This is a genomic window from Caproicibacterium amylolyticum (assembly GCF_014467055.1).
Taxonomy (GTDB): Bacteria; Bacillota; Clostridia; order Oscillospirales; family Acutalibacteraceae; genus Caproicibacterium; species Caproicibacterium amylolyticum.
Map to the genome: position 1 here is coordinate 862181 of NZ_CP060696.1, position 56827 is coordinate 919007.

Below are 56827 nucleotides of genomic sequence, written 5' to 3' on the forward strand. Positions count from 1 at the left end.
ATACGGTTTGTCAAATTCAGCTGGTGCTGGGTGGGCAGGCGTGTTCTTTGCAGGCGCGGGTAGATACGGGAAGCTCGCTCAAAGAACCGTTTTCCGGCCTGCCGGTCATTGTTGCCGAGAAGAAAGCGCTGCCCCCGCCGCCCAAAACACCGGCACGGGTCATTCCTTTCACTTCGGTGGGCGGAGAGGGATTGCTGCAGGCGTGGCGGGCGGATTCCTGTACGCTGCATTTTCCCGGGGGCGGCATGTGTCGTGCGGAGTGTTACATAGCCGGCACGGAGCAAAAGCTTTCCGGCGGAGAGTATCAGGCTTTGGTTCCGCCGTCATTACTGGAGGGCGAAACCGAAAAATACAAGAAACTGTGAAACAATGAAGAAAGGGAAATGGGCATGCTGGAGAAACTGAAAAGATGGCTCCGCCGTTTGTTTGCCGCACCGGTCCATTACATCAACGGCCCCGAAACTCTGCCGCCGCCGCTGTCAAAGGAGGAGGAGGCCAAAATCTATGCAGACATAGAAGCAGATGTGCCAAATGCCAGGGAACCATTGATTACACACAATCTGCGGCTGGTGGTATACATAGCGAAAAAGTTTGAGTCACCGGGCGCCGGTGCGGAGGATCTCATTTCTATCGGTACCATTGGTCTTATTAAGGCCGTCAATACGTTTCGGCCGGAAAAAAAGATCAAGCTTGCGACTTACGCCTCCCGCTGTATCGAAAATGAGATTCTAATGTATCTGCGCAAATCGAGTCAGCTGAAGAACGAGATTTCCATCGACGATCCCTTGAATGTGGACTGGGACGGCAACGAATTGCTACTCGCGGATGTGCTGGGCAGTGACAATGACACAGTCAGTATTGGCATAGAGGAGGAAAGTGAGCGACGCGTTTTGCTTTCGGCTGTGTACGCGCTGCCGCCGCGGGAACGTCAAATTATGGAGATGCGATTTGGGCTGAACTGCCAAAAAGAGCATACGCAGAAGCAGGTAGCAGACGCACTTGGAATATCCCAATCCTATATTTCAAGGTTGGAAAAAAGAATTATTGCCCGGCTGAAGCGCGATTTGGAGAAAGCTGGCTGAAGTGAGCAACTGTTAAGATTACGAGTTATTTTGTTGGACTGATATAAACAACAGACCGGCTGCAATGTGTTTTTACACTGCAGCCGGTCTGTTGTTGTTAGCCCCTGTATACTTTAAAACTTGTAAGCAAAATTATTTAGAAAACAGATACAGTGTCCCTTCGGAATGGCCGCTGGTGGAACTGCTGCTGTATTCGCTGGAGTCAATTTTGGCTGCGTTCTGTTCTACATAGGCAGTAAGGTCGCTGCTGGAATTGGCGCCGCCCTGTTCGGAAAGCAGGAAGTAGGTGACTTTTCCTTCCGCAACCAGTTCCTTGAGTTTGTCAACCGTCAGGGAATTGTCGCTGCCAAGGAAACCGCCATAGGCGTAGCACGGCAAGCCAGTGTCGATAATCATCTGTGCAACGCTGCTGGCGCGGCAGGAGGTCAGCAGAAAACTGCCCTCGGTATAGTGCTTTTTCAGATAGGTTTCCAGACCGCTGTCCGCGGAACCGCCCTGGCCGCCACCGCTGGGAGCAGTACTACTGTCAAAGCCGCCCTGTTGCCTATTGGTGCTGCCGGAAGCGGTGCTGCCGTTGGGCGCTTGCCCATTGTCGGGTGCCTGCCCATTGGTGCTACCATTCGTGCTGCCGGAAGCGGTGCTGCCGTTGGGCGCTTGCCCATTGTCGGGTGCTTGCCCATTGGTGCTACCATTCGTGCTGCCGGAAGCAGTGTTGGCGTTAGGCACCTGCCCATTCATGCCGTTGCCGGAACCGCCCTGCATGTTTCCGGGCATTTGACCGCCCATGCCACCTTTTTCAGAGGAGTTTGGTCCTGCGGTTGGAATTGTTGCATTCGGCGGGGTTTGCACCGGTGTCCATGCCCAGTAGGCGGAGCCTGCCAGCAGGGAAACTGCCAGCAGTACAGCTGCAATGCGAAACATGACCTGCTTGGAAGAGCGCAGATAAACTGCCAGAAGCGCGATGCCTGCCGCACAGGGGACCAGAATCAGCGGCGCAAGCCAGCCGGAAACGGTGGGGTAGTTCAAAACATAGACAAAAGAAATGGCAATGTTTGCGAAGAATGCTGCAAGAAGCAGCCACGGACGGACGTTTTTAAATTTGATTTTCGCTTTTTTAACTTCTGCCGGTGTGTCTGCCTGTGCGGAAGAAGTCTGCAGAGTTTCAGAATTTGTTGTTTCCGGCAGCGGAATTGCCGTGTTTTCCGGAAGTGTTTTTACCGTTTGGCGGTGCTTTGCAAAGAAGCGGAAAAGCTCTACCAATCCAACGCCGGCAAGAACGGCAATCGGCGGTGCAAGCATGCACAGGTAGTAAGCGTGGAAGAAACCTGCAAAGCTGAAGAATCCGCCGGCAACCAGAAGCCACATTCCCCAGAATACCAGGCTGCGCTGACCGGGATTTTTTTCTTTCAGTGCTTTTTTGCGAAGGCAGAGAACACAGGAAGCAATCGCGAACAGCAGCAGCCAGCACGCCTGACCGTACAGCGAGTCATTCCACAGACGGAATGGGGAAGCAGTGCCAATGCCATTCATACCGCCACCGCCGCCCTGCTTGCCGTCAGAGCCATTTTGCTGCATGCTGCCGAAGTTTCCGTCTTTACCCCGACGGATATCATTGGAAGTACTTGCGGAGGAAGTTCCGGCGGTGGAAGCAGTGTTTTTGGAAGAAGTAATATTAGAAGATGAAGAAACAGAAACGGTATTGCCAGCCGCAGAAGTAGTGCTTTCAGAAGATTTATCAGTCGCTTTTGTAGTGGCGTCACTGCCGGAAGTGGTTTGTCCGTTCATCTGCGGCGGGGTGCCGGTTGGTGCTTCGCCGGAGAGCATTTCCGTGTTTCCTTTGCCGCCAAAGTTGCCGCCCATGCTGCCGCCCTGACCAACCAGACGTTCAACGCCATTGTGTCCAAATACCAGTTCCATTGCGGAGTTTCCATTTGTGCTGTCAACGTAAGGCCGCTTGGAGGCGGGGGTCAGGTCCACTGCGGCAATCCACGCAAAGGAAACGCCAATCATGACCACCGCGGCAAGCAAACCCGCCGCAAAACGCTTCCAAACCTTTCCTTTTGCAAAAATCAGGTAAGTAGCGACAACTGCGGGAACAATGAGATAAGCCTGCAGCATCTTTACATTGAAGCCAACGCCAATCAGTACGCCGCACACAATGAGCCAGCGCCACTTATCGGTGTCAATCGACTTCATCAGGAACCAAACGGCGAGCAGCAGCCAGAAAATCAACTGCATATCCATGGTACTGTTGCGGGAAACCAGCACCACAGCCGGAGTTACGGCAAAAACCAGTGCTGCGGCAAGCCCGGCGGGTTTACTGAAATATTTTGCTGTCAGCAGGTAGATCAGCAGGCAGGAAAGCGTGCCGGAGAGTGCTTGCGGCAGCAGCATTGCCCAACCGGAGTAGCCAAAGATTTTACAGGAGAGCGCCTGCATCCACAGACCGACCGGTGGTTTGTCCACGCTGACCATGCCTGCCGGGTCGAAACTGACAAAGAAAAAGTTGTGCCAGCTCTGCGTCATGCTTTTCACACAGGCGGCGTAGTACTCGTTGCAGGTTCCGTTCTGGCTGATGTTCCAGAAATTCAGGAAAAACGAGAAGGCAAGGATGCCCAGCAGAATCCAGAAGGATGGTTCCGGCTTTTGCAGCGGCCTTCCTTTCTGCAGCAGTTGTTTCCGCATAATGATTCCTCCATATATATTCATTTTAAATGATTGAAATACAGAGGCCGGCGGCTCATTTCCCTGTATTTCTGCTTTTTATGGTAGTGGCAGGAAGTGACCGTTAGCTGAACATCAGCCGAAAATTGTGCTAAATTTGTACGGAAAATAGGGCAGAAAAAACCGCAGGGGATTCCCTGCGGTAAAGTGCAAGCTTATAATTGTTTTGGAAGATTTCAGGAAATCTTTAAGGCCCTGGCTTGCAGCCCAGACCTCTTGTCATGCTGCTAAAGTCAAGAGTAGGTCGCGGCGGGCGTTGCCCCCGCACCTCCAGTCGCTTTCTCAGAAAGCGACTGAAAGTAATGCTTACAGGTCTTTTTTGATTTTTTGCAGGGCGGCTTTCTCCAGCCGCGAAACCTGCGCCTGACTAATGCCGATTTCCCCTGCAACCTCCATCTGCGTCTTTCCCTGAAAGAAACGCATGGAAAGGATGTTCTTTTCCCGGTCAGAAAGGTCGTGGATTGCCTGTTTGAGCACGATTTCATCCAGCCAGTTGTTGTCATCGTTGTTGTCGCCGACCTGGTCCATTACATAAATCGTATCGCCGCCGTCTGAAAACACCGGTTCATAAAGCGAAACCGGGTCCACAATGGACTCCAGCGCCATCACTACGTCGCCGCGGTCAATGTCCAAAATTTTTGCCAATTCATCCATACTTGGCTCACGGTCATGTTCGTTGGTAAAGGCCTCTTTCGCTTTCATTGCTTTATAAGCAGTATCACGCAGGGAACGTGAAACACGAATGGAGTTGTTGTCACGCAGATAGCGCCGAATTTCGCCGATAATCATCGGTACCCCGTAGGTGGAAAATTTTACACCCTGCTCCACGTCGAAGTGGTCAATCGCTTTCATCAGGCCAATGCAGCCGACCTGAAACAAATCATCCAGATTTTCGCCGCGGTTTGTAAAGCGCTGTATCACGCTGAGTACCAGCCGCAGGTTGCCGCTGATGAGTTCATCGCGCGCGTTTTTGTCGCCGTCTTTCATTTTGCGGAGCAGTTCCATTTTTTCTTTTTCGGTCAGCACTTTCAATTTGGAGGTGTTGACCCCGCAGATTTCCACTTTGTTGTTTTGCATTGTACCGCTCCCTTCCAGTTCCAGTATTGCCGTCAGGGCGCAGTGGTATACAGTGCAGATTGGTTGCTTCCAGAAAGTGGATGTGTTATACTAATTAACAATGTAAAAATCTGAAGTATATAAAGGAGATACCGGTATGCTCCAGCAAAAAAAGAAATATCTTTTTTATTTGCCGTTTCTTGCCGCACTGCTTTTGTTTTTGTTTCTTTATTCTTTATTCTTTTTCATTTCCGCAGGGAGATGACTTCACGTTTGTTTCCCGGGGCCATACACTCCCGAACATTTGGAACTATTATTTATATTATTACAATGTAGCGGGTTCTCGCATGGCGAACCTGTTTGCACAGCTTTTACTGCTTGCGGATTTGTCAATCTGGAAGGTGCTCACTCCGTTTGTCATAACAGGAATTTCATTTTTGCTGTTTTACTGCGTGACCGGGCGGCTGACTCCGCAGGAGGGCAGACTGAAGCGGGACTGCGCACTGGCGTGTGTCTGTGCGTTCTTTCCGGGATTAATACCGCTGGGACAGCATTTGTTTGCGGACACATTCCTTTGGATGGACGGCTCCTGCAATTATTTGTACACGCTGCTGTTTTTTTTGATCGGTTTTCTGCCGTTTTGGAACGCCCTGCGCAATCGTCCGCCGATATATCGGCTGCGGTGGGCGTGCCCTGTATTTTTTACGCTGGCAGGGCTGATGCATGAGCAAACTGCGGTGGCGCTTTTTATTTTCAGCATTGCAGCGCTGCTTTTTCTGCACAAAGATGGCAAGCAGCCGCGTTACCTGTTGGTATTGACCGGAATCAGCACAGCGGTGATGATTTTTACTTTTACCTGCCCCGGTGCCTACCATCGGCTGACAGAGGTTGGGCAGGGACATACAGGCAGCATGGTGCGGCGGCTGTATGAAAATCTGGCACACTATTTTGTACCGTTCAGTGCGGATTACTGGCCACTCACTGCGGTGATTGGGCTGTGTGCGCTGTACTTACTGTACCGACATCCGCTGCGCTTTCAGCGTATTACAATGCTGTTTATCGGTTTCGGTACGGTGCTGGCGCCGCTTTCGCAGGTTTTATCTTTGCCAAGCTTGCAGCACAGCGGAGCATCGGCCGGAATGAAAGCGACACTTTTGCTGCTGTACTGGATACTGTTCTTTCTGGCAATCCTGTGTGTATTTCTGCAGGCGGCTCGTCAGGATAAAAACTACCGGTATCTGCCGGTTTTATACCTTACTATGTGGGTTTCACAGGCTATTCCGGCTTTGCTGGGCGGTGCAGGCAGACCGGTTCTTCCTTTGGTGGGAATGACGCTGCTGCTGGTGCTGTGTGTTTTAGAAGAAATTACATTAACAAAAGCTGTGCCGGTGCAGCTGTGCACCGCTGCGGTGGCACTCTGCGCGCTTCTAAATACTTTTGCACCGGTCATGAGCAACTATGCGTCCTATCAGGATATTTTGCAGCAGATTTCTGCGGCAAAAGCGAGGAAAACGGATGTGGTAACGTTTGATCAGCGTAAATTCAATATGCATTACTGCTATTTCCATTCTTTTATTGCGCCTTACAGCTATGACATTCGCAATTATTACTGCCTGCCGGAGCGCGTCCGCATTGAGTTTAAACCGTAAGGTCAGCGCCGCCGGGCTGCTTTTGTGCAGCAGCGGCGCTTTTTGATTTTGCACCTTGTACACCGGAAAATTACTGCCTATAATAGTTCTATCTGAAAAACAAGCGAGGGGGAAATGCATGAATTTCAAAGTACCGCAATATGTGCAGAATATACTGGAAAGCCTGCACCACGCGGGTTGGCAGGCATGCCTGGTGGGAGGCTGTGTGCGGGACGTACTGCTTGGCAGAACACCGAATGACTGGGATATTGCTGCCGCCAGTGAGCCGCGGCAGACTGAGCAGGCACTGAAACAGTTCACCTGTTTGGGAACCGGTATGCAGCATGGCACCGTAACTGTGCTTTCAGACGGTCATCCGGTGGAGGTAACAACCTTTCGTATTGACGGCAGTTACAGCGACAACCGCCGTCCGGACAGCGTATCTTTTACCCGCAGTCTGCCGGAAGACTTGCGCCGCCGGGATTTTACCATTAACGCGATGGCGTGGGAAAACGGTGCGCCGGTCGATTTGTTTGGCGGTGTGCAAGACCTTGCGGCAAAATTGATTCGCTGTGTGGGGGAACCTTCTGTGCGTTTTGCAGAAGATGGCCTGCGAATCCTGCGCGCGCTGCGCTTTGCCAGTGTGCTGGACTTTCAAATTGAGCCGGAAACGGCGGCAGCGGTCCACCGCCAGCGGAAACTGCTGAAAAACATTGCGGCGGAGCGAATCAGCACAGAGCTTTCCAAGCTGCTCTGCGGGCCAGGTGTGGGGCGGGTGCTTGCCGAATTTCGGGACGTCATTTTCACGATTATTCCAGAACTTGCGGGGCAGGACGGCTGCCCGCAGCACAGCCCCTATCACTGCTTCGATGTTTGGATGCACACCGTGAAAGCAGTGGAAGCTGCACCGCCGCAGCTGCTGCCGCGCCTGACTATGCTGCTGCATGACATCGGCAAGCCTTACTGCCGCACAACGGAAGCGGATGGTACAGACCATTTTTACCGCCACGCGGAGGTGGGAGCACCTCTCGCGGAAAAGGTTCTGCACCGCCTGCGCTTTTCTTCTGAAATTTGTCAGATGGTGACACAGGGTGTGAAGCGCCATATGCTGTTTTTGAAACCGGAAGAACGGCTCTTAGGCAGACGGTTGCGGCAGCTTGGTCCAGAATTTTGTTTTTTCCTGCTCGAATTACAGCGGGCAGATACCAAAGCGCAGTCACAGGCAGTGCGAGAGCGGCTTGCGGTGTTGGATGAGTCTGAAGCGATTCTGCGGCGCCTTTTGGAGAAGCAGACGTGCTTTTCCAGAAAGCAGCTTGCAGTTAAGGGCGGCGACTTGACTGCACTTGGTCTGCAGGGCTGTGCAGTAGGCAGTACACTGGAGCTGCTGCTGGATGTGGTTATGGACGGAAAGTGTGAAAACGAAAAAACCGCACTGCTTTCCTATCTGCAAAATAAAAATTAAAACCGGTTCGACACGGAATGAGGGGCTTTTCCCGCGCAAAACAGTAAAATAGCAGGCAGGAGTTGATGGACATGCTGGAAGCAAGTATCCTGCCCGCCGCAAAACCGATAAATCAGGGCAAACCGCGCCGCCGGGGCTGTAAATGCACCCCAAAGGAGCGTGCCGCGCATCTGCGAACAAAAATCATCAGTCTGCTGCTGGTTGGTGCTGTGGCGGCCGGCTCTTTAGGACTGGTTTCTGCCAGTGCATTGCCGCAAACAACTGCTGCAATGCAGAGTTCAGATAAAGTGCCGGTTTCCATGCAGCTGCGTCTGCCGTTCTGCAGTACAAAAGACCTGCTGCCCTGCGGAAGCGAGGCGGTCAGTACGCTGATGCTTCTGCACTACTGGGGTATCCCCGCAAGTTTAGATAATGTGGCTGCCTCCCTAAAAAAAGCACCGCTTGTAAAGCAGGGGACAAGCTGTACCGGCCCCGACCCGGAAAAAGTCTTTGTTGGTGACCCACACAAAAAAGGCAGTGCAGGTTGTTTTGCGCCGCCACTGGTGCAGTTGTTTTCGCAGTTTTTGCCGCCGCTGCTGCGTGCGCAGGATGCCACTGGAACGGAGTTGGAGCAGCTTGCCAAGGAGAGTCTTTCTGCCGGGGAACCTGTGCTGATTTGGGCTACCGCAGATATGGCAGAACCTTCCGCGTCCATTCATTGGAGCCTGCCGGACGGCAGTATCTGTGACTGGCCGCAGAATACGGTATGTATGGTGCTGGTGGGGTACGATGAAACTTCCTATTGGCTGGAGGACCCCAGCAGCGAAACTGGGCCGACCAGATGGAGTAAAGAGCTTGTAAAAAAGCGTTACGAAGCCATTGGCAGCCATTGCCTGACTGTACGAAAAGCAAAATAAGGGAACTGTGCTTTCGGTGTAAACTTTGCTGTAAATCGCATATTATCTGTTTCCCGCGCGTAACAATAAAGCAGGGGGTGGTCTGTGTGCGCAGCAGAGTTTATGACATGCACCGAAAGGAAGTAATTAATATTCGGGACGGCACACGGCTTGGCAATGTGGGTGATATTGAAATCGACACCGTCTCAGCGGCAGTTTTGTCGCTGATTATTTACGGTCGTTTGCGCTTTTTCGGTCTGCTTGGGCGGGAGGATGATCGGGTCATCCCATGGGCGGACATTCGGGTGATTGGGGAAGACATCATTCTGGTGGACACGCCGATTCCCCTGCAGGACAACCGCAAGTGGATTTCCCGCACAGATTCTCAGCCGCAGCAGACGGAGCGCACTGCAGAAGTCCGCCAGTCTGCCGGGCAAAAACAACCGTCACCGAAAGAATGAGCATACACAAGAAACGCACACCACTGTTTTAGACGGTGTGCGTTTTCATTTTGCAGCGCTTTAGTAACCAAAAGCATTGACATCTGTTTCTGCCTGCGGTAAACTTAAATGAAATTCATTTGATTTCTGCAGCCGGAGTACGCCGCTGCATGACTCAGACAGGACCGGAGGGAAAACATTCATGAGCAAATATGAGCTGATTGCCGGGTTGGAAACCCATGTGGAACTGGCAACCAAAACAAAAATTTTCTGCAGCTGCACAACAGAATTCGGCGGCGAACCTAATACGCACTGCTGCCCGGTGTGCATTGGTCTGCCCGGCAGCCTGCCGAAGCTGAATGAAAAGGTTGTGGAGTATGCAATTTTAGCCGGCCTTGCCACACACTGCGAAATTGCCAAAGTCAGCAAAATGGACCGCAAAAATTATGTGTATCCCGACCTGCCAAAGGCTTACCAGATTTCACAGTTTGATATGCCGCTGTGCAAAAATGGCTACATTGCGCTTTCCAACGGCCGCAAGATTCGTATTACGCGTATTCATATTGAGGAGGATGCAGGCAAACTGGTACATTCCCGAGGAAATACCTATGTGGATTACAACCGCGGCGGTGTACCGCTGATTGAAATTGTCAGCGAGCCGGATATTCGTTCTCCCGAAGAAGCAAAGGAATATGTGGAGAAGCTTCAGTTCCTCATGCGTTACATCGGCGTTTCCGACTGCAAAATGGAGGAAGGTTCCATGCGCTGCGATGTGAACGTTTCTGTTCGCCCGCAGGGCAGCGAGCAGCTCGGTACTCGTGCCGAAATCAAAAACATGAACAGCATCAGCTTTATTACCAAAGCCATGGCTTATGAATTTGACCGCCAGTGCGACCTGCTGGACTGTGGTGAAGAGGTTGTGCAGGAAACTCGCCGCTACAATGAAGCCGATGACTGCACGGAGAGTATGCGCGGCAAAGAGGATGCACAGGATTACCGCTATTTTCCGGAACCGGACCTGCCGACTATCCGCGTTCCCCGTGAGCGCGTGGAAGAACTGCGCGCCAAACTGCCGGAAGACCCGGACACCCGCACACAGCGTTGGATTGCCGAAGCGGGCATCAGCGAGGCAGATGCCCGCCAGCTGCTGCGCTACCGCCGTGTTGCGGATTATTTTGACAGCACCGTACAAGGATTGTCAAATGGAAAGTCTGCCGCCGCGTGTATTTTGGGCCAGATTTTCCGCCGCATGGAAACGGAAGCGGACAAAGAAACCTTTGCCGTCACAGTAACACCGGATAATCTGAATGCACTTTTAAAACTGTTGGATGCTGGCAAAATCCGCATGAATCTGGTCAAATCTACGTTGGAAAAAATGTTGGATACCGGAAAGCCTTACAATGAGTTTCTAAGTGAAAGTGACCTCGCTGGAATCGATGACAATCAGTTGGAGGTGCTGTGCAAAGAAGTGCTTGAAAAGAACCCGAAAGCGGTTGAAGATTACCGTGCGGGCAAGGAAAAAGCAGTAAAAGCGCTGGTTGGCGCGGTAATGAAAGCTACCCGTGGCCGTGCAGACGCACAGAAGGCGGAAGAACTGCTGATTGCTTTGATGAAGTAAAAGATGCTTTCATGCAGCAGACGTCCTGTTCAGACACGGTTTGGAAACTAATCGCCTGTGCTTGGGCTGACAAACGAAATTTCAAAGGATAGTTCCGAAAATTCTGTTAAGTAAAGATTCTCTAACTGCGCGTTTTTTGGCCGCAGTCAGGGAATTTTTTTGTGATGAGAAAACATGGATTAAATGATGTATATGTGTGGTATATAGTTAAATAGAAACAGTGCCTAGACAACAATGCAAAATATTCACCCCCAAAAATTTAAATAAACAGCAAAACTTTTTCTGGATACTTTCTTATAGAAAATATACATTTAAATGTTAATGAGGACTATAAATAAATTGCTGCTAAGTGTTCCTGAAAAAGAAAGACTTTAAGGCTTGTTTTAAATTTATATTGTAACAATGCGTCACATTTAATTGAATAATTTCTCAAATACGATAAAATAAATACCCGGTATTATTGATTATAAATTTTAAAAAAGGCAGGGACTTTTATGGCGAAAGTGTCATTCCGTGAAAAAAAGAAAAAGCTGGCGTTTCTAATACCCTTCAGAATCATCTGCACAGTGGTTGTCATTATTGCAATTATGTGTGTGATCATGGTGATTCGGCAGGCAGATTCAACCCAGAAGCTGGCAAATGATAAAGTACAGTATCTGGCACAGAACAATGCTTATCTTGTATCGTCTTATCTAAATAATATGCAGACTATGTCCAATAGCATGGCAGATGAACTTACCCGTGACAATGTACTGAAGCCTGAAACAAAAGATGAACTGATTCGCAAAAACCTGGCGACTATGCTGGACGACAAGCGCATTTTTTCAGCCTATGTGGCATTTGAGCCAAACCTCTACTTCAGCAAAACGCCCAATGGCCTGTCATACTATGAATACAATGACAGCGGCTCCAAAAAGCTGGATGTTAATAATGACTACAGTACCTACAGTACTGCCGACTACTATGCACAGACCAAAAGCACGATGAAACCGCACATTACTGACCCATATACCTATAAACTTTCCAACGGTCAAACGGTGTGGCTCATCACCATCAGTAACCCGATTTTGGACGACAGCGGCAAGTTCCTTGGCGTTGCCAATACAGATATTATGACTGATACACTGAACAGCCTTAGCTACAACAAAGGCGGTTATTCTACTTCCGATAACGTTATCCTGACTGAAAGTTCTGTTTATGTTTGTGATACTGGCGACAAAACCAAGTCCGGCACTAAATTTACCGGAAGTGCAGACGGTGGCCGGGTTCAGGTGGTACAGCCCGTACAGGTTAACAATGTCACCAGCAAGTGGACCAGTACCTTTAGCGTGGGAAAAAGTGAAGTGCTGCGGGATGTTGTAGAAACAGCCGCACTAATTGCAGGATTGAGCATTTTAGCGATTATTGCACTATCCCTGATTGTTGTACGTCTGCTCAAGCGTTCTTTAGCACCAATTCAGAATATTGTAGCGCTGACCAGTGACATGGGTGAAGGCAAGCTGGATACAGACATTCAGGTGAACACCAACGATGAGCTGGGTGAACTGGCTGCAATTTCTAAGAATACCTGTGGGCAGCTGCGCGGCTACATAGCCGAAATTTCCAATGTGCTTGGCAGCATTGCTGACGGTGACCTGCGTGTTGCAATAACACAAGATTATGTTGGCGACTTTGCGCCTATTAAAACAGCACTGCTCCAGATTTCTAATAAACTGAACTCTACGTTTACCGACATCTCCCATTCTGCGGATGAGGTGGCCAGCGGTTCCAGCCAGGTGGCCAGTGGTGCACAGGCATTGGCACAGGGTGCAACCGAACAGGCGAGTTCGCTGGAGGAACTGTCGGCGACCATTACTGAAATTTCCTCTCATGTTAAAACAAACGCTGTTGGTGCGGAAGAAGCCGACAACAGTATGAACGGCGTACGTGCAGAATTAGAGACCAGCAATTCCAATATGAGCGATATGGTCACCGCCATGAACCACATTAATGAATCCTCGCGTCAGATTGGCAATATTATAAAAACAATTGAAGACATCGCCTTCCAAACCAATATTCTTGCACTGAATGCTGCGGTCGAGGCTGCACGGGCGGGTGAAGCCGGCAAGGGCTTTTCTGTGGTTGCGGATGAGGTACGAAATTTGGCCAGTAAGAGTGCGGAGGCTGCCCAAAACACGACCGATTTGATTCAGAATACGGTGAATCAGGTGGAGAACGGCGCACAGATTGCAGACCGCACCGCACAGTCACTGTCTGCTGTAGACAGCAGCATTAAAGAAGTTTCTGCCAAAATTCAGGAAATTTCAGTTGCATCACAGCAGCAGGCAGAGGCTATCAGCCAGGTTACAACTGGTGTGGATCAGATTTCCAGTGTTGTGCAGACAAACTCCGCAACAGCGGAGGAAAGCTCTGCCGCAAGCGAAGAACTTTCCGGTCAGGCACAGATGATGAAATCAATGGTCAGCAACCTAAAATTGAACGATACCGGTTATGCAGAAGGTACGAACAAATAAGCTGCAAAAAATTTTGTAAGCAACAATAAATCCCTCTGTGCTGCAAACCTCAATGGGTGAGCAGCGCAGAGGGATTTTTGTACGCATACATTTTTATTTTGCAGCTTTTACAAACTGCATATCAACCAATGTATCGTAAGAATAGCTTCCATTATAAATACCGGTTTTGCTTAGTACATCCATATCATTATCGACTGCTTTCTTACTGATAAAACCGTCTATGCTCCACAGGTGGTCTTCATATGCGCGGTGGAGGGAGGCTTCGATTTGTGATTCTTTCAGAGTCGGAAATTCGGCCTGCAAGTCTTTTTTGGCAAGCGCTTTATCATTTTGCACGGCTTTCAGTGCTTTTAAAACAGCATTAACAAATTTCTGCACGGTCTGCGGGTCATTTTGTATGGTCGATTTTTTCACGCCGAAAACCGAATAGGAGTAGTCCCCAAGGTCAGTGAATTTGTAGAATGGTTCTTCCCAAACGTTTTTTTCAATGCCGTCACAAATCTGCGGTTCTGCGCCGTTGCCAATTTGGCCATTGCCGTTTTGCAGCATGGAAACAACGGTGGCTGCATCGCCCGGTTCCAACAGGCGGGCATCTTTTTCCGGGTCAAGGCCAAGTTTAATTAAAAGATAGCGAGTCAAAAGGTTTGGGGAACCGCCGTGCCGGCCTGCTACGATGGTTTTGCCGGTTAAAAAAGTCTTTAAGTCTGCGGTGCTGCTACTTTTTGGCGTCAATCCTTTTTTTGCGACCAGATATACGTTAGCACGGTTTACGCAGTTTGCCACAGCGGTGACCGGGTCGGAATTCCCCTTGTTGCCCAGCACGTTGGAATCAACGCCGCCGATAACGCCCCATGCGCTGCCGCTGATCACTGCGGTGACGTGCGTGCCGCCAGTGGCCTGAATGACCTTTACATCCAGCCCCTGTTCCTTGAAATATCCCTCGCGCTGCGCAATGTACAGCGGCAGGTATCCAATTAAATGTACCGGTTCCGCAATGACAAGCTGCTTCAAAGCGCCGTTTGCGGCGGGCGTGTTTTTTGCTTCGCCGCAGGCTGCCATTCCAGCGGTCAGCAGTGCAGCAGCGGTTCCTGCCGCAAGGACGCGCTTCCAAAGCTTTTGTTTTGTTTTCATAGCTTACCTCCAAAATTCATCACTTACACTGCTTTCTTAGCATACCTCTTCGGGGCACGCAAGCGGCGGAAAGCAACTGTCTTATTACGAATGAATATTTGCCAGATGCCGCGAAAGCCATTTTTCCAGCAGTACGATTCCACAGTACATCAGCATGGAAAGTATGGACAGCACAAAAACGCCGACCCATACCAGATTAATGTCAAGAATGGTTCCCGCATAAATTACCATGCGCCCGACCCCGTGCTCCGAAGCAATGAATTCGCCGACGATTGCTCCGGCCAGTGCCAGTGCAATGTTCACACGCAGGCTGCTGATGATCCACGGCAGTGACCACGGCACTACTACCTTTGTGAACACCTGGTTCCGTTTTGCTCCCAGAGAATACATCAGCGTTTCCATGGCGGGGTCCACACTTTTTACGCCGCTGTAAGCGTACAGCGCAGTGGTGATGACCGTCATGAGAAACGCCAGAATGACCTTTGAGGAAAAACCAATACCAAATAAAATGACCAGCACCGGTCCCAGCGCCAGCTTAGGCAGTGCATTTAAAATGATCAGATATGGTTCGCTGATGCCTGCATAGGACTTTGACCACCAGAAAGAAAGGCCCAATAGAGCGCCGCAGACCGTGCCCAGTACAAAGCCGAGAATCGTGGAAGCAGAGGTGTACAGAATGTCATTCCAAAGGGTGCCGGTTGTCAGCTGATTCCATGTTGTTTTCAAGATGGCACTGGGGCAGCTCCAGTAATATGGGTCGAGCAGACCGGCACGCACACCGAGTTCCCACCCGGCAAACAGCACGATGCCAACGATGGAACGTCCGAGGATAATTTGAATTTTGTGTTTCTTTTTTTGTGTTTCTTCGTCATAGGCTGCGCGATGGGCAGGAATCCATGCGGCAGGTTTGCGGGTGTCAGGGCTGTCTGTCACTTTTTTGGCCGTTAAGGCTGTGCTTTTACTTTCTCCTGCAGATGTCATTGTTTTCACTCCCTTAATGCAGCTGTGCAGTTATGAAACTTTTTTCTGTACGGCATCGCCGGTATACAATAAATTCAGCAAAAAATGCTTCAGTTCCATGAACTGCGGCGAAGTCATATCTTCCGGTGAGCGGGGACGATCAATCGGTACCGTGATTTTGGCGCGTATTTTGCCGGGACGCGGTGTAAAAACATAAATATCATCGGAAAGATAAATCGCTTCATCTATGTCATGCGTAACAAACAGCACCGTTTTACCAAAGTCCCGCCAGATTTCCAGCAGCCAGTTCTGCATAGAAAGCCGTGTTTGTGCGTCCAGTGCGCCGAACGGTTCATCCAGCAGGATAATGTCACGGTCATACAGAAGTGTACGCAGCAGCGCGGCCCGCTGGCGCATTCCACCGGAAAGCTCCTCCGGGTAGTGATTTTCAAACCCTTTCAGCCCGTACTTTTCTATCAGGGGCAGCGCTCGTGCAAGTGCTTCTTTTTTAGGTATTTTGCGTACCTCCAGCCCTAAAATGATGTTGTCTGCGATGGTGCGCCACGGCAGCAGCATATCTTTTTGCAGCATATATCCGACGTAACCGGTTCTGCCGGCAATGGGCTCGCCGTCTGCAGTCACCTCTCCGGAAGAGGGCAGCAGCAGCCCTGCGATGATGTTGAACAGTGTAGATTTGCCGCAGCCGGAGGGACCGATAATACTGGCAAAGCGTCCCTCCTCCACTGAGAGATTGATGTGGCTGAGAGACACGACATCTTCGCCTGCTTTATGAAATGTCTTGCAGATGTCCGTGACCTCCACTTTGCCCTTCAGACTCATTCTTTTCAACCCCTTCTTTGATTAAGATAAAACGAAAAAAAGCCGCCGGTTTGGCCTTTTGAAAGGCGCAAACTGACGACTGGGCCGGCTCTTCTCAGGAAAGCTCCGACAGCTCGTTCAGGCAGCTTTGAAAATCGTGTTCCAGGTATATGACGGTACCGGAAGTTTCGGTCGCTGCGTCATAATCCTTGAAAATCGCGGTAATGTGCAGTTTGAATCGTTTTTCAAGTTCCTCTTTGATTCGTTCCTTAAAAATCTGTGCCAGCATATAATCCAAGTAGCCGGTAATGTCCGGTACGCGGGAGTCCAGCGTTTTCAGCACCGGTGCTCTGCCATTGCGGGAAAGGATAATGATTCGGTTTCCTTCCAGTTCCACATTTTGCTGCCGGACTCCGCCGTGAAAAATTTCTTTGTTCACGGCGTTGTAGGTTTTTAGCAGTTCCTGTTTAAATTCACCGACAGCAAGCGACACCTGCAACACTCCTTTCGCGGGTGTTTTTTTCAGTACTTTCCGCCGCTTCCTTAGAAAGCGACTAGGAGCAATAGTTACCCTACCGCCTTTGAAAAGGCGGGCGGAACTTTCGCTGTACATACTTTAAAACATGCTCATTCATATAATATACAGGAAACGAAAAACTGCCAATCATTTTTCTGTTCCCTTTTTCGGCAGTGCAGAAAAAATACCACTTAACCCTGCGCTTTGCACGCGGCGGCGTATCATGGGGATGTCTGTGATGTACAGGTTCATCTGTTTCAGATGTTCCAGCAAAACGGAACCTGAAAATGTATATTTTTGTGCAAGACCGGCCGGTGTGCGCATTTGCTCCCGAACAAACGCAATGGCTTCTCCAACTGCCAGGGAACGGGGGAGTACCAGCAGCTTGTGTCCTTCAGCACGGCAAACTGCGTTGTAGCCTGCGAGTGTACCGGTGACGATTGCTTCCGTGTGTCCGACCAGCAGTCCGGCTTTTTCACCTGCACAGAAAAGATTTTCGATACCCTGTACCTGCAGGGCGTTGTCGCGCGGTGCCATTGCGAGAAAACGAATGGAGTTGCCCTTGCCGCCTGCGTATGGGTCTTCGTAACGGGCGTTTTCAAAGCCATGCAGGCAGTGCAGCTTTTGCAAATTGAAGTAAGGGGCCATCAGCTTTGCCTTGCCGGTGTCCAGCAGTACCAGATTCTGCCGAAAAGCGCCGAGCGCATACTGCTGACAAGCCTTGATGCGCAGATGGTCTTCCATCAGTTCCGGCGGCAGCGGTATGACTACACAGCCCTCACGGTCAAGCTGTTCTATTATCTGTGGTGCCAGAGATTCTTTGCTAAGTTTACAGGAGCCGCTCATAGCGCCGATACTGCCGTCCGCACGGCGACCTTGTATTTCCTTGATGCCGGTTAGTGCGGTCAGGCTGACCCGCCCGCCGAATGCCGGGCAGCGCAGAACGCACATGGCACATCCGGTACCGTATCGGGTGCAGTTGTTCATGGGCCCTGCGGTTCCGGTAGTGTCCAGAAAAATGTCGCCTTCCCAGGTGCGTCCGTGGTCATCGCTGACGCTGCCAATCGTATTGCCGCGCATTTCTACACTGCTGATTCGCGCGCGATACTCGATTTTTACGCTGTTTTCCTCTAAAAAGCGGCGGACAGCACTGGGAGTGCTGCTGACATCGTAAAGGCTTGCGTGATGATGCCCGGGAAAATGAATGGCTTTGTGCCGCAGATTTTTTTCAATGACTTGAAACAGGGTACCGCCGCCCAGTGCAGTACATTCCTCCTGTGCAGTAAAACGGCCGTTGTTCTGCATGATGCCGCCGACAAGGCCGGTGCCCAGCAGCATATCGGTTCTTTCCAACAGAGTGGTCTGCGCTCCCAAATGGGTCGCGGCGGCCGCGGCCGCGCAGCCTGCCCAACCGCCACCGGTGATGATAATTCTTTTTCCCATTGCAGATTCCTTTCTCACAAACAGCATTTTAACATTCCATTGCTTCTATCATACTACAAAATATTTTTACCATTCCGGGAAAGGTGCAGATTCAGTAAAAATTTTGGCAGTTTGTTCAAGAAACAGTTGATGAAACGAAGCTTGTACAATTCAATTCCATTTAAGCTGCTGCAGTTTAGTCGGCAGAGCAGTTGCTTTGTAATTAGCGACCGTATTTGGAAAGTTCGATAAACGCATGAATATGAAACAAAGGTGTCCCACAGGATGTAACGTCCTGTGGGATTTTTTATGTACATATGTGCACAGACTGAAAGAATATTATAAAAGTGCAAAGTGCAGACTCTCAACAAAATAACAGAATTTAAAAGGGTGGGAAGGTGTTTGTAATGCGCAAGTATAACAAGACGCCTTAGTAAGAAGTGAAGCCGATTGTTAGAATTTAATTAAATTTCAGGCTCACGTTCAGAAATCTGAATTTCTTTATAGTAAATTTTACAACTTATTTAAAGTAATTAACATTTTTTCCTGGAACCTTGCTGCTTAGAGCCAGACGGCATTTTAAGCAGCTTCTATATACTTAACGACAATTTTGTTAAGTATAATTTTCGTTTATTATTCCCTTATTGACGCATAATTTGTGCATATTTATTAGCAATATTTCTTGACTTTTGCTATTTTAAAGGATATATTGTTATAAATTAGTAATTTACCAAGAAAGAGGGAAACAATTATGCTTAACACACCAGAATCACGGCTTTCAATCTCAAAAGCAGCGCTCTATCCGTTCAACAAAATCACGCAGGGGCTTATCCGCTTTCGTGATCTGCTCGATTTTGAGATCCAGAATGTTATCGACTTTTCAATATCAGTAGGAGATGATGCTGGAACCATTGTTACCGGCAAACAAAGCAGCATCATGATTTCTGACTCGGTTAAAGCATCCCTTGCAGATGTCGACACACTGATTTTAAATGACCCCGGCACAGTTTTTGCCGGCAACGAAGCGACATTTGAAAAATTTGATTTAATTAACAAATGGAGGGCAATGGTTCTCAAAGCAAATCAAATGGGTGTTCAAGTTGTCAGTGTTCATGAAATCTTTGACACCGACACACTCAAATGGATAAACGAAAGCCATGCAAAAATCATTATTGGCAAGCAAATGAATGAAAATCTGCTGAAAGCGCTGGACGTTTTTGATGTTCCCAGCCGCAGTTACTATGATCGCGTATATGAATATATCAATTCATTTGATACAGAAAAAACATTATTTACACAAACCAAAATCAAGAAGATTGCGATTCTTTCCACACGCGGCTGCCTTGGCAAATATACAACACAAATGAGCCTTTACCGTGAACTGACGAAACGCGGCAAAAAAGTTTTGCCACTGATTACAGAGCCAACCGCTTTTCTTTATAAGCGTGACGATGCGGATCTGCCAAAATTCTTAGCAGAAAGATCTCTGCAGAAATATCCGTATTACATAAATGAACTTGTTAAAAAAGCCGACAAAGAACAATATGAATATGTCATTTTTTCCGGTCAGGGCAGTATTGCACCTTACAAAGCACTATGGCTTGATGCAATGAAGCTAAACTTACTGCAGGCTTTTGGTGCAGATACAACGCTTTTAGTTGCCGGTTATCATGATAATGATGAAATTGATGCATCTATACAAATCTTAAGAATCTACGGAGGGCATCAGCCATCAGCTATCCTAATTCCGGATAAGGTTGAAACACACTACGGAAGCTATGAAATGAAAACTGCGGAACAAATCAGCAAAAGGAAAGAAGAATTGAAACAGCTGTTCCATATTCCAAATGTTGAACTGATCCATGACATTACACGCATCACGGACATCGTTCTCTAAATGAGGGGATAACATGTCATATTACACATTGAAGAAAGAAATTTTGGACAACCACCTATGTGCCGCTTGTGGACTCTGTGCAGCCGTGTGTCCCGAAAAAGCACTTATTTTGACAGACAGTATGGAGCCTCATCCCGTCTATCTGCCAACACAGGTCGGGAAATGCATTGACTGCGGTTTTTGTGAGAAAGTGTGTCCGGGATACAACACTTCGACAACAGAATCGGAACAACGCATTTTCGGGAGAGCCAGAACTTCCAATGAATGTTGGACAGGCATTTTCACTGACTGCTGCCAATTCACAGCCACTGAGCCTTCTGTTTTGCAGCATGCCAGTTCCGGCGCAGCTGGAACCGTACTGGCACAGACCGCTTTAAAATGCGGCCTTGCTGATGCTATGTTGGTAGTAGGGCGGTGCTGCAGCGAGCCTTGGAAACCCGAAGCACATTTCGTAACCAATCCGGAAGACTTGCCGCAGTATGCACAAACTACCTACTGTATTACACCAAATTTGCAGATGCTGCAAAACTGCAGTTTTCAGAAGGTTGGTATCATTGGACTTCCCTGTCAAATACAAGGGATTCAAAAGCTCCTGAATCAGCAGGACAGTCCGTACCTGCGGCAAACTGCTTCAAAAGTCAAGCTGCTGATTGAACTTGCGTGTTCGTCAAACACGCAGCAAGCCGGTACAGAACACATCATCAAAAACGAGCTGCATATTTCACTGTCAGATATTGAGAATGTAAGATACCGTGACGGACAGTATCCGGGAGAGTTTGCTGTATATACAAAAGAACATCAGAAAGTAACTTATCCATTTCACAGCATGGTGACTGATTTTACGGCGTTTAAAAACAACCGATGCAATGTCTGCCCAGACTGGTGGTCCGGACTGGCTGATATTTCTTTGTGTGACGGCAATCCCAATGTGTTTGCCCTTAGCAGAGATGGCGCTACTGCCCCAAGGTCAACTGTTGTAATGACGCGTACGCCACTTGGGAAAGCCTTAGTGGCAGAAGCCATACGCCGTGGGTTGGCTCTTACAAGACCATATCACTTTATTAACAACCTGGGCCTTGAAAGAAAACGGCAGCGCTACTATTCTTATGTGCAAAAACAAAATCAAAAGATTCCACTTGCAGCACACATTGACTTGACCAACTCTCACATTCTTTCGGATAAGGAGGTGCTGAACTCTGAAGTCAATGCCTGATTTATCTTTCCTAAACCACGATCCGCATCGGCAGTTTGATGTGCGAATACACAAAAAATTCAAAGGTGATGCAGAGTTTGAATTTTTTATTCCAGCAGATAAAGCAATCGCGCAAAGGGCAATTTTCCTAAATGCTCTTTCTAACGGAAAAGGCCAGATTCACAATCTTTCACAGGCAAATGACGTTCTTTCGTGTATTCGCGCTGTCAACTGGCTTGGCGTTAAAACCAATTTTTCAGATGACTGTTTAACAACTTTCAGCAACGGAATTCACGCATTGCAGCCTGCTTCACCAACCATTGACATGGGCAATACTGCCACTTCAACAAGAATTCTGCTGTCTATATTGGCCGGCTTGCCCTGTAAGGCCTCTGTAACCGGAAATTCTCTGCTGCGTAAACGCCCTATGGGCTGGGTCATAGAAATACTCAAGCAAATGGGTGCAGACATATACTGTAATGACGCACCGGGCTGTCTACCTATCACAGTGAAAGGCGTTTCTCCACTGCAGGGGATTCATTATCAAGGGAATATTCCCAGCGCACAGCAAAAGAACGTTCTATTGTTTACCGGCTTATTTGCCAAAGGTGAAACATCTTATGAACAGATTTGTCAGGCACGCGACCATACTGAACGCATGATGCGGTACTGGGGAATTCCCATATCTGTTTGCGGAAATGTTACGACGCTCCAGAGAGGAATTCCGTTTACAGCGAAAGATATCACGATTCCCGGTGATTTTTCATGCGCTGCCTATCTATTGGCCGCATATTTACTATTACATCCAAACTGTTCTACACCACCAATGTTCATTCACCATACAGGAATCAATCCTACAAGAACTGTATTTGCCGAAATCGTTTCCCACATGGGACTGCAGATTCAGTACCAGCATCCAAATGTTGAAGCCGGCGAACCGGCTGCTGATTTCGTTTGTACATATCATTCAGGGCAAAAGCCACTGCCGATACACCTGTTTCGTTTAAATGATATACAAAGCAGTATCGATGAACTTCCCCTGCTTGCGGCAGTTTCCTGCGCGGAACATCTAGATTTACTGGTTGAAAATTGCGGCGATTTGAAAGGAAAAGATACCGATCGCTTAAAAATGACACTGGAACTGATAAATGCTTTTGGCGGGACAGGAAGAATCGGCGAAACCTGGATGCAGTTTGACGGAACCGGCTGCCTGCATGCTGCACACGTTAACAGCCACAATGACCACCGCATCGCTATGACTGCAGCCGTACTTGGCAGCAGCTTTGCAGAGGACACGTATATTCAAAACTGTGCGTGCGTCTTTAATTCCTATCCACAGTTTTTTGCTCACCTGTCACATTTTGCAGAAATCGAAATTATTACACAAAACTGAAAGGCAGGCATCTATGCAAACTGAAACAACGGCAGTACCACCCCGGATTCCCGCTCAGCGAAGCCATACAAATTTTGTTCTCATGATACTCGGCCGTATCATTTCAGAACTTGGTACATCTGTTTTTACTTTTTCAGTCAACCTGTACGTGCTGAATGTAACACACTCAGCTGCACTGTATTCTTTGGTGCTTAGCTTTTCGATTCTGCCAAATCTGGTTTCTAATTTTGCAGGCGGACTCTTAGTAGATCGTTATAACAAAAAGCGGCTGATGGTAGGCAGTGACTTTGCAAGCGGCGGGCTGCTGTTTGGATTTCTGGTATTGTTTCTGCGGTTCCCATCCAATGTCCTGATAATTGCACTTTGCAGTATGGCACTTGCTGTTACACAAAATATTTTTTCACTGACAATGACTTCTTCTATTGCTAATACGGTGAATCGTGAACAAGTGCCAAAACTAAATTCGGTTTTCACCGGGTATGGTTCAGCAATTAGTGTCGGAGGCTCTTTTTTGGGTGTACTCGCCTATCAAAATCTAAGTATGCCTGCAATTTTCTGCATGAATGGTCTGTCTTTTCTCTTTTCCGCTGTTTTGGAACTATTTATTGTATTTTACGGAACAACGCGGGAAGTTCCGCAGAAGAAACAGAATCCACTGAAAGATTATCGAAACACACTATTGTACATCAACGGTCACAGGCGGATTAAGACTCTGTTTTTGGTGGAAAATTTCATGCTTTTCGTATTTGCACCGCTTGGCAGTATCATTGTTCCTTATGTTGCTTATCAGGTCATTGATGTTTCCAAATTTCAATTTGCAGTGGTGCAGGCAGGCCTGCCGGTTGGCTCACTGATCGCCTCTTTTATCATTATGTTTTTATCGGTCAGTGCCGCCAGCTTGATGAAGCGTGTATTTCGGCTCGCTTATCTGCAAATCTTTGGAATCATGTTGGCATGTGTACCCGGACTTTTGGTACTCTTTGATCAGTCCAAATGGATCTCCACATCGGCTTTTTTCGCAGTTTTGATTTTTCTGGGAATTGTCACCGTTTCGCGCGGCATTCCAATCTCTTCGTATTTTCAAAATACAGTAGATGAAAGTACACGCGGAAAATTTTTCGCGGTACAAAATACACTTTCATCGCTGTTTTCTTTGCTGGGCATCTGGCTTTACGGCATTTTACTAGATCATTTTGCATGGACAGGAATTCTGCTGGTTTCAGCCGCTGTCAGTATAGTCGTTATTTTCAATATTCGCCGTTGGGCAAAACACGCCGAAAATTCAGGAGTAAATGCCATTATTTCTGAAAATAACTTTACAGAGGGGCAGGATACATGAATTTTTCAGAACTATCAAACCGTCGTCAAAGTACCCGTTCCTACCAAGTCGGCAAACCCGTAGAACCGGAAATAATCAAAAAGTGTCTGGAGATTACAAGGCTTGCACCGTCATCCCGAAATTGTCAGCTGTATCATTTCACCGTTATTTCGGGGCAAATAGCACAGCGTGCTGCCCGTTTGATTAGTGAAAACTTCAGCAATGCGCACATTCCTGCTTTTATTGTTATATCAAAGCTGGATTGTAAACCTGTCACCGCCGGTGAACGCGATTACCGGGAGGTGGACATTGGAATTGCCGCTGCTTATTTTACACTTGCGGCAGCGGAAGCCGGTCTGGGCACCTGCATATTGGGCGGATTTGACGAGTCTGGTATTCAGCAGTTGCTAAACCTGCAGGACCGTATCTTATTGCTAATTGCAGTTGGTTACGCCTCACCAGATGAATTTCTTAGAAGCAAGCAGAGGAAGTCCCTGCAGGAATTAGTCACATGGGTAGAGTGACCGTCGGCTGCTTTTAACGCACAGCCTTTATCCATAAGTAACCGGTGCATCGTCGACTTTCGTAAACAAGCGGCTAACAATCATGTTATTTTGCTTAACCGGCAAAAATATTACATCATCCTGCACAGAAATCTGATAAACTGCAGAATCTGTTTTCATGAGATAATAATTTTCATCCTTGTAGAATTCCAATTTTCCTTGAAATACGACTTTATTTTCAGAATCATAAAGCCGTACATCATGATTGGGCCAAATTGAAATTCCATAGATTCCCCCGATGCCGTTTGTCGGGTTGGAAATGTAGTATCCTTGTGAAATCGACGCAGAGTGTGGTTTTGGCAGCAAAAAGTAAACATTCAAAATAAGAGAAAGCAGAATCAGAAAGTACAATCCAAATTTCAGGTATTTTCGCTTTTTCAACTGTAACAATCGCCTCCATTTAAATATTACGATACAGCCTGTTTAGATATAACGAAATATTTTATGGCTTTGAAGGTTTAACAATTTACATAGTATTCTGCAGTCAAAATATTTCCAGTATGGTAAATTCCTAATTTTGACTATCCACTAAATTGTATTCCATAATTTCACTCATAGCATATCACTTTGAATAGGAAATGTATATCAATATTTTCCCCAATTATATTGACGTTTTTTGATATGCATTTCGCAGTATTCAAAATCAAAAATGAATAAAAAATCCGCACAGTTAAGCCCTTTTAGGCTTGACTGTACGGATTTTTTAACTTGGAGCTACTGGGCGGACTCGAACCGCCGACCTGCTGATTACGAATCATATTTTCGCCTTGTTTCACCCGGCTAAATCGAGTTAAAAAATGGCTCAACCATGCGGTTTTTCGGCGATTTTGAAAAAATCAACTTATGTGAAGAAATGAGATGCAGGTAGTCAAAAAGTAGTCAAAAATTTATTCTGGCACCAGCGGGGGAGGTCAAAGCAAATTTTTTTTAAATTATTTTGCAAAACCTATTGACTTTTTATAGCCAAAAGGTTATAATATATACATAAGATAAAGAGAGGAAGTAATCAAAATGACAAAAGAAATCGCAATGACTTTTGCAAAGGCAGTTATAGCAGACGCAGAGAGTGGACGCATTTCATATGGTATTCGTAAGATTTTTTCTGACGAGTCTAAACCGCTCGAAGTCGGAATGACACTTGATTGCTCTGCGGATATGTCAGCCGGAGAAAACGGTGGGGAGTACGCTGGACAGCTTGATGGTACCTGCGCTATGGGATTTTATACTGATGATTTGATGCTTGAGCTGCTAGACGAAGATGAAGTTGAAGAAGCAACGGCTGAGGTTGCAAAGCGAATTTGCGATGCAGATAACAAACAATATATTGGAGATAAACTACTTCTGATTGCTGGGAGCGGCGAAGAAATAGATTTTGATGCCGAAAATTGCAGTGGGTGTAGAAACTCGGTTATAATTAAAGACGCCGTACTGCTTGCAATATCCGACATTGACATTTAAACTGCATAAACTGTGCTAACAGGCTATACGGGCGGGTGAAAAATTATGAACAACGTAATAAGAATGAGAATTTGTCGTCAGTGTGGCAGGCAGTTTCTTGGCGGCCCGCACGCCTGGTATTGCCCGGAGTGTCGTGCAGAGCGCAAACGTGAGCAGACTAACCGGTGTAAGCGCGACGGTGCGGTACGGAAACTTGGCAGCATAGACCACTGTCAAATTTGCGGGAAAGAGTATATTGTGGAAGGAGGATTACAGCGATACTGCGCTTCCTGCGCTGCAAAACATCTGAAAGAGGTTGACAACGCCGCCAGCCTTGAATACAAAAAGAAGAACCCCGAAAAAATTAAAAAAGCAAACGTCGAATTCTTACAGCGTAATGATGGCCGCATGCGAAAAGTGCTTTGGCAGAATCGTATTAAACAGTTGCGCACATCCGCTAAAATAACGCAGAGGGAATTAGGTGAAGCAATAGGTTCCTCACAATCTCACGTGTCACAGTGGGAACTAGGAACCCGCAGGCCAGACGAAAAAAACTATGAAAAAATCTGCAATTTTTTTCAGGTTGAGAGCCTAGAAAGGAAATAACATGGAAATTAAGGATTTGCTCCGCGATATGAGAACAGCTCATGGCTTGACTACAACGGAAATCGCCCAAAAGGCAGGCATGGCACAGTCCACATACTCCCGTCTAGAAAACGGCGGGCGTATTCCAAAGCCTTCAACTCTGTCAAAAATAGCCGCCGCTTACGGCTTGCCTGACAATTATTTTACGCTTGAAATAGCGCGACAGCAGAGCGACACAGCGCAGTTTGGCAATACAAACAATGCTGTATTTGCACAAATACCAGATACCCTCGCTAGTTCCTTAACATCAGACCAGCTGACAGAGGTCGCAAATTGTGTTAATGCAGCTTATCACAGAGGCAAGGCCGATGCGGGCGCGGAAATGGTTGACAGTAATTGTGTGTATATTAACTCAATTAGCCGCATGATTGAGTGGGATAAAAATTTTGGGGTAAGATTTGTTAAAAAAAATTAAAAAAGTACTTGACTTTTTATAGCCAAAAGGTTATAATATATACATAAGATAAATAAACGGAGGGAACAAAAAAATGAAAGAAATTAATCGTACGCAAGTACTTGAAACGCTAGAAAAAGCTTTGCGCGATGCAATCGAGTGCGAAGACACATTGACTTTTTCAGTTGCTATCGATGGAGACACAGGCGAAGCTTACGAATGGGATTGCGTTTGCCCACTTGATTGCCCAGAAAGCGTGTATAAAGGCAAAGATGTCCAGATTGCAAGGTTTGAAGCAGAGAAGTACAGTGTGTCCGCGAATGAAACGCCAGAGGAGCAAGAAGAGGATATCTGGGGAATAATCGATAATGAAAATCTTGAAGATTATCTTGATTACGCGCTTGACAATACTTAATGGTTATGGTACTATATTTATGTTGTCAGCCGCACAAACAGCTGTGGATTGAAACTTTGTCATATAGTGCAACCTTTCTGGTACGCTATAACAAAAAATCCCCCGGTTTCCTTAAATGGATTCCGGGGGATTTTGTTATCTCAATTTACTTTGCCTGGCCGTCGTAGGTCAGTGCCTGTTTGCTGTCCGACACGCCGGGGGTGGTCGGGTCATTGACTACGCCAAGCAGTGTCAGCAGACCGAACACAGTGCCTACAATCGCCGATAGCTGATTGCTCAGCCCCGAAAAGTCAACGGTAACACCGAATAGCTGTAACACCTGTGCAACCAGCAGCAACAGTGCGGGGATAGCAGTTACCCAAAAAGCCTTGTTTTTGATTCGTACAGTCCAGTTGATTTTCATTATGTATTACCTCCATTATTTTAATTCGTCAAGCCGATGATGCGCTTGCTTGGCAGAACTTTCTACCGCGGTCAATCGCTCACCGTGCTCGTTTAGAGTTGCATTAATTTTTACAAGTTCTGCCGTTGTGCCTGATACGCTGGATTTAATATCATCCAGCTTTGTGTTTACCGTGCCTTTCCATTCGCCGTCATTCGTCAGCTTTTTATCCCGCCCACTCAGCCACCCAGCAAGGCCGACAAAGCAGCCTATAACTGCAATCAGCAGCCCAATATCTACCGCGCCCATAAAATTACACGACCTTTACATCAAATATCCGGCGGTTGCTTGTACCAATTCCGGCAGAACCGCGTTTTTTTCCGGTCAGTTTAATCAGATAGCCAAGCCGGTTCGTGCCGTCCTGCTCCGCTGAAACGTCCACAATATCGCCGTTAAATGCATGAACCGGCGGGCAGCCAGATTCACAATAAACTTTGAACGTGTATGACTTTCCGACTGAAATTGAAACGTCTGTCGTCGTGTCTGAAACCAGTGGGGAAGAATCAGGTGCATATTTCAGCGGCGCGGTATGTACTGGCGGATGCTGTACAGGTGCAGCAGAATTGATTCCAAAATATTTACAGATGCCGTTGTAAATTCCTGCGGCATACTTATCCGCGTTCCAGCCATCCATGTCGGCCGGATTGTCAATAAATCCGCATTCCACAAGGCACGCGGGCATATTTGTTTCGCGGATTACACAAATCCGGTCACGCCCTCCGTCACCAATTTTGGTCTTGACCGGCTCGCCGTGTGCGGGCATACCGGTTGTGGACTGCACTGCCTGCTGAATGTCAGTAGCCAGCGTGGTTGATTTGCCACCCGCAACGCTTCTGTAGGTTTCAACTCCATGCCCGCCGCCTGCGTTCAGGTGGATACTAACAAACACGTCCGCGCCCCATGCGTTTGCCTCGTTCGCGCGGCGGGAAAGGTCAGCACTGGGATTACTGTCATTTGGTGTGTGGTTGCTTGTCCGGCTCATTTTGCAGTCGAAATATTTGCTCGGTAGTAGAGCACACACGCGCTTTGCAACGTCCAATGCACAGTCAGATTCTTTCTTTCCGCAGCCAACGGCGCCGCTGTCATAGCCGCCGTGTCCGGGGTCTAAATATACTTTTGCCATTATTTTGTGCCTCCCTGTGCTGCTAAAATCGCCGCAAGTTGAACTTCAATATATGACAGTTGCGCGAGCGTTACAATGTATTGGTCTTCCGTCTGTTCCGGTGCAGTGTCGGTTGCCTGTGCGGTCACAATCGGCTTTAATGCCAGTCCAGCACGCAACGAGTAATTATTGTATACGTTGTCGCACGTGCCGTCACTGACAGTAAATGACGCAGGGTTTTGCGTTGCCGCATCTAATGTGGCAAAGTCTGCATCTGATTTTTTGATGTGAATTTCCAGCGTCTTGCGCTGGGCATTCTGCATGTAGGTTTGTCCCGCAAGAACGGACACAGCAGGAAAAGTAGAACCGTTTGCAAATTTAATTGTTGTTGCCATAGTAATACCTCCAAAATTTATTGTAATGTGTAACAGTTATCAGAATCAACGGATGAAGAAACTAAAGCGTCTGAATTTAAAATCATTGCAGGGCGAAACCCGATCGCGTCATTTGTTGTATTACCTTGCATATAGCCCCATGAATTCTCCTGCACGACGTATTGATTTCCACTAGTAGTGATTTGCCTAAACGGGGTACGTAAAATTGAATAATTCGCATAGGATTTACGTTGTTCTGCCGCGTCAGATTGAAAAAAGGTCAGCGGCTTTCCCTCTGACGCGGATTCTGTCCGTGTCATATCACCACACTCGGACACTGATAGCAAAAAAGCCTTGCATTGTACAGAGTTAAATATGCAAGGTATTGTAGCGTTTATTAGCTGATTTTGTATAGACAAGGTTTGTACAAAAGTATTATTTAGCCAAGAATTTGCGTTACTAAGTAAAAAGGAAGTTACGTCATAAATGTTAGAATACTTTATTCCGACGAACAAATTGCTCCTCATTACCCAAGTCCCATTACAGCTTATGTCATAAATACTTGTGTCCGGATTTCCTTGATGCACAATAATATACTGCTGTGGCACACCACTTTCATTGATCTTCAGCAGACTTCCGACTGGCAAATCAGACAGCTTTTTACCACTGGAATATACCTGATTCCATGCGCCATTTTGTTTTACATACCTTGCTGTGACTTGCTGCCACACGCCGTTTACTTTGGCATACCGCTCCGTGACTTCGTGCAACGCACCGCTTTGTTTTGCATATCGGCTCATACAATCACGTCCCATGTGTCTCCGTCTAACCCTCCGGACGGAGCAGACGTACTGATTGTATTTGTAGCATTGGTAACTCGTCCTAATCCAACATCGGATGCAGTCGGTGTCCATGTTGATGGTCTAGCCCCCACCTCTGCGGCAGTGGGCATCCATGTGTCAGGTCGTGCGCCAACCTGTGCGGCTGTGTGCGTGTGGTTAATTCCGGCATACTTTGCATCTGCCACGCTGCGCTTGTCATAGTCTGACAAATCAACGCTTGTTGCTACCCATGCCGCACCATCCCAAACATACGCTGTACCATTAACCAGATGCCCTTTTGCGTCGCCAGCCGGGTATGCAGCTTGTAATGCCTCTAACGTTGCATACGATTCGCCATAGGCAAACGCCGCGCCAGCGTCGCCTTTTTCGCCCTGTGGCCCTTGCGGGCCTATGTCACCGGTATTACCTTTTTCACCTTGTAGTCCTTGGACACCTTGTGGACCTGCTGGTCCCACGATAGCGGACGGTTTTCCAGTGTCCGTGTAAGCTGTGCCATTGTACGTTTCCCAGTTCCCATTGTCACCAATTTTAGGCAGATTTTTTGTTTTTTCGATTGCCTGATTCAGCTCTTGCAATTCTGACTTGCTCTGCGTATCTGGCAATTCCGGGGACTCCTGCACGTTAATCTCAAACCGCGGCACTTTTTTGATGCCGCTATCTGCCGCAATACGGAATTCACCGTAATTAATGCCCGCAGCGGTCACGGCCTGACCGGCCAATACAACGCTTGCAGTGCTTCCACTGACGGTTACGCTGGCTGTGGAAAACTCTGTGTTGTCAGATTTCAGCACCTTAAATGACACCGTTTTTCCGGTCAAATCCAATGTGGAACCGTCTACATCAACAAACGTTGCGGAAAGCGTTGTTGCATCATAATCACCCTGTACCAGTTGTACCGGTTCCGTATTCATGCTGTATAAATTCAGCGTTAAATTTACTGCTTTCATTACGTCACTTCCTTAATAATCACACCGTTCTGCACCGTGCAGTTTACGGTATTTCCATCCGAATCTTTCGCGGTGATGCTGCCATTCAGCGCGTTATCGTTCTGCAGCAATGCATTTTCAGCAAGTGACTGTGTAAGCTGTGCTGTATTGCGCAAATCATTTTGCAATGTGTCTGGGCAGCTTGACAGCGTAATTTTGTTCTTTTCCGGGTGCCTTGCGTACCATGTGTATTCCGACACAATTTGCTTCTCGACCGTCTGCCGGTCGCTGTCAGACACCGTAATTATGTAAGGCACATGGATTTCCATTGCCTTGTAATCCTGCCCAGCCGCTTTCGCAAGGTCGACAAAATCACATTCATAACTGGTTTTGGGCTTGCAACGCTTTGCCAGTTCCTTCTTTGCAGCGTCTAGCAGTTCGGCAGGGCGGGCAATTTCTGTGTTGGAATACCTGCCACAAACTAGCCTATGCGAATAAGTATTGTTTTCGATGTACTGACTATTTGCGTTGACGGTTTCAAGCGTCACGCCGCCTTTGCCATACGCATACAGTCGTGTGCAGAAGTCATCGGCAGTCCCGGTATAATTGATGCTTCGCAGATTTGCGCCGACGGTCAGCCGCAAGTTTGAACCAGACGTGCCGCCCAAATAGCCGGTTGCCACGTCAAACACTAAAACTGCTTTTGCCTTCGTGTCATAACGATACGAGATACCCCATTTATCCGCAAGCGCGGTCATACCCTCTAGCCGCGTGCCGCCATCAAACAGCCAATCCTTTTGTAATCCTGAAATTGCGGTTTGCGCGTGCTGCAAATCATATGTCCATCCGGTAGGAAGAAACGTTTTTAATTGGGTTTCAAAATCGGACTCATGAAACCGCACGTGCTCTAAAATGTCTTGCTTAAACGTTTCCAAGTCCAGCGCAGCTTTGTATTCCGCTGTACCATCGCCGGACGTAATTTGTGTTACAACGAACCATGTATGATTTTCCGTCACAAGAATTCGGTCTACCTCGTGAATCAGGTAAGCCATTGGAGATTTGGAGGGTAGGGAAAAGGATAATTCATCAATTCCGGACAGCTTTTCTGTTACACCATAGTCGGCAGTATTAATTACTCGGTCTTTGCCGTCACCAACGTTTCTTACAAGCAATTTGCGTCACTCCTTTTACAAATAAACTGGTGTGTATTCTATTTCACTGTCCTGTTCCATATGTGTAATGTGATTAAGTCCAGGAGCTAATAGCGGAAAATCAGCGCTTGCCACGGCAGATAATACATTTGTATTGTCAACTTCAAAAGTTTGGTTTTCTCCATCAATTAATACTTCATGCGACTTACTTGTACCGCCATCGTTTTGTGCCAAGAAGTCTATGTAGTCCTGTGCAACATTGAACTTAACTCCATTCAGACTTAGAATTTCTGTGCCCCAAAAAATGCAAGAGTGTAAATTAATTTTAATTGGGGTTTTTGGTGCGGTCGACTCGCAACGCACGTCAGCAGCATAGCTAATTCTAGAAACATGTTTTCTCGTTCCATGCTGATACCCCACGAAATTGTACTGTACTTCCGTGCTGTTCCGACCGTGCTTTTCCGCTCCTAATTTTGTCATCCACATCGTAAATACTGGTCTGCCCGGCAATACCAATTCAAACGTGCCTGACAGCATCAATAATTCCAACTTCGCGCGGTATACTTCACGGTCTGTACCAAGATAATCCAGTGTAAAACTAATCGTTTTTATGGGTAGTTCTGAATTTATTGGGATGATTCTCTGCGCTTGTGACGGTTGCAAATAATTGCCGCTGTACTGGTCGCGCTGCTCTGTCCAGTCGTCCTTCATTTTGCAGTGCCATGCCGCCAGCGGCTTCCCATTTATCGCAATGTCCTGCATTTTATCAACCTCCGTTCAGCTTTAAATAAGTTCCGGCGTAGGGGGCAATCGCTTTCGCCACCTGCCTGCCGCTCATGCTTAATTGCGTTACCTGCTGCACCTGTTCCACTTTCATCCCGCTAACTTTTGCGTTCAGCCGGTCAATCGCGGAGCTTGCTGCATTTGCCGCTTGCATGGTACTGTTTAACTGCACCTGTGCGCCTGATACAGACGATTGCACGATACTGCTAAAATCACTCATAGCAGCCTTAACACGCTCCACAAACGCCGTGCCGTAAGCGTTGCCTGCATCTGCGCCGCCCTGCTGGAATTGTGAAGTCAAGTTTGGAAGTTGTTGCTGCACTGCATCGGACAAACTGCTGACGCTCTGCGTAACGGCTACTGCTGCAGAGTCCGTAACCGTGCTTGTTATGCCGGTTTCGGCATTTGCCTGACCGGTTGCAAGGTTGCCCTTTGCCGCGTACAGACTCGAATATTTCTGCAATTCCTCGTCGGTCATTTCTGACAGTGCGCGGATTTTATCAGCGGAAGCGGGGCCCAAATTTTCAAGCTCTTTCGCCATAGCAGAAGAAATGCCGCGTGCCTGCAAATTGGCAAGGTCTGACTGCCAATTCTGCATCATGCGAACCTGCTCCTGCATGTTCCACATGAGTTCTTCCTTGCTGATTTCGTAATTGTAGGATGGCTCGTCAAACATTCCAGACCACGATTTCAGCGAATCAACGCGGCTCTGCCAGTTCTGTTTCGCGGTATCCTGCGCTTGCTGGGCGGTGCCATCAACCTCTTTTTGCAGGCTGTGAATATTCTTTTCAATCTGCTTTACTTCATCGGCTTGCAGAAAAATCAGGCCATTTTTGTAATCATCGTAAATTGATTTCCAACGGGCAAGTTCGCCTTTTGTGTCGATTCGGTCAAAATCCTTATCGTCCTGAATATAACCGTTGAAATAATCGTAATTATCCTTAGAACGCTGCTTGTCTGCATCTTTGATTTTCTGCTGTGCGGAATAGATTTTTTCAAGTACAGTGTTATACTCGTCGCCGCCGAGCTTTTCGGCTTTTATAAGATTTTGCCAATAGCGTAATTCTGCTTCTGCGTCCTGCTGCCCGATTGCTTCGGAATGGGAAAAGCGTTTTTCAGCGTCGCTAATAATATCCTGTGTGCGTTGTTGCTGCAAAGAATAAATCTTTTCCTCAATCTCGTTTTTCTGATCCGCGAACAAGCCCTCACGATTTAATGTGCGCTGCCAGTAGCTGATTTCCCAATCATCTGTCATTTGCCCAATATTCTGATAGTGTGATAGGTACTTTTCAGCGTCGGAAACGATTGCTTCAGAGTTAGCCTTTTTAGCTTCATAAATCTTGTGGTCAACTTCGTTCAGCTGACTGCCTGCCAGTCCGCGAATTTTCTTGACTTTCTCCCAAAACCGCACTTCTTCCGCGGTTGAGAGTTCGTCATACTGCTTTAAATTGTCGAGCGTCTTTTGAGCCTGCTCCACAATCTTTTCGGACAGTTTGTCATCCTTGCCAGTATTGATTTTCGCCCAGCCGAGGATACTTGACATCATTGACGCCGAAACGGCAACCTTCGGGTTGGAGGGGAGAGTACCATAAATTCCGCCGTTGGCATTTTGCATGACACCCAGTGCTTTGCCGGTCTGCTGCCACAGGTCAAGCGCACGGCCACGGCGGGCGGGGTTTAAAGGAATGATAGCTTCCGGCTTGTGCTCCTCACAAAGTGTGGTGAGCATTGGAGAACTGTATATGCCACCGTTGGCGTTAACTCCTGCTTGCAATGGGCCAGAAATAGGTCTGCTTCCGGCCCCGTAGGATTCGATGGCGATTTTAGCATGTACGTCGATAGTGGAGTCAGATAAAATTCCTTTAATACGTGCAAGGGCCTCTTGCGCCGATTCTCCGGCCTTTCGTAAGAGATCACTGTCGTCTAAATTTGCCGGTGCATGAAGGGTTCCACTCTTCATTACCTCGTCCATTTTTAAAACGACTTGTCCTGCTTTATCTCCCGCTTTATATACAATGTCGCCATTTGATTCCAGCTCAAGCCCCATTTTGTCAAGCATATCATTAATCTCTTTTTGCCCGTCAGGACCGAGACTTTTGAATTGCTCCATCATAGATTTAATGGCTTCCTGAGTCGAACTGTCAAGCTTGTTATAGGCCGCTCCACTTTGTACAACATATCCTAATAAAGTACTTAGTTGCTTTTTAGTTGATGAGTCTAAAATCTTGTTTTCTTGGTCGCTTAAATTTTTAAGGTTCTGATTATGGGTACTGCTTTCATTTAACAACTGTGCTTGTAAATTGAATTTCGCTTTATTAACTTCATCTTGTGTGGCTGTCCCACTACGTAAGATCTTGTCACACTGGTCTTGATATGATTTTATAGCCGTTTGATGTCTTTGATTTTCAGCATCAACCGCAGAATTTGTCTGTTGTGTTTTTGTGACATAGGTCTGTAAATCAGCCGCATGCTTTGTGTATCCACTTGCAAGAATTGATACAGTTTGTGAAGCTTCCTTGTTGGCACTGTCTACTGTTGCTTGACGAGTAGATTTAGCATTATTTATAAGCTTTTCTTTAGCAGATGAGGAAAGGTCAGTGCGCTTTTGAATAAGAGCATATTCATTTTCGTACTCTGATTCGGCGGCGTTTATGGTCGCCTGCTTGCGTTCAGATGCAGCCTTAATAATTTTATTGGATTCTTGCTGATATTGGTCTGCCGACATAGACGTATCATCACTGGTGTCTATTGCTCGGCTTCTGACAGCATCTTGATATGCCTTGTTTTGCGCAGTTTGCTGTTGTGCAAGTTCGTGCATTTTCTCAAACAGATCATTTAACTTCTTTATTTCTCCATCGGTCAAAGCACGCCGTTCATCACTTGCTTTCTTCGCAATTCCGTTAATTTCATTCTGTACGGATTGCATTCCGTCTGAAACCTTTTTAGAATCGCTAGAAGAAACAATTAGGTCGGTGTTCATATCTTTCAAAATGCTATCAGCGCTCTGAACGCCATCTTTAAAATCGTCTATGCCTTTTACGACATCAGAATAGGATTTGCCGAGAGCTTTACTAGAATCAGCAAGTTTTTCTTCGCTGGATTTAAAGTCCCCACTTGCAATTACTGCCGCCCCAATAGCTAAAGTAATTCCTACAATCGCCGCAATAGCCAGCCCTACAGGTCCGGTCAAAGCACTTGCTGCACCCCATACTCCAGTAATGGCCTTATCCGCAAGAGAGCCAACTTTTGCAGCACTACTTAGTGCTTCCGTAAATTTTACAACAGATTGTGCAGCAGCCTTTACAGCCGTAAATTCTTTAAACGCACCGACAATGCCCAGCACGATAGGTCCGACCGTCTGTATATTCTGTGCAGCAAACCCGAGAGCGCTCGACAGTACAGGCAAAACCGTTTGTGATACTTCGCTAACAGCACTTGCAAGGTTGCCAATAATTTGTATAGTCGACTTTATCGCGTCCTGTGCAGGGCCTTTCAAACTCTGAAATGCCTGTCCGATACTGTCCATTGTGTCCTGTACAGCTTGCCCGGCTTCGGGACCGGCAATTTCAGAGAGCACGCCCTTAATCAGCCCGCCTGCAGCTTTTCCAAGTGCTGGTACAGTTTCCTCAATACCAGAAATTAACGATTTACCGATTTCAACGGCTGACTTCGCGATATCGTCCGAATTGTCGGAAATGCCGTCAGCAAGGGATTTAATTAGGTTGCTGCCCTCTTTGACAGCAGCAGGTGCAGCAGCTGCAATCTGCTTGACTGCGTCGGCGGCAACGGTGCCTATCTCTTTTGTAAATCCGTCCCAGCCTTTGCCCTCAAATGCTTTGCTTAACTGGTTAACGTAATCAGTTACCGCCTGTACAGCTTTTTTAGCAGGGTTGTCAACGGATTCATACAGGTCAATGCCCAATGTTTCCAACGAACCGCCAGCCTGCTCAATAGCGCCTTTAAGATTGTCCTGCATAGTCTTTGCAGCAGCTTTTGCGGCACCGTCACTGTGTTCGTATGCCTTTGTCAGCTTGTCAAGCTGCGCGGGGCCTGCATCAACCAGAGCCAGCATGCCGGACAGTGATTCAGTGCCGAAAATCTGTGCTAAAGTCTGATTCTTTTGCTGCTGCGTCAGTTTTGCCGTGGACGTTGACAAGTCTCCGACAATGGTATCAAGCGATTTCATTTTTCCGTTTGAGTCAAAAAAGGATACACCAAGTTCGGCCATGCCTTTTTTTACTTGCTTTGTTGGGTTTACCAGCCGCGTTAAGGCACCCCGCAGAGTAGTACCGGCTTGCTCACCCTTAATGCCTGCATTGGACATGATGCCAATAGCTGCCGTCGTTTCTTCCATGGACATCCCCAAAGAGTGGGCAATAGGCGCAGCATACTTAAATGCATAGCCCGTATCCATAACAGCCGCGTTTGTCATATTGGCATTTGCCGCCAGCACGTCAGCAATGTGTCCGGTCTTTGATGCGTCCAACCCGAACGCACGTAAGGCAGAGGACGCAATTTCTGAACTGTTTGCAATGCTTTCGCCTGACGCTGCTGCCATGTCCAGCAGTCCGGGCATAGCCTTTGTAATCTCGTTTACCGAAAAGCCTGCCGCAGCAAGGTTTTCCATGCCATCAGCGGCTTCGGATGCGCTGAATGCGGTATCGGCGCCCAATTTTTTCGCCTGCGCGTTTAGCTGCTGAAACTCCGAACTGGTAGCGTTAGAAATAGCTTTAACACGCGACATTTTTGCTTCAAATTCGCTGCCGGTTTTGATTACTGCTGCACCGATACCGCCAAGGGCAGCGGTAGCCGCGCCAATAGCAGTCCCAACACCTTTTAGGCCTGTTGCCATAGCGCTGGCGGCACTTTTCGCACCAGCAGCGACCTTGCTGTTCATTTCCTTTACGCCTTTTTCAAGTCCTGTGTTGTCAAGCGCTGTAAGGATTTTTACGGAACCGTCTGCCATCGAATCACCCCAAATCGTTCAAGTTACCACCGTGCGCAAGTATATCCGCAAGTCTTTCATCACGTTCCTGCTCTGCTTTAGATACAATTTCCGGCAGTTCATACCGGCGTTTCAACTTTTCATACTGTTGCTTCTGCTCTTTTGGCATACCGGCCGTATCAACCGTGCGGTACGTCATGATTTTGCCTTGCGGCGTATTCTCGTTCAGTGCAGTCAGCAGATTGATAAACACCCACCAATGCAGATTTGAAACGGTTAAATCGATGTGGTATTGTTGCCAGAATGATGCAAAAATGTTTGCGGAGTCATAATAAAAGGAACAGGCGCGCTTTTTATCGCTATCGTCTGTTCCTTCTTGTCCCGGCAGCTCCGGAGCCTGCCAGCCTGTATAAAATTTTAAAGCCGCGTCCTGTGCTTCAGGTAAGTGCGTTAAGAACCATTGCCATTCGTTCGGAATGTGCTGAATTGTTTTACATGGGTAGTACAGTTCAAGCATTTGTGTAGCTTTCTCGTCGTCCGGTAAATCAGGATTGTCCATAAGCGTTTCTAGCTTTATGCCCGCACGAAAATCCCAAACGATTGGGAACTTATGCCCCGCAATGTCCACAAGGTGGGGGAGCGGTTCAGTCAGCAGATTCATTTTCGTTGTACTCCTCAAGCAAGAATCCAGACAGCCCACCGAGTTTGTACACATCACAATTCATCAAGTCTCCAAGTACTTCGATGCAGGATTCTTTGCCAATAGCATGTGATACCAATTCATATTCCACATTTGCCAAAGTCAAAATGTCACTGGCGTCACTAACGTTAGAAAAGTCAGAAATCTTCTGGCAAATCTCTGCAATAGCGACGGAGGACGGTTTTAATTCGTAAATTTTCCCGTCAATTTTTACTGACTTTTTCTCTGAAACATAATTAAATTCACGCATTTTTATGTACCTCACTTATTTTTTTTATTGCTTTGGGTTCACGCGCCCTCTGCATCATATAAACCCCGGTTTCCCGGGGCAGTGGTTAAACAGTTTTGGATGTAACTGTAGTGATACCAGCCTTAACTGCAAGACCGGCGGCAGTGGTTTCAACCACCAAAATCTGATTACCGGTTGTTGCGGTAATGTCTGCTGTACCATTCCACGCAGTCATAGTCATGCAATCAGCGCCAACGACCGGCAGGGTCACAGTCGTGCCGGTCTGGTAGCGGTAGCTATTACCCTCAGTCAGCACCGGGGAAACCGTCAGCTTTGTGTCACCTGTAGCAGTACCGGCAATGCTGGTAACGGTCAAAGCGCCGAGAGCAGGTTTCTCCCATCCGGTAGTGAATGGATTCTCAGATGTACCGACTTTGGAAATATCAAATACGCCCTCGACCGGGTCACCGCGGCCGTTGAATTTGCCGCTGAAACTGTCCTTTTTATTGTTTGCTTTCAGGCTGTCGACGGTTGTCAACACTTCAAACTTGCGGCAATGGAACTTCGTGCCGCTGCCAATTTCAGCAGGCATATCAAGGTCGACTTCATAGAGTTGTGTTACGGCCTCGTCAATACGATGCATCTGTCCAATGTCGTAAATGTAATCACAACCCGGCTCTCCAATAACTCGCTTACCCGTGAAATCAAAATTTGACTTATACTCTGTAATTTCCGTTGTAGTGGATTTTTCGTTGTAATAAGTCGTGTCATCTGTTGCTGCGCCCGGGTTTTCATCGATAGTTTCAAAGCCTTTTCCCAACAGCACAATTTTCTCTGTGCCGGTCGGCTGTACATTCAAATAATCCGGGTGAATCAGTCTTTCCCTTACTTTTGCCATATAAAAATCACTCCTTAAAGTATTCAAGCGCTAACTGAATTTGATAGCGTTGCTTGTGTGTTTCTGCGTCTGCGCTCATGGAATATCCGGATGTCAATACTTCGACTGACTGTGCTTCACAGCCTGCCGGCAGTTTTGGAAGATTGTCAGCATCATTTTGAGTTTCAATCCAGTCCGAAAAATCATCGAAAAACGCAGATACTTTCATGTTTTCGATTTCAGCCGCCGAATAAGCTTCGCGTGAAGCAAAAATAAACAGCCGTCGCCGGATGCTGCTGCCGCCAATAAACTCGTCCAGTTTTTCTTCTGTGGGTTCCTCGTCCAGCGTGTATGAAATAGCTGTATTGCCAAGATAGTTAACCTTGATTTTTTTCCCGTCAATCATAGGGCAGGTGGACAAGAATTCCTGCATACCTGCAGTAATTGAATCAATCAAATCAGCCAAGGCGACCACCTACTTTTTTAGCGACCGCTGCCGTGATTTCGTCACCGTGGTCTGCAATCATGCGTTTATCCCATTCTTTACCGCGCCTGCCACCATTTGCAGTGCCATCGGTGCCGTTACCACCGTTTTCGTAATACTGCCGTCTTGCATACGGTTGGTCGTATAAAACTCCGTCAGGTTGCACCTGCGCTGTATTTTTCAGCGTTCCGGACTGCATAGGCACATACGGGTCGCACTGCCGTGCAACTTCGGAAGCAAAGAATTTTTGAATAGGCCCTTTATCCTGCAAACCTCGCTTTTGAATAATGTCGCGCGCAACTGGTAAATCAAGCACAACTTTAACGCCCATTTAGACCGCCTCCAATTTCCAGTGTGGCATATGTCCCTGCCGGTTGTCTGAAACCGTCTGCACGGTCACAGCACCAGCAGCAGAAAGCGTCACATCCGACTCACCGACATTAAGGCTGCAAGCACCATGCACAATCATATCGCCAACAACAGGGGAGAAACCGCCCGGCGCAGATTCGGCAGGGACGCGGACAACGATTTTTTTTGCGATAGTCATACCGTGGTCTGCTTGCGTCACACGACTTGACGCAGATGACTGTGTTACCTCCCGCCAAGTGACACCATTTAGCTCCGCTTTTGACGTAATTTCCCCATCTTCCAAGTGGTACAGCACCGCCGTTTCAGTCGCCATCATCATAAGTCGCACCCCGCATATCTCAGTGGGTCGGACGTGGGCAGCCACAAGTTTGCGGCGTCAACTTTCAGCTTGTCATAGCTTTTGCGAATGGTCGTAATACTGCCATAGCTTTCCGAATAGCCGTCATTGCTGAATGACTTCACGCCCTCACGCTCACTAGACTTGCTTTCTGCATCATCCTGCCGCTTTAGTGCCTCCGCAACCGCGCAGACGGCGCTTTTGACACGGTCTGTAACTTTTAGCGGGTCTGTAATTAGCCGTTCATAGGTCAGCCTGTCTATGTACAACGATGCATCACGTTCATAGCGCGGCCAGTCGGTGACAGAAATAAGAGTGCCTAAGTAGGCGCTCGAATAAAAGTCAAATGTCGCATACAAAAAAATCACTCCTTAAGCGTTAATTGGCAGTGTAATAGACTTAGTGACTGCGGAAGTCGAAACAGTAATTGTATCGGTTACCGTACGGTATCCAGACGCTTTGATTGTTACTGGATAAGTACCAGTACGCAGATTGTATACAGCCTGACCACTGGCATCCGTCTTAAGGCGCGAGCCGTCAACGTCAACGGTAGCGCCACTGATAGCAACAGGAGTTGTTGCATCATCCTTAACCGTCAGTGTGACTTTGTAATCCGTAAATGCAGATGCCGGTTCCATGTACGCAAACGGCACCGTTGTGCGGTCCTCATCCAGCCGTGTAGCGTAGTTTGGCAGCGCCCAGCCAAGACGCATAACCACGCGCAAAGCAATCATATCCTGCTGCGCAAGGTTGTACACGATTGCTTTGGTGGTCGGGTCCTGAATAACGCCCTGGTCGAGCAGCTTAACAGTAATATCCTGACGCATAGCGTAAACAGCCTGACTGAAATCACCTGCCACCATAAGCGCAACGGTATTATCAAAGCTTCCATTCATTGGGAATGCGATAGAAGTGCCATCCAGCGTGTACGGGGTTGCCGCTTTCATATCACTCATAAACAGCGGATGTCCAGTTGTGTCTTTGATACCGCGCAGAGCAGAACGAGTTTTGACGGATGCAACGATTCCGTTTACCATATGGCCGGAATCTTCAACCTTAGAAATCAGGCCATTAGTACCAAGCAAGCCATCATAGCTAATACCGCCAGAAACGTTATTACCCGCGTTACGGGCGCGGGTGATAATATCTGTCTGCCATTCAGATGGACGGTTCAAGCCAAACAAAATTGCCTGGTCGATTCGCTGCCCCATAGCCTCATTGACGCGTGGGGTGGCCTCTCCCAAAATATCGTAGCTGGAATCGGCCATAACCGCCTCTGGAATAGGCACAATAACAGCCAGCTCGGCGGCGGTCATATACACGTTGTCCCATGACTGTTCAGACGTCTGCTTGAATCCTGTGTCACCGTTTACCCAGTAGGCCATTGGCAGCATGTCAAGGACCGGAATTTTGGTCTGTTTGCTTGTCATGTTCGGCAACTGACGCATGAGCGGCAACACTGCGGACTGCTTCGGAACATCCTGAAAAATTGTTTTTACCAACTGCTCCTGAATAAGGGCAGTAGCCTGTTCTCTTGTAATCATAAATTTTTACTCCTTACTGCCACCGAATACTTCACGCAGGGCGGCATTTGCTTTGTCTTTGTCGGTGAGTGCTCCGGCACTGGGGCCGGGGGTAGCTCCGGAAAACTGCGGCGGCTTTTCCTCGGAATTAAAAAGGAATCCGTAATCTTTTTTCACAGATTCAAGCTGTTCTTTCAAACCAAGAATATTATCGCCGTCAAGTTTCAAGGCATCGGTTTTAAGGTGAGCTTTAACTCCGGTCACATCCTTTGCTTTTGCCGTTTTCAGTGCATCGTTTAGTGCATAGTCAAACTTGATTGCATCAACCTGTTTTTGCGCTGTCGTGGCGGCTGTATCAGCTTTTGCTTTCCATTCCGGGTCATAACCAGTCAGCTTTGTGTTTGCTGTATCCAACTGCGCTTTGTAGTTGTCCCGCTCGGTCGTAATTGCGGCATTGGCACCCTGCAATTTTGTGATATCTTTGCCGTGTAAGGCAAAAACCTTTTCTGCCTGGTCTTCCGTAAGGCCAAGCGCTGTCAATTCTTCTTTTTTCATGCGTCCTCCGTGTGCCTAAGCGTTTTAGGTGGTCGCCATCACCTGACACCCTGCATTTTTAGCCCGGCAGGTGGGGCAAATAGGTAAATTTAATAGGCCTTTTTACGTCTTACCCAGGACGTACAACTATTTTCTTGCCGCCCAAACGGCCTTAGCCGACTGACTATGCGAATATCCAAGTACCTGTTCGCGCTCGCTCTGCCGCAGCAGGCCGGTTTCCTCGCAAAAATCATTCAGCTTGCCTCGCTGTGCCTTCAGCTTTAAAGATGCAGCGGAAAATTCATCTTTAAAGCCTGCTTCGTCATATGCTGCCAGTTCCCGCTTCGTTTCTCTAATTTTGCGTTCCATTGACCGCTGGATTTGTGTAGCATCGTAATAGCTGATTTTTCCATCGTTGTAAGTGACTTTTGCATTGTTCTTGCGGTTGATTTCATCGCGCGGGTAGGCGCTGCTACTTAATCCCTCAAAATATGGGAAAAAGCTGTGTCGGCAGTTCCACCCACACAGCCCCGCACCAGTTCCGTAGCCAGTAGAACTCTCAAAGTCGTCATACTCTCCGCTTCTGCCTGACCGGCTGAATACTTTGCCCTGCCAAACTGCGTGCGTAGGCCGGGCACCGGAGTGCGCGGTTGTTTCGACTAGGTCGCACCCCATGTCATCCGCGTGCATAAGCGTTGTTTCTGCCGCCGTCTGGTTGACTCCGGTCAGCCCCGCGCGTCTGATTGCAACGTCCAGCTTGTCAACATGTCCGGACGGATAAGACACCGTGCATCCGGCTTCTGCTGCTTGCCTGACGGCCATACGAAAAGCTGTATTGTAATCAAATGCACCGCTGCTGACTTGCATTTCAACCATTGTCGCCGCTTGTATGTACGCTTGCTGTGATGTGCTGGCGGTTGTCATAGTCAGATTTTGTAATTGCCCGGCAGTTTTACGCACAGCCGCCAAAATTCGCTCATGCGCGGCGGGGGACAACTTAATTGATGGTTTCAGGCCAGCAGCAATATAAATCCGATTGTCAGCAGTAATGCAGGCGGTTTCTGCATCCTCGAACATTGCCCTGACCTGCCTTGCAGACAGTCCAGATAGCTTTGAAACACGCTGTATAACTTCCGCATACAGTAAGCCAGATTGCTGTACCATAACCGCCTGATATGCTGCTGTATCAGTCATGCGGCCGGTTTTCAATAGCCGCCTGACAATATCGCGAATGATTTGATTTTCTAATCGGCTATGCAGCTCTACAATATCATCTGTGCAGTGGTCGAGATAATCAGGGGTTAACATGGTTCGTAAGTCTTTGCAAAAATATCAGGTTTGCAGGGATAAAATTCACCGTTTACGCCACGAATGATAAAGTCTCCGGGCTGAGCTTCCATAATTCCTTCCAAAGTCTGAATTTTCATTACAGGACGTTTCGGGTCTTTATAACTAACTCGGATAGGGTCAAGTCCCATTTCTGAAATTGCAGACACGCAATCGGAATTATCTTCAAACTGTATTGCCTCAATAACAACCGGCTTTTTACGATATTTCATTCTGCATCTCTTCCTTTCCATCCGCGAACGGGTCAACCTGTCCTTTCTGCGCCTCGCCTGCAATCGCTTTTGCATCTTCCTCGGTGTAACTTTCAAACTCCATGAGATACCGCCAAAACGGGAATTTACCAGCTATGACATACTGCCAAAACATTTGTTTTCGCTGGCTTGGCTCGTTTACAATGCTATCATCCCAATCGTATGCAGTCTGGTAGGACCCCTGCGGTGCTAAATTGTACAGTGTCGCAAGTTTATCCATGCTGTAAATCAAGTCGTCAAGCGCGTTTTGAAGTGCCTTTTGAATATCTTTTACAGTGCAATAGCTGCGCTGACGGCTTGCATTGATTTCAGTCGCCGTCTTTGCAACGTTCTGCGGGTCTGACAATGTTCCGTAAGCAAGGCCAACCTGCATTTCAATCTGTTTGAGCATGGTATTCATGCCGCGTGCAAAGCTTTCATCCCGCAGCGCAGGCGCAAAAATCTGATAAAATGTTTGGTCGCCCGTGGGAACATCATGCCCTCTATACAACCGCTTGTCACGTTCTGGCATTGAAAAGCATTCGCCGTCTGGACTCTTCCTCAAATAGTCGTCTGCAACGTCCAACGCCATTTCACCGCCACGATATTCCCATAGATAGCGGCCATACTGCTCATCAAAATCGTGTATTGTCTCGACTGCATCTGCAAACACCGAAGTTCCCAGTGGAGAATGCCTGTCCTGCCGGTTCGCCTGCGGCACGCGGAAGTACGCGAATAGTGGCCGGTCAACGTTTGAAATCTGCGCGTCTGGTGAAATTTGTGCCCATTCCGGGACAGCGGAAAGGTCTATCGGTGTGCCAATAGAATCGGATGAATGACTTTCAAACGCTCTGTTCTGAATTGTGTGAGTACCGTTTTGATACTCGTGATGCTCAGCACGGGTAAAAATGCTATTCTTTCGCCGAATCTGCTCAACAAAAATGCACCCGGTCATACGACCAGATGCATCAAATGAAGTAGGGAAGAAGTCATCCCCCTGAACAGCGTCAATTATAATTTTGCCGTCCTGCACATAGGGCTTGAACACAATGCCACCTAACGCGCAGCCAAGCTCAGCATAAGAGCGGATGCGGTCAAGCATTTTATTCATCTGCTGCTGCAGGAAATCAGCACGCGGCGAACCAGTAACATCAACTTCAATTTCGATTGTGACAAGCCGGGCAAATTCAGAAGCGATAATGGATGGTAGTTTGCAGCTATGTATTCCTGTTTTCGCATTGCACCATGGGCCGCCATTCTCATACATTCGCGCCCACATATCAATCGCGCTTGACATCTTTTCAGATAACGCAATATCCTGCTCGTTACCAGTATCAAACATCTGGTTGAGCATAGACCGCAGCCATTTCAATAGCTTTTTAAACATTCGTTCACCTCCAATCTGCCCAGCGGAACTCACGCGCTAACACGGTATAACAGAAATACCGCATTGCGTCCATTGCATGGTCGTTCTCTTTGATTACAGTGTCATCGTCCTTGTCTTCATCCCAGCGGTACAAGGAAAATTCTCGAATCGTATCTTGGCACGACTCGTGAAATTTGAGCATACCTGCGTGCAAGAAAGACGATGTGACGCGAATACCGTCAAGCACATCGTTGTCGCCTTTCCACACTTGAAATTTACCATGTCGCCGAATGCATTCAATGAAGCTTGCAGCGGACGGGTCAACAATTACTTTGCGAATGTAATAGCCTTGCGTTAACTTTTCGAGTTCTGCATAATATTCTTCATCCGTCTTTTGCTTCTTGGCCTTGCGACTATCGTAATAATATTCATGCACCATAGTCGCTTTATGGTCTTGCACACACCACAGCTGCATGGCAGTAGGGTTTACAGTGCCATAATCCATGCTTACATACCATTGCCCGTCAATACCGGCCAACGACTTATGAATTATAAACGAATCTGGAGAATCGGTGAACATGGGGTAAACGCGCCCCTCAGCCACTACCCACAGCCCAAGAATATACCGGTCATAGAAAACGCCTGAATAGTTGTTGTAATATTCCTGCTTCTTTTCTTCGCTCAATGATGGATTATCGTCAAGCAGGAAATGCAGATGCAACGCATTCTTCTCTTCGGAATGCAGCACCCAATTCTGATAAAACCAATGCTGCGGTCCCTCTGGGTTGCAGTTGAACCAATACTTTGAGCCATTCACAGAGCAGCGGGCAAGCGCCTGATTCACGAACGACTCAGGCATTAGAGCCACTTCATCCAACAGCACGCCCGCCAACGTAATGCCCTGTATGAGCTGATAGCTGGATTCATCCTTGCCGCCAAAGATATAGAAACAATTACTTTTGCTGCCGCGTGACACCGTCAGAACGTGATTTGCAAAATGCAGTTTGAAGTTTTGCTGCAAATATCGGACACCCATAAGTGGCCGAATGATGTTGCGCTCTGCTGAAACAACCGTTTTTCCGCAAATGCCAAAGTTCTGGCCGTTGAAGTTTCCCATTGCCCACAGCACAAACGATAATGACATAACGCAAGTCTTACCAGCACGGACGGCGCCATCACAAATTAATGCTGAATATTTGGAGTAGGGGAAAGTGAGTATTTGACGTTGCTTTTCTGAAAAACTCATTTTTTCTCAAGCTCCTCTTTGAGCGATTTTGTAAGCGGGTCGTCTTCAACGGTAACAGTAGACTGCTGCACTTCCGGGTGCTCAGACCAGCCTTTGAAGTTATTCCGCAGGCTAAATTGTGCGCCGTTGCTGCCGTCTTTATCATACAATCTTGATTCTGCATAATCCTCACAGCGGGACTTCGCGCGCGTAACCGTGTCAAAGAACTGCGGCTTTGCCTGATAGTTTAACAGTGCCTGCCTGCTGGTGAACCCTAGAGCCAAAGCAAGCCCTGTAACAGTAGGCGGTCTGCGGTCAAGCATAATTGGATATCCGAATTTGTTTAAAACAGGTTCACCTTTCGCGTCTAAGAGTGGCGTACCTTTGCACTCCTCGAAATAAGTGTTGATAACCTTTTGCATTTGCTCCACAGTTTTATATCTCGGAGGGCATCCGACTTTTTTACTCATTTCTTTTCACCACCCGGCGGTTTATTTGGCCAGTACGGGCATTTTCCCGGATACTGGCATACTGGAGTTGCATTATTTTTGTCTCTGTAAATGCAGTCCCCATTCTTTGGACAGTAAGGCATCGTAACCACCTCAAAAATCGTATAAAAATAGCAGCCCAGTTAAAGGCTGCTGAATCATCAAAGACAGGACTTATTGACAATGCCTGCCCGGTTAAGTAACACCTGCCGACTCGTATCGCATAGGTAAATCAGTCAGGTAATGGTGAGCTACCCCGGTCACGACCCGGTGGGCACGTCCTATTGGACTGCCGTAACTCATACAGAAACATCGGAAATTAATCCGATGTTGGCCCCTGAAAGAACGCTTACGCGGTTCAGGCGGCTCTTTTTTTGCACGCTTCGGGTGACTATTCCTCCCGCGCTCGAATGTTCCTTTTTGGTAAGGCGGAATGCTTTTCACATTGAATCCTAACCGCCACTGAATTAGCCAGTATCAAAAAAGTAAATATTAAAAATGGACTTGCAGCACCGTAATCGGTGAGTTGGTTATGCTGCTACCTGTTTCCCGACGGCCATTTTTTTCGCCGGAGCTATTGATTTCTTGTAAATTCACAGCTAAGACGCTCTTTTCATACCGTTTGCGAAGTCGTTAGAAAGAGTAAAGCAACTGTCTTCGTAGTGCACAGTGCAGGACTCGAACCTGCTTCTCCAAAAAGGCGAGTTACCCTTGCTACTCGAACTGTGCATATAAAGCTGCTCTGTCTCACGACGGTGCAGCAGTAAAAAAATGGAAGGAGACAAAAAATGAATCAAAAAATGAGTCCTTGTAATCTTGATTAATTAGAGATAAAATAATAAATTGGGTGAGTTTACTCTCTTAATTATTTGCTCTCTATTTTAATATTATAGTAACATACGTAACAGTCAAGCCTTTTTCAAAAAATTATATAAATATTGCTTTTCGGCTGTGAATGACCGGCCTGTACGTTTCGCAATCTGCCACCATGTCATGTTCCTGCGGTAATGCATATCCAACAAATTCTTTGCCCGCACGTCTGTAACGCTGTCTATGTACGCATCTAAGACACTTAATTTTTCGCTCAGTAGTTTTACTTCCTGCTGCGTTTTATCGTCACAGGCGACCCCACGGAGCATAATAGAGTGGGGAAAACCGGAAGAGTAGTCTTTCGCTGTGTCTCCAACAATTTCAGTTTGCAATGTGTGTAGACGAACGGACAAATCATGGTAGCACGATAATTCATTGCGAGTCATGATTGTACCTCCATCCTCGCCCATAGCCGGTTAAGCTTGTACTCCTCTATGTCACTTGTGCCGCCGTACAGTATGCGCAATTGCTCCAACATAATCTGTACGTCTCCTGCCTCTTCTCGGATTTCGTCCAGTGTTGCAAACCCGATACGATACTTCAGCAGTGCCTTTGTCAGCTCTGACATTTCCTCAACGGCTTTATCTACTTGCGAATTTTCACCGTATGTACGGATTGCTCGGCCCTCAATTTCTTTTCTGCGGTCATCCGTCATTTCCTCCAACCTCCTTGTAAATAAGCTATTTGACATATTTTTTGTTCTGCCCGTGCCTGATCGGCACAGATTTCGTGTCGCCAATAGCGGCGCAACGTCCAACGAATTCCAAGCACATATAATTCTTCGTCAATGCACAATTCGTCACAGGCAGGATAAGGATTTTTCAGAGTTGCAAGCTGGTTCAATTGCTTTGCTCTGACATTGGGACCGTATGGAGGTGGAGGGGCAGGCTTAGATACTCGTTTAGGCACTTAATCGCCTCCTGATACCCGTAGCAGATGCAGGCGCAATAACCGTGTTCTGACAACTTGTCAATCCACCATAGTTGTTCCCTTGACGGCTTGCCTTTTGCTGTCTTTAGCTCTATGTACAGCCCTGCAAAATTGCCGCGAGGGCAGGGAAGCGACAAATCAGGGACACCTTTTTTTACACCGGACGCCTTGTCAATCGCAATTTGCTTTGCGTCTGCATAGGTAGTTTCGTTTTTGATATGATGTAGTAATGCCAATTCAGGGAACCGGCTGCGAATAGCCGGTTGCTCACTCCAAAGAAAGATTGCGTGCTGAATGGAAGATTCCTGCATGGGATTGAGTTTGAAAACACGGTTCATCCTGCTAACCTCCTGTTTAAAATCTGACTTGCTTCTAACTTTGTTAATTCTGTGCAGTCAAAGCCCTTGCACATTCTGCTGACTAATCTCATTTGTTTTTCACTGGCAGGCTGTGCACCCCAACGCTTTGCTGCTGACACATCCCAAATGTACTTTTCTTTTGCGTAGTCACGGCACAGCATTTTGTAAGCGTTATCAAGTGCGTACTGCATTGTAACAATTCGCCCTCCAAAATTGCATCTGCCCAATTTGTCAGCTGGGGGAATTGTCAGCCGTTTGTGCGGCAGGGAAAGCGTCATTCTGCCATCCGGCTGCTTGAACCAGTTGACTCCATGTGTGTTGTATGACTGTGTCTTTGCCCATAAGTCAACGATTTCAACATTCCTTATCCAGCTTTCAGGACAATCACTTAATGTGGTTGCCTTGTCTGGCAGGTCAAACAATAGTCCTTCTAGCTCCTGCTGCTTCTTTTCTGGCACGGGCGATAAATCTATTCCCAATAAAGACGGAGCCGTACAGAGGCTTCTGGAGCCTGTTGCACCTACACAGTCAATCAGGTTTAGCTTGTCTTTACCCGGAGCCAGCCGCAACCCGCGTCCGACCATCTGCGTATATAGGCTGTCCGATTGTGTTGGCCTGGCAATAATAACCGTCTCGACTCGCGGAATGTCTGTGCCCTCGGTAAAAACCATGCAGTTAACAAGGCAGGGGATAGAACCATTTGCAAGCCCGTCAATTAATGCCTGCCGCTCTTTTGGAGGCGTTTTGCCAGACACTACAGCAGCACCTGAAATGCGTTTTGCAATTTCTTCGGACTGCTTGACAGATACTGCAAAAACAAGTGTTGCACCTATTGCCATATCTTTGTACGCCTGTGCTATAGCATCCGCAGTTCCGTCCATTGCTTCTTCCAGTTCTCCCGGCGCATAATCTCCGCCAGAAGTTTTGACGTGGCTCAGGTCATAGCCGATGTTGACACGCCGACAGTAGATGTCTGACAAGTACCCGTTTTGAATTCCCCATTTTAGATCCCGCTCAAACACAATATCTTGAAATACATCATCCAGCCGGACGGAGTCGGAGCGGTTAGGCGTTGCTGTGAAACCTATCAATTGCCTGGGTTGAAAGTAATTGAAAATATCGTGATATGTTTTTGCCCCGGAATGATGTGCTTCGTCGCAAATAATCCGGTCAAATTCATCCGGTGCAAAGTTGTTCATTCGGTGCGTCATTGTCTGTACGCTTGCTGATACAACCGGTTCGCCGTGACTGTGCTGTGTGCCTAACTCAATCCCATAATCACAGTCAAAATATTTACGTGGTTGCGTTACTAATTCGCGCCGGTGCGAAAGGATAAGCGTGCGTCCAGTTCGCGGCAGGTTCGCAAACGTAACAGTCTTGCCTAGCCCGGTCGCCATAACTGCCAGCCATGCACCGGGGCCGGCATGAATAATTGAGTCAATGCATTCCTGCTGATATTCACGCAAATGTATATTCATGCAAAATATATGCCTCCTTTATGTGTTGCCACTGTTTCCACCATGTTTCCACTGTGTGGCAACCGCTGTAACCCGCATTCCTATGCAATTCTTAACATGATGTTGCCACTGTTGCCACTAAATCCCCCCAAAGTCCCAGAGGAAAAATTATTTTTTGAAATATATTGAAAAAATATTTCTTATAAATAACGCGTGTGTATTGCGGAAAAGGTGGCAACAGTGGCAACAATGGCAACAATTTTTCTTAAAAAGAATTTTAGTTATTAAAAGGCAAATCTTCTTTACAAATATCCTCGTCAAAGCTGTCCATAATTACCGCTATGCAGCGTACATTTGTAATTCCATTCACACGTTTCATGATTGTATACCGCTTAGTTGACTCTCCGCCTTGCAACTTCATCTTGCCATTTTTACGCATCCATGCCTTGATTGGCTTCGGGTCGTACCCTGCATCTTTGCATACATTATCAAAAATTGTTGCAATAATATACGCTGTGTCCTGCTCAATTACGCCGTAAACGTCGCCGAAATCGCCGTCAGCATGGGTGCGCATTTTGTTTGCATTCTGTGCCACCCAGTCGCAAATGTATGCATATCCGCGCTTGCCAACGTTAACTTCGTCTTTCGTAACAAGGAAATGTCCGATTTCTTTGACGGTCAAATTTTGCCCATCCTGAAAAATCCAATCAGTAGCCAGCTTGTCCGCTGTTAAGATGCAAGCAGCAGCCATAGCCTGCTTTTCGGTAGATTCTGATTCACATAACTGCTTGAAAAATCCGTCGTACACATCCTGCGCATGTTCTTCCTGATTGCACCCGTACAAATGGTTTACAAACTCTTTTCCAGCAAATCCATAGTTTTTGTATAGCAGATTGCACAGTGTATGGCCGTCTGTGACGATAGGACTATCAGGGGATAACTCTATGCTGATAACGCGGTTTATCGCGCCTGCGCCGCTGCTAGACGTTGTCAGCGGGGTTTCACCGGTTGTTATCATGCAGTTCGCCCATGTGGGAGTAATGTCAATGCCGCCGGATTTGTTTCCCCTGGTGCGTCCTTGCCCTTCTGAAAGCAAATACACAATGTCAAATTTGTTGCGTCCATGGGAATCTTTTAAAAGCTGCAACTCGTCAATCATGTAAGGGCAGTGGTTAAAAAAGGCTGCTGACCGTTCAAGTCCGACCTGCGTCGCATTAAATGTTTGTATGTATGCACCACCCTGCCAGTGCGGGTCACCCCATACGGAAGCGGCGCACATCAAAGCAACTGTTTTGCCGCTGCCTGACTCCCCAGACCAGATATGCACAAAGAATGGGTTAATGTTAAGAGGGGAAACAAGAGCACTTGCGAATGCAGCAGCAATCGTTATGCGCAATTCTATGGTCGTGCCTCGCAGCCCTTGCATGAGCTGAACCCATTTATCACGGTCTCCATGTTCATGCATTGCTGCATATGCCTTTCCGCATTTCTCGTCACCGTCAAATGTAATTTCCGGTACATAAGGCGAAAAGCCTATGTCTTTTATCATGCCCAATCGGCTGACTGACTGCACTTCTGGTATTAAATCCAGATTCAAATTTTCAAGATTGAACAGGTAATCAACCAAGTTTTTAGCTGTTTCGGAAGTAACTGAAATCCCACAGCCTGCCAACTCCACAATTTTCCGGCTGTTCGATGTGACAAGTTTTGGAACTACAACGTGCCGCCAACGCCGATCTCCTTTTGTATACGATAACTCCAGCTTTTCTTCACCTGTGTCAATGTTTACAACTCGCTTTGTAATCGTAATAGGGCAGGCGGCCGCAACTTCTGATTCACCATAACGTGCGTCTTTGTAAATTCCACTATCGTCTGCTTTCCATGTGCCAGACCGTAGCTCAATAGGCTGGTTTGAGAAATTTGTTTTTTCACACATATCAATGATTTTTGAGCCGCTTTTTGGTTCGGATTCAGAAACAAACGACTTCCAAAGCTGCGAAAAATGTTTTACGCCAACACTGCTAGCGTTTTTTTCAAGTTTGTTATATGCCTGCTGTCGCTCAAAATTACTGTCAATATTAAGTACTTCTTCATACGGTACCGGAGTGTCAAAATCTTCCAACTTGTAGTTGTATTCCAAATGATTATTTCACCGCTTTCCGAGCCTGTACCAACCCGCCCACCCGGCTCTAAAAATAATTATTCTATGCTTCCAAATCCGCCAGCAAAAAGCAGCTTTAAAATATTGCTTTCTGGTTTGACGATACGGCTTGTTATTTCGTTCTTACCTAGCTTGACTTCAAAGGTGCGGTGTACTGTGTGTATGAACACTTTGAATCCTTGTTCAAAAAGCTTTGTAGACAAGAGCACAAGCTGAGTAGTATGCACAACCTCGTCGTTCCATATTGCCATTCTTGAACTGTAAAAGTCGTGGTATACTTTTGTATAGGGTTCACAATTGCTGCCAAAGTAGAAATGGATCTCTTTCATTCTTATGTCCTCCTTAAAACGGTAAATCGTCCTCGTCAGGAAGCGTCTGAAAATCTCCCTGCTGCTGCGTCTGTGGCTTGTCATTAACTGCCAGAGGCTTGTCCTTCGGCGTATCCAGCTTTTCAATGCCATTGACCGGCACAAACCTATAAGGCTGTGTTTTCCATCCGGAACGGCCATTGTATGCCCATTCTGTATTGCGGAACCGTACACCGATTCTTTTACCTTTTAATGTTGCTTCGTCCCAGTTCCATTTATAGCCCGGATTGCTGGCTTCGATAGCTTCAATAATTCCTTTAAAAATCGCGGCCGTTTTGCGTGCTTGGTCGGAATCCTCGTTAGTGGGGCAGTAGGGGCGCAGACAGCCTTTCCATTTCTGGTCTCCCCATTGCGCTTGGTTGCGGTAATCATTGGCATAAAAACCCTTAAATTCTCCCTCATCAATGTCAACACTGATTTCCAGCTTGTCAAATTTCCCGTTTTTCCCGTCATATGTAACTATTTTTGCACCCTTAATCTTGCAAATGTAGTTGCCTGCCGGGAGCGTCTGTGCTTCTCCGGATGCTGCCTGTATTTTGTCCCAATCGTTATATTTCTGCATTATTAGTACCTCCAAAATTGTAGTATTCGCGGATTACTGCATCCACGGCTTTCAAATCATTGTCTATCAGGTCTGGTTCAAACATGCCCAGCGGCGACTTTGTAATGTCACCCTCGCCGCTGCTGTGTGTGCGAAAATAATACTTGCCCGATTCAACATAGGTGTGAAGCGTGATTGTAACTTTGCCCTCAACACACAGCTTTTCATGTACCAGTTTGCCAACCGTGCGGGGCGTTTCATGTCCGGACTCGTCGCGCTCAACGTGGCTCATAAGGTACAAAATACAATCATCTGGTAGTTGTGGGGCGATTTCAAATAGTCCACTGTAATCAGATGCCATATCGGTAAATTTTCCGTACCCAGTTTCAGAAGAGCGGCGCATAAACTGGTCTGTCATAAGATACTGAATATCGTCTAGCACGATTGCTTTGTTGCCATGTTTGACAGCCCCAAAGATAGCTTTTTGTACTGCCGCATAATCGTTCGTGTTGTATGGCTTTAGCTTTGTGCGAAATGGCAATGGCTTTTTTGCAACGTTGATAATGGCAATTTCTCCCGGCTGAAAGTTTCGCAGGGAAGTGGTCTTTCCGCTGCCTGACTCTCCGAGAATTAAAACGGATATGCCCATTATTTACACCTCCTCAAATTTTAGCGGACACCATTCCTGCCGTGCTCCGATATCTGCTATCCAATCACCAGTCAGGCGACAGCTATACCGTTTGAATGGTTCTTCAAACCGCAAGAATAGGGGACACCAGCGGCAACAAACATCACCGTTTGGGAAATACACTGGCACAATTGCAGTGCCGGTTTCGTAGTGCGTGACTGTCTTAGGCATTTGCATAGTAGCACCTCACAGTTTGCGAAAAATCTGTTTGTCTCGCCCGCAAAAAGTCCTGTACAACATCGGAATATGCGCCAGACGAAACATATTTAATGAAGTCATGCAACGTCTCATAGTCTCCTGCTATGTATTCCTCTGCGTACTTTTCATAGTTGTTTATGCAGTAATCAGCAAAGCAATCGTTGCATACTGTGTCATCGCCAATGGTTATAACTTCTCCAGCATCAATGCCACAATGGCACATGCAACATTCAACATCATGTGGGTATTCCGGAGGAAGCATTTTGTCATATGCTCGTTGCGCAGCAGGATAGTTATCAAACATCTTTCTGTTCCCTCCATTTCAGATATGCGGCAATATCAAGCGGGTGTTTGAGCGTGTATTCACTAGTGATATGAGGGAATAACGATGTTGGAAGAAACATTTGTGTTTCTTTGTATTCTCCTTTTGAAAACATCATCACAGAGTCATGATTTTGAGTAACGCAGGCGGCATTGCGACTATATGAGTTGTACCATTTCAACGCTTCCACTTCTGCGTCTGTGAAATCAGGGTAGGAGGGAAGACGTTCAATGTGGCGTTCGCCATTAATGCAGCTAAATATAGAATAAATTTCATTATATGTAGTGGATGTAAAGCCATAGCTGTCTTTAATAATTCCGCTCTCAGCTATGCAATGAGGGTTCCTGCCAGCCCCGGGCAAATTGAACTTTTCCTCAACTTCCAACGGCTGCTCAGGACAGAGCAGATAACAGATTTTCGGGCGGTCTGGCTTGGCAATGATCCAGTCTTGCGGGTGGCACGTTGCTGAGCAGGCCCCATAAAATTTGCAGTCGCTGCATACTTCATGCTTTGCACATTCGCTCTGAAATTCCTTAACGGTCAAGAACGGGCTCATTTTGTTCATTTGACATTTCCTTTCATCTGTTTTAAAATAGCGATAGTTTTATTTTGTGTGTGCCGTTGTCAGGGTTGCAGCCTTGGCAGCGGCTTTTTCTTTGTCACGTTTCCGGCGCGCTATGCACTGGCAATGCTTCGAGCAATAGACCTGACGTGTTGAGCGCGGCACAAATTGTTTGCCGCAGACGGGGCAGACGCGCGGAGGTATAACTGGCGGCCTACGGCGTACGGAATCTCGCCCCAATCCAACTGCTTCAAGATAGCAGGTTTCTTCCGACGTCTGGTGCTTGTGGTTCCCGCCGTCGCAATGCGGTAATTTGCAGCTAAGGCAAGTTTGTGGTGTGATGTGGCTGTACGGACAGGACATTGCTTTTTACCTCCTCATCAATTTCTATTTGCAGGGCTTCGGCGCGCTGGAATAAGCGGATGGAGTCTGGGAAGCGGGTCTGATAATCACTTGCCTGCCGGATGCAATTCTCACGTTCTGCCTGCAAACGTTGTACTTTTGACAAGCTATTTTCCATTATGTATCCTCCTTTGAATTTTGAAATATCGGTCACTGCTGTACGCCTGCAAACCAATGTCTGCCTGCTTTGCCTG

At 47.3% G+C, this 56827-nt stretch carries 60 protein-coding genes and 1 tRNA gene (2 of these 61 cut by a window edge); 17 read left to right on the forward strand and 44 right to left on the reverse strand.

Features of this window, described 5'->3' with window-relative positions; all coding sequences use genetic code 11:
• Together H6X83_RS03865 and sigE are read left to right on the forward strand one after the other, a co-directional pair.
• Nucleotides 1-365: the 3' end of a sigma-E processing peptidase SpoIIGA gene (locus tag H6X83_RS03865; RefSeq protein WP_246419603.1), read on the forward strand. It extends 457 nt beyond the left edge of the window; 365 of the gene's 822 nt are visible here — the last part of the coding sequence; its start codon lies off the left edge, out of view; it ends in the stop codon at nucleotides 363-365.
• An 18-nt stretch (nucleotides 366-383) separates the two neighbouring features.
• Complete coding sequence (gene sigE, locus H6X83_RS03870) at nucleotides 384-1082, forward strand: RNA polymerase sporulation sigma factor SigE (protein ID WP_212507847.1); 699 nt, start codon at nucleotides 384-386, stop codon at nucleotides 1080-1082.
• 132 nt (nucleotides 1083-1214) lie between these two features.
• Here sigE and H6X83_RS03875 read toward each other — a convergent pair whose 3' ends face one another.
• Both H6X83_RS03875 and sigG read right to left on the reverse strand, forming a co-directional pair.
• The gene (locus tag H6X83_RS03875) at nucleotides 1215-3767 is read right to left on the reverse strand and encodes an ArnT family glycosyltransferase (RefSeq protein ID WP_212507848.1); all 2553 of its coding nucleotides are present in this window, start codon (nucleotides 3765-3767) and stop codon (nucleotides 1215-1217) included.
• A 345-nt stretch (nucleotides 3768-4112) separates the two neighbouring features.
• On the reverse strand, nucleotides 4113-4883 hold the full coding sequence (sigG, locus tag H6X83_RS03880; RefSeq protein WP_212507849.1) for an RNA polymerase sporulation sigma factor SigG: 771 nt from the start codon (nucleotides 4881-4883) through the stop codon (nucleotides 4113-4115).
• A gap of 179 nt (nucleotides 4884-5062) precedes the next feature.
• Between sigG and H6X83_RS03885 the strand changes: the two genes are divergently transcribed.
• The 6 genes from H6X83_RS03885 (at nucleotide 5063) to H6X83_RS03910 (ending at nucleotide 13398) form a co-directional block, all read left to right on the forward strand.
• Nucleotides 5063-6511 carry a DUF6056 family protein gene (locus H6X83_RS03885; RefSeq protein WP_246419493.1) on the forward strand — a complete coding sequence of 483 codons (1449 nt, stop codon included), beginning with the start codon at nucleotides 5063-5065 and terminating at the stop codon, nucleotides 6509-6511.
• A gap of 118 nt (nucleotides 6512-6629) precedes the next feature.
• On the forward strand, nucleotides 6630-7952 hold the full coding sequence (locus H6X83_RS03890) for a CCA tRNA nucleotidyltransferase (protein ID WP_212507851.1): 1323 nt from the start codon (nucleotides 6630-6632) through the stop codon (nucleotides 7950-7952).
• 71 nt (nucleotides 7953-8023) lie between these two features.
• Entirely contained in the window at nucleotides 8024-8848 is an 825-nt protein-coding gene (locus H6X83_RS03895; RefSeq protein ID WP_212507852.1) for a C39 family peptidase, read from the forward strand.
• A gap of 86 nt (nucleotides 8849-8934) precedes the next feature.
• Nucleotides 8935-9288: a YlmC/YmxH family sporulation protein gene (locus H6X83_RS03900; RefSeq protein WP_212507853.1), complete on the forward strand. Its 354-nt coding sequence runs from the start codon at nucleotides 8935-8937 to the stop codon at nucleotides 9286-9288.
• A 181-nt stretch (nucleotides 9289-9469) separates the two neighbouring features.
• The gene (gene gatB / locus H6X83_RS03905) at nucleotides 9470-10885 is read left to right on the forward strand and encodes an Asp-tRNA(Asn)/Glu-tRNA(Gln) amidotransferase subunit GatB (protein WP_212507854.1); all 1416 of its coding nucleotides are present in this window, start codon (nucleotides 9470-9472) and stop codon (nucleotides 10883-10885) included.
• Between the two features lie 494 nt (nucleotides 10886-11379).
• The gene (locus H6X83_RS03910) at nucleotides 11380-13398 is read left to right on the forward strand and encodes a methyl-accepting chemotaxis protein (protein ID WP_246419496.1); all 2019 of its coding nucleotides are present in this window, start codon (nucleotides 11380-11382) and stop codon (nucleotides 13396-13398) included.
• Nucleotides 13399-13491: 93 nt separating this feature from the next.
• On the opposite strand, the gene H6X83_RS03915 is transcribed toward H6X83_RS03910, so the two are convergent.
• The 5 genes from H6X83_RS03915 to H6X83_RS03935 form a co-directional block, all read right to left on the reverse strand.
• Nucleotides 13492-14529: an ABC transporter substrate-binding protein gene (locus H6X83_RS03915; protein ID WP_246419499.1), complete on the reverse strand. Its 1038-nt coding sequence runs from the start codon at nucleotides 14527-14529 to the stop codon at nucleotides 13492-13494.
• A gap of 84 nt (nucleotides 14530-14613) precedes the next feature.
• Nucleotides 14614-15510, reverse strand: coding sequence for an ABC transporter permease (locus H6X83_RS03920; RefSeq protein ID WP_212507855.1), 897 nt, complete (start codon nucleotides 15508-15510; stop codon nucleotides 14614-14616).
• Between the two features lie 30 nt (nucleotides 15511-15540).
• A complete protein-coding gene (locus tag H6X83_RS03925; RefSeq protein WP_212507856.1) occupies nucleotides 15541-16329 on the reverse strand; it encodes an ABC transporter ATP-binding protein in 789 nt (262 codons plus the stop codon).
• A gap of 94 nt (nucleotides 16330-16423) precedes the next feature.
• Nucleotides 16424-16801 carry a Na-translocating system protein MpsC family protein gene (locus tag H6X83_RS03930; protein ID WP_212507857.1) on the reverse strand — a complete coding sequence of 126 codons (378 nt, stop codon included), beginning with the start codon at nucleotides 16799-16801 and terminating at the stop codon, nucleotides 16424-16426.
• 171 nt (nucleotides 16802-16972) lie between these two features.
• A complete protein-coding gene (locus tag H6X83_RS03935; protein ID WP_212507858.1) occupies nucleotides 16973-18268 on the reverse strand; it encodes an FAD-dependent oxidoreductase in 1296 nt (431 codons plus the stop codon).
• 730 nt (nucleotides 18269-18998) lie between these two features.
• Between H6X83_RS03935 and H6X83_RS03940 the strand changes: the two genes are divergently transcribed.
• From H6X83_RS03940 to H6X83_RS03960, 5 genes are read left to right on the forward strand one after another with little or no spacing between them, the layout of a single operon-like run.
• Nucleotides 18999-20144 carry a DUF1611 domain-containing protein gene (locus H6X83_RS03940; protein WP_212507859.1) on the forward strand — a complete coding sequence of 382 codons (1146 nt, stop codon included), beginning with the start codon at nucleotides 18999-19001 and terminating at the stop codon, nucleotides 20142-20144.
• Nucleotides 20145-20157: 13 nt separating this feature from the next.
• Nucleotides 20158-21357 carry a Coenzyme F420 hydrogenase/dehydrogenase, beta subunit C-terminal domain gene (locus tag H6X83_RS03945; protein ID WP_212507860.1) on the forward strand — a complete coding sequence of 400 codons (1200 nt, stop codon included), beginning with the start codon at nucleotides 20158-20160 and terminating at the stop codon, nucleotides 21355-21357.
• Complete coding sequence (locus tag H6X83_RS03950) at nucleotides 21350-22729, forward strand: 3-phosphoshikimate 1-carboxyvinyltransferase (protein ID WP_212507861.1); 1380 nt, start codon at nucleotides 21350-21352, stop codon at nucleotides 22727-22729. The genes H6X83_RS03945 and H6X83_RS03950 overlap by 8 nt, the downstream gene beginning before the upstream one ends.
• A gap of 13 nt (nucleotides 22730-22742) precedes the next feature.
• Nucleotides 22743-24068: an MFS transporter gene (locus tag H6X83_RS03955; protein WP_212507862.1), complete on the forward strand. Its 1326-nt coding sequence runs from the start codon at nucleotides 22743-22745 to the stop codon at nucleotides 24066-24068.
• On the forward strand, nucleotides 24065-24571 hold the full coding sequence (locus H6X83_RS03960) for a nitroreductase family protein (protein WP_212507863.1): 507 nt from the start codon (nucleotides 24065-24067) through the stop codon (nucleotides 24569-24571). The genes H6X83_RS03955 and H6X83_RS03960 overlap by 4 nt, the downstream gene beginning before the upstream one ends.
• A 27-nt stretch (nucleotides 24572-24598) precedes the next feature.
• Here H6X83_RS03960 and H6X83_RS03965 read toward each other — a convergent pair whose 3' ends face one another.
• Nucleotides 24599-24991 carry a hypothetical protein gene (locus tag H6X83_RS03965; RefSeq protein WP_212507864.1) on the reverse strand — a complete coding sequence of 131 codons (393 nt, stop codon included), beginning with the start codon at nucleotides 24989-24991 and terminating at the stop codon, nucleotides 24599-24601.
• A 630-nt stretch (nucleotides 24992-25621) separates the two neighbouring features.
• On the opposite strand from H6X83_RS03965, the gene H6X83_RS03970 reads away from it, so the two are divergent.
• From H6X83_RS03970 to H6X83_RS03985, 4 genes are all read left to right on the forward strand, one after another.
• Nucleotides 25622-26068, forward strand: coding sequence for a hypothetical protein (locus tag H6X83_RS03970; protein ID WP_212507865.1), 447 nt, complete (start codon nucleotides 25622-25624; stop codon nucleotides 26066-26068).
• Between the two features lie 45 nt (nucleotides 26069-26113).
• A complete protein-coding gene (locus H6X83_RS03975; RefSeq protein WP_212507866.1) occupies nucleotides 26114-26653 on the forward strand; it encodes a helix-turn-helix domain-containing protein in 540 nt (179 codons plus the stop codon).
• 1 nt (nucleotide 26654) lies between these two features.
• On the forward strand, nucleotides 26655-27107 hold the full coding sequence (locus tag H6X83_RS03980; RefSeq protein WP_212507867.1) for a helix-turn-helix domain-containing protein: 453 nt from the start codon (nucleotides 26655-26657) through the stop codon (nucleotides 27105-27107).
• A gap of 73 nt (nucleotides 27108-27180) precedes the next feature.
• Complete coding sequence (locus H6X83_RS03985) at nucleotides 27181-27501, forward strand: hypothetical protein (protein WP_212507868.1); 321 nt, start codon at nucleotides 27181-27183, stop codon at nucleotides 27499-27501.
• Nucleotides 27502-27646: 145 nt separating this feature from the next.
• On the opposite strand, the gene H6X83_RS03990 is transcribed toward H6X83_RS03985, so the two are convergent.
• The 36 genes from H6X83_RS03990 to H6X83_RS04165 all read right to left on the reverse strand — a co-directional run.
• Nucleotides 27647-27904, reverse strand: a complete 258-nt coding sequence (locus H6X83_RS03990) for a phage holin (protein WP_212507869.1) — start codon at nucleotides 27902-27904, stop codon at nucleotides 27647-27649.
• Between the two features lie 15 nt (nucleotides 27905-27919).
• Nucleotides 27920-28192: a hypothetical protein gene (locus H6X83_RS03995; RefSeq protein WP_212507870.1), complete on the reverse strand. Its 273-nt coding sequence runs from the start codon at nucleotides 28190-28192 to the stop codon at nucleotides 27920-27922.
• Between the two features lie 4 nt (nucleotides 28193-28196).
• Entirely contained in the window at nucleotides 28197-29066 is an 870-nt protein-coding gene (locus H6X83_RS04000; protein WP_212507871.1) for an N-acetylmuramoyl-L-alanine amidase family protein, read from the reverse strand.
• Nucleotides 29066-29440, reverse strand: a complete 375-nt coding sequence (locus H6X83_RS04005) for a hypothetical protein (protein ID WP_212507872.1) — start codon at nucleotides 29438-29440, stop codon at nucleotides 29066-29068. Before H6X83_RS04005 ends, H6X83_RS04000 begins: the two co-directional genes overlap by 1 nt.
• Nucleotides 29441-29457: 17 nt before the next feature.
• Nucleotides 29458-30219 (reverse strand): DUF6273 domain-containing protein, encoded by a 762-nt coding sequence (locus H6X83_RS04010; RefSeq protein ID WP_212507873.1) that lies wholly within the window; start codon nucleotides 30217-30219, stop codon nucleotides 29458-29460.
• Complete coding sequence (locus tag H6X83_RS14675; protein WP_212507874.1) at nucleotides 30216-31208, reverse strand: BppU family phage baseplate upper protein; 993 nt, start codon at nucleotides 31206-31208, stop codon at nucleotides 30216-30218. Before H6X83_RS14675 ends, H6X83_RS04010 begins: the two co-directional genes overlap by 4 nt.
• On the reverse strand, nucleotides 31208-32359 hold the full coding sequence (locus tag H6X83_RS04020; protein ID WP_212507875.1) for a phage tail spike protein: 1152 nt from the start codon (nucleotides 32357-32359) through the stop codon (nucleotides 31208-31210). The genes H6X83_RS14675 and H6X83_RS04020 overlap by 1 nt, the downstream gene beginning before the upstream one ends.
• Nucleotides 32360-32374: 15 nt before the next feature.
• Complete coding sequence (locus H6X83_RS04025; protein ID WP_212507876.1) at nucleotides 32375-33100, reverse strand: hypothetical protein; 726 nt, start codon at nucleotides 33098-33100, stop codon at nucleotides 32375-32377.
• A 4-nt stretch (nucleotides 33101-33104) separates the two neighbouring features.
• Complete coding sequence (locus H6X83_RS04030) at nucleotides 33105-38087, reverse strand: phage tail tape measure protein (protein ID WP_212507877.1); 4983 nt, start codon at nucleotides 38085-38087, stop codon at nucleotides 33105-33107.
• A gap of 4 nt (nucleotides 38088-38091) precedes the next feature.
• Nucleotides 38092-38727 carry a Gp15 family bacteriophage protein gene (locus tag H6X83_RS04035; RefSeq protein ID WP_212507878.1) on the reverse strand — a complete coding sequence of 212 codons (636 nt, stop codon included), beginning with the start codon at nucleotides 38725-38727 and terminating at the stop codon, nucleotides 38092-38094.
• Nucleotides 38711-39016, reverse strand: coding sequence for a hypothetical protein (locus H6X83_RS04040; protein ID WP_212507879.1), 306 nt, complete (start codon nucleotides 39014-39016; stop codon nucleotides 38711-38713). Before H6X83_RS04040 ends, H6X83_RS04035 begins: the two co-directional genes overlap by 17 nt.
• Nucleotides 39017-39101: 85 nt before the next feature.
• A complete protein-coding gene (locus H6X83_RS04045; protein WP_212507880.1) occupies nucleotides 39102-39893 on the reverse strand; it encodes a phage tail tube protein in 792 nt (263 codons plus the stop codon).
• Between the two features lie 7 nt (nucleotides 39894-39900).
• Entirely contained in the window at nucleotides 39901-40338 is a 438-nt protein-coding gene (locus H6X83_RS04050) for a chloramphenicol resistance protein (protein ID WP_212507881.1), read from the reverse strand.
• Nucleotides 40331-40687 carry a minor capsid protein gene (locus tag H6X83_RS04055; RefSeq protein ID WP_212507882.1) on the reverse strand — a complete coding sequence of 119 codons (357 nt, stop codon included), beginning with the start codon at nucleotides 40685-40687 and terminating at the stop codon, nucleotides 40331-40333. The genes H6X83_RS04050 and H6X83_RS04055 overlap by 8 nt, the downstream gene beginning before the upstream one ends.
• Nucleotides 40688-41044 (reverse strand): DUF6751 family protein, encoded by a 357-nt coding sequence (locus H6X83_RS04060; RefSeq protein WP_212507883.1) that lies wholly within the window; start codon nucleotides 41042-41044, stop codon nucleotides 40688-40690. It abuts the gene before it with no gap.
• On the reverse strand, nucleotides 41041-41421 hold the full coding sequence (locus H6X83_RS04065) for a head-tail connector protein (RefSeq protein ID WP_212507884.1): 381 nt from the start codon (nucleotides 41419-41421) through the stop codon (nucleotides 41041-41043). Before H6X83_RS04065 ends, H6X83_RS04060 begins: the two co-directional genes overlap by 4 nt.
• Nucleotides 41422-41433: 12 nt before the next feature.
• Nucleotides 41434-42606 carry a phage major capsid protein gene (locus tag H6X83_RS04070; RefSeq protein WP_212507885.1) on the reverse strand — a complete coding sequence of 391 codons (1173 nt, stop codon included), beginning with the start codon at nucleotides 42604-42606 and terminating at the stop codon, nucleotides 41434-41436.
• Between the two features lie 6 nt (nucleotides 42607-42612).
• The gene (locus tag H6X83_RS04075) at nucleotides 42613-43140 is read right to left on the reverse strand and encodes a phage scaffolding protein (protein WP_212507886.1); all 528 of its coding nucleotides are present in this window, start codon (nucleotides 43138-43140) and stop codon (nucleotides 42613-42615) included.
• A 126-nt stretch (nucleotides 43141-43266) separates the two neighbouring features.
• On the reverse strand, nucleotides 43267-44427 hold the full coding sequence (locus tag H6X83_RS04080; RefSeq protein WP_212507887.1) for a phage minor capsid protein: 1161 nt from the start codon (nucleotides 44425-44427) through the stop codon (nucleotides 43267-43269).
• On the reverse strand, nucleotides 44421-44678 hold the full coding sequence (locus H6X83_RS04085; protein WP_212507888.1) for a hypothetical protein: 258 nt from the start codon (nucleotides 44676-44678) through the stop codon (nucleotides 44421-44423). The genes H6X83_RS04080 and H6X83_RS04085 overlap by 7 nt, the downstream gene beginning before the upstream one ends.
• Complete coding sequence (locus H6X83_RS04090) at nucleotides 44665-46083, reverse strand: phage portal protein (RefSeq protein ID WP_212507889.1); 1419 nt, start codon at nucleotides 46081-46083, stop codon at nucleotides 44665-44667. Before H6X83_RS04090 ends, H6X83_RS04085 begins: the two co-directional genes overlap by 14 nt.
• Nucleotides 46084-46087: 4 nt before the next feature.
• Nucleotides 46088-47308 (reverse strand): PBSX family phage terminase large subunit, encoded by a 1221-nt coding sequence (locus H6X83_RS04095; RefSeq protein WP_212507890.1) that lies wholly within the window; start codon nucleotides 47306-47308, stop codon nucleotides 46088-46090.
• On the reverse strand, nucleotides 47305-47757 hold the full coding sequence (locus H6X83_RS04100; RefSeq protein WP_212507891.1) for a terminase small subunit: 453 nt from the start codon (nucleotides 47755-47757) through the stop codon (nucleotides 47305-47307). The genes H6X83_RS04095 and H6X83_RS04100 overlap by 4 nt, the downstream gene beginning before the upstream one ends.
• Nucleotides 47758-48438: 681 nt before the next feature.
• A tRNA-OTHER gene (locus H6X83_RS04105) sits at nucleotides 48439-48504 on the reverse strand.
• A gap of 179 nt (nucleotides 48505-48683) precedes the next feature.
• Nucleotides 48684-49031 (reverse strand): hypothetical protein, encoded by a 348-nt coding sequence (locus H6X83_RS04110; protein ID WP_212507892.1) that lies wholly within the window; start codon nucleotides 49029-49031, stop codon nucleotides 48684-48686.
• Entirely contained in the window at nucleotides 49028-49300 is a 273-nt protein-coding gene (locus H6X83_RS04115) for a nucleoside triphosphate pyrophosphohydrolase family protein (RefSeq protein WP_212507893.1), read from the reverse strand. Before H6X83_RS04115 ends, H6X83_RS04110 begins: the two co-directional genes overlap by 4 nt.
• A 184-nt stretch (nucleotides 49301-49484) precedes the next feature.
• Entirely contained in the window at nucleotides 49485-49913 is a 429-nt protein-coding gene (locus tag H6X83_RS04120; protein ID WP_212507894.1) for a VRR-NUC domain-containing protein, read from the reverse strand.
• Entirely contained in the window at nucleotides 49910-51412 is a 1503-nt protein-coding gene (locus H6X83_RS04125) for a DEAD/DEAH box helicase (RefSeq protein WP_212507895.1), read from the reverse strand. The genes H6X83_RS04120 and H6X83_RS04125 overlap by 4 nt, the downstream gene beginning before the upstream one ends.
• Before the next feature lie 256 nt (nucleotides 51413-51668).
• On the reverse strand, nucleotides 51669-53531 hold the full coding sequence (locus H6X83_RS04130) for a DUF927 domain-containing protein (RefSeq protein ID WP_212507896.1): 1863 nt from the start codon (nucleotides 53529-53531) through the stop codon (nucleotides 51669-51671).
• A 59-nt stretch (nucleotides 53532-53590) separates the two neighbouring features.
• Nucleotides 53591-53881, reverse strand: coding sequence for a hypothetical protein (locus H6X83_RS04135; RefSeq protein WP_212507897.1), 291 nt, complete (start codon nucleotides 53879-53881; stop codon nucleotides 53591-53593).
• 13 nt (nucleotides 53882-53894) lie between these two features.
• Nucleotides 53895-54482, reverse strand: a complete 588-nt coding sequence (locus tag H6X83_RS04140) for a hypothetical protein (protein WP_212507898.1) — start codon at nucleotides 54480-54482, stop codon at nucleotides 53895-53897.
• A complete protein-coding gene (locus H6X83_RS04145; RefSeq protein WP_212507899.1) occupies nucleotides 54469-55110 on the reverse strand; it encodes a hypothetical protein in 642 nt (213 codons plus the stop codon). The genes H6X83_RS04140 and H6X83_RS04145 overlap by 14 nt, the downstream gene beginning before the upstream one ends.
• A gap of 202 nt (nucleotides 55111-55312) precedes the next feature.
• Nucleotides 55313-55651 (reverse strand): hypothetical protein, encoded by a 339-nt coding sequence (locus tag H6X83_RS04150; RefSeq protein WP_212507900.1) that lies wholly within the window; start codon nucleotides 55649-55651, stop codon nucleotides 55313-55315.
• Nucleotides 55644-56234, reverse strand: coding sequence for a hypothetical protein (locus H6X83_RS04155; RefSeq protein ID WP_212507901.1), 591 nt, complete (start codon nucleotides 56232-56234; stop codon nucleotides 55644-55646). Before H6X83_RS04155 ends, H6X83_RS04150 begins: the two co-directional genes overlap by 8 nt.
• A gap of 316 nt (nucleotides 56235-56550) precedes the next feature.
• Nucleotides 56551-56751 carry a hypothetical protein gene (locus H6X83_RS04160; RefSeq protein ID WP_212507902.1) on the reverse strand — a complete coding sequence of 67 codons (201 nt, stop codon included), beginning with the start codon at nucleotides 56749-56751 and terminating at the stop codon, nucleotides 56551-56553.
• On the reverse strand, nucleotides 56741-56827 hold the final stretch of the coding sequence (locus H6X83_RS04165) for a hypothetical protein (RefSeq protein WP_212507903.1). 108 nt of this gene lie beyond the right edge of the window; only the last 87 of its 195 coding nucleotides appear in the window; its start codon lies off the right edge, out of view; the stop codon is at nucleotides 56741-56743. The genes H6X83_RS04160 and H6X83_RS04165 overlap by 11 nt, the downstream gene beginning before the upstream one ends.

Excerpts from the sequence above, each read along its gene's own strand:
- sigE (WP_212507847.1), top strand. The coding sequence starts at position 384 with ATGGGCATGCTGGAGAAACTGAAAAGATGGCTCCGCCGTTTGTTTGCC.
- H6X83_RS03875 (WP_212507848.1), bottom strand. The coding sequence starts at position 3,767 with ATGCGGAAACAACTGCTGCAGAAAGGAAGGCCGCTGCAAAAGCCGGAA.
- sigG (WP_212507849.1), bottom strand. The coding sequence starts at position 4,883 with ATGCAAAACAACAAAGTGGAAATCTGCGGGGTCAACACCTCCAAATTG.
- H6X83_RS03890 (WP_212507851.1), top strand. The coding sequence starts at position 6,630 with ATGAATTTCAAAGTACCGCAATATGTGCAGAATATACTGGAAAGCCTG.
- H6X83_RS03895 (WP_212507852.1), top strand. The coding sequence starts at position 8,024 with ATGCTGGAAGCAAGTATCCTGCCCGCCGCAAAACCGATAAATCAGGGC.
- gatB (WP_212507854.1), top strand. The coding sequence starts at position 9,470 with ATGAGCAAATATGAGCTGATTGCCGGGTTGGAAACCCATGTGGAACTG.
- H6X83_RS03910 (WP_246419496.1), top strand. The coding sequence starts at position 11,380 with ATGGCGAAAGTGTCATTCCGTGAAAAAAAGAAAAAGCTGGCGTTTCTA.
- H6X83_RS03915 (WP_246419499.1), bottom strand. The coding sequence starts at position 14,529 with ATGAAAACAAAACAAAAGCTTTGGAAGCGCGTCCTTGCGGCAGGAACC.
- H6X83_RS03920 (WP_212507855.1), bottom strand. The coding sequence starts at position 15,510 with ATGACATCTGCAGGAGAAAGTAAAAGCACAGCCTTAACGGCCAAAAAA.
- H6X83_RS03925 (WP_212507856.1), bottom strand. The coding sequence starts at position 16,329 with ATGAGTCTGAAGGGCAAAGTGGAGGTCACGGACATCTGCAAGACATTT.
- H6X83_RS03935 (WP_212507858.1), bottom strand. The coding sequence starts at position 18,268 with ATGGGAAAAAGAATTATCATCACCGGTGGCGGTTGGGCAGGCTGCGCG.
- H6X83_RS03940 (WP_212507859.1), top strand. The coding sequence starts at position 18,999 with ATGCTTAACACACCAGAATCACGGCTTTCAATCTCAAAAGCAGCGCTC.
- H6X83_RS03945 (WP_212507860.1), top strand. The coding sequence starts at position 20,158 with ATGTCATATTACACATTGAAGAAAGAAATTTTGGACAACCACCTATGT.
- H6X83_RS03950 (WP_212507861.1), top strand. The coding sequence starts at position 21,350 with ATGCCTGATTTATCTTTCCTAAACCACGATCCGCATCGGCAGTTTGAT.
- H6X83_RS03955 (WP_212507862.1), top strand. The coding sequence starts at position 22,743 with ATGCAAACTGAAACAACGGCAGTACCACCCCGGATTCCCGCTCAGCGA.
- H6X83_RS03960 (WP_212507863.1), top strand. The coding sequence starts at position 24,065 with ATGAATTTTTCAGAACTATCAAACCGTCGTCAAAGTACCCGTTCCTAC.
- H6X83_RS03970 (WP_212507865.1), top strand. The coding sequence starts at position 25,622 with ATGACAAAAGAAATCGCAATGACTTTTGCAAAGGCAGTTATAGCAGAC.
- H6X83_RS03975 (WP_212507866.1), top strand. The coding sequence starts at position 26,114 with ATGAACAACGTAATAAGAATGAGAATTTGTCGTCAGTGTGGCAGGCAG.
- H6X83_RS03980 (WP_212507867.1), top strand. The coding sequence starts at position 26,655 with ATGGAAATTAAGGATTTGCTCCGCGATATGAGAACAGCTCATGGCTTG.
- H6X83_RS03985 (WP_212507868.1), top strand. The coding sequence starts at position 27,181 with ATGAAAGAAATTAATCGTACGCAAGTACTTGAAACGCTAGAAAAAGCT.
- H6X83_RS03990 (WP_212507869.1), bottom strand. The coding sequence starts at position 27,904 with ATGAAAATCAACTGGACTGTACGAATCAAAAACAAGGCTTTTTGGGTA.
- H6X83_RS03995 (WP_212507870.1), bottom strand. The coding sequence starts at position 28,192 with ATGGGCGCGGTAGATATTGGGCTGCTGATTGCAGTTATAGGCTGCTTT.
- H6X83_RS04000 (WP_212507871.1), bottom strand. The coding sequence starts at position 29,066 with ATGGCAAAAGTATATTTAGACCCCGGACACGGCGGCTATGACAGCGGC.
- H6X83_RS04005 (WP_212507872.1), bottom strand. The coding sequence starts at position 29,440 with ATGGCAACAACAATTAAATTTGCAAACGGTTCTACTTTTCCTGCTGTG.
- H6X83_RS04010 (WP_212507873.1), bottom strand. The coding sequence starts at position 30,219 with ATGAGCCGATATGCAAAACAAAGCGGTGCGTTGCACGAAGTCACGGAG.
- H6X83_RS14675 (WP_212507874.1), bottom strand. The coding sequence starts at position 31,208 with ATGAAAGCAGTAAATTTAACGCTGAATTTATACAGCATGAATACGGAA.
- H6X83_RS04025 (WP_212507876.1), bottom strand. The coding sequence starts at position 33,100 with ATGCAGGACATTGCGATAAATGGGAAGCCGCTGGCGGCATGGCACTGC.
- H6X83_RS04030 (WP_212507877.1), bottom strand. The coding sequence starts at position 38,087 with ATGGCAGACGGTTCCGTAAAAATCCTTACAGCGCTTGACAACACAGGA.
- H6X83_RS04035 (WP_212507878.1), bottom strand. The coding sequence starts at position 38,727 with ATGAATCTGCTGACTGAACCGCTCCCCCACCTTGTGGACATTGCGGGG.
- H6X83_RS04040 (WP_212507879.1), bottom strand. The coding sequence starts at position 39,016 with ATGCGTGAATTTAATTATGTTTCAGAGAAAAAGTCAGTAAAAATTGAC.
- H6X83_RS04045 (WP_212507880.1), bottom strand. The coding sequence starts at position 39,893 with ATGGCAAAAGTAAGGGAAAGACTGATTCACCCGGATTATTTGAATGTA.
- H6X83_RS04055 (WP_212507882.1), bottom strand. The coding sequence starts at position 40,687 with ATGGGCGTTAAAGTTGTGCTTGATTTACCAGTTGCGCGCGACATTATT.
- H6X83_RS04060 (WP_212507883.1), bottom strand. The coding sequence starts at position 41,044 with ATGATGATGGCGACTGAAACGGCGGTGCTGTACCACTTGGAAGATGGG.
- H6X83_RS04070 (WP_212507885.1), bottom strand. The coding sequence starts at position 42,606 with ATGATTACAAGAGAACAGGCTACTGCCCTTATTCAGGAGCAGTTGGTA.
- H6X83_RS04075 (WP_212507886.1), bottom strand. The coding sequence starts at position 43,140 with ATGAAAAAAGAAGAATTGACAGCGCTTGGCCTTACGGAAGACCAGGCA.
- H6X83_RS04080 (WP_212507887.1), bottom strand. The coding sequence starts at position 44,427 with ATGTTAACCCCTGATTATCTCGACCACTGCACAGATGATATTGTAGAG.
- H6X83_RS04085 (WP_212507888.1), bottom strand. The coding sequence starts at position 44,678 with ATGAAATATCGTAAAAAGCCGGTTGTTATTGAGGCAATACAGTTTGAA.
- H6X83_RS04090 (WP_212507889.1), bottom strand. The coding sequence starts at position 46,083 with ATGTTTAAAAAGCTATTGAAATGGCTGCGGTCTATGCTCAACCAGATG.
- H6X83_RS04095 (WP_212507890.1), bottom strand. The coding sequence starts at position 47,308 with ATGAGTTTTTCAGAAAAGCAACGTCAAATACTCACTTTCCCCTACTCC.
- H6X83_RS04100 (WP_212507891.1), bottom strand. The coding sequence starts at position 47,757 with ATGAGTAAAAAAGTCGGATGCCCTCCGAGATATAAAACTGTGGAGCAA.
- H6X83_RS04110 (WP_212507892.1), bottom strand. The coding sequence starts at position 49,031 with ATGACTCGCAATGAATTATCGTGCTACCATGATTTGTCCGTTCGTCTA.
- H6X83_RS04115 (WP_212507893.1), bottom strand. The coding sequence starts at position 49,300 with ATGACGGATGACCGCAGAAAAGAAATTGAGGGCCGAGCAATCCGTACA.
- H6X83_RS04120 (WP_212507894.1), bottom strand. The coding sequence starts at position 49,913 with ATGAACCGTGTTTTCAAACTCAATCCCATGCAGGAATCTTCCATTCAG.
- H6X83_RS04125 (WP_212507895.1), bottom strand. The coding sequence starts at position 51,412 with ATGAATATACATTTGCGTGAATATCAGCAGGAATGCATTGACTCAATT.
- H6X83_RS04135 (WP_212507897.1), bottom strand. The coding sequence starts at position 53,881 with ATGAAAGAGATCCATTTCTACTTTGGCAGCAATTGTGAACCCTATACA.
- H6X83_RS04140 (WP_212507898.1), bottom strand. The coding sequence starts at position 54,482 with ATGCAGAAATATAACGATTGGGACAAAATACAGGCAGCATCCGGAGAA.
- H6X83_RS04145 (WP_212507899.1), bottom strand. The coding sequence starts at position 55,110 with ATGGGCATATCCGTTTTAATTCTCGGAGAGTCAGGCAGCGGAAAGACC.
- H6X83_RS04150 (WP_212507900.1), bottom strand. The coding sequence starts at position 55,651 with ATGTTTGATAACTATCCTGCTGCGCAACGAGCATATGACAAAATGCTT.
- H6X83_RS04155 (WP_212507901.1), bottom strand. The coding sequence starts at position 56,234 with ATGAACAAAATGAGCCCGTTCTTGACCGTTAAGGAATTTCAGAGCGAA.
- H6X83_RS04160 (WP_212507902.1), bottom strand. The coding sequence starts at position 56,751 with ATGGAAAATAGCTTGTCAAAAGTACAACGTTTGCAGGCAGAACGTGAG.